At 49.3% G+C, this 57,671-nt stretch carries 48 protein-coding genes, 4 tRNA genes and 3 pseudogenes (2 of these 55 only partly in view); 22 read left to right on the top strand and 33 right to left on the bottom strand.

Features of this window, described 5'->3' with window-relative positions; all coding sequences use genetic code 11:
• The 6 genes from EJO50_RS15755 to EJO50_RS15730 all read right to left on the bottom strand — a co-directional run.
• Positions 1-831, bottom strand: partial view of a UvrD-helicase domain-containing protein gene (locus EJO50_RS15755; RefSeq protein ID WP_125975748.1) — the start only. 1,164 nt of this gene lie to the left of the window's left edge; only the first 831 of its 1,995 coding nucleotides appear in the window; it begins with the start codon at positions 829-831; its stop codon lies off the left edge, out of view.
• Between the two features lie 80 nt (positions 832-911).
• Positions 912-1,394 (bottom strand): free L-methionine (R)-S-oxide reductase MsrC, encoded by a 483-nt coding sequence (gene msrC / locus EJO50_RS15750; protein ID WP_125975746.1) that lies wholly within the window; start codon positions 1,392-1,394, stop codon positions 912-914.
• Between the two features lie 248 nt (positions 1,395-1,642).
• Positions 1,643-2,287, bottom strand: a complete 645-nt coding sequence (torD, locus tag EJO50_RS15745) for a molecular chaperone TorD (protein WP_125975744.1) — start codon at positions 2,285-2,287, stop codon at positions 1,643-1,645.
• Positions 2,284-4,773, bottom strand: a complete 2,490-nt coding sequence (torA, locus tag EJO50_RS15740) for a trimethylamine-N-oxide reductase TorA (protein WP_125975742.1) — start codon at positions 4,771-4,773, stop codon at positions 2,284-2,286. Before torA ends, torD begins: the two co-directional genes overlap by 4 nt.
• Before the next feature lie 12 nt (positions 4,774-4,785).
• Positions 4,786-5,967: a pentaheme c-type cytochrome TorC gene (gene torC, locus EJO50_RS15735; RefSeq protein ID WP_125975740.1), complete on the bottom strand. Its 1,182-nt coding sequence runs from the start codon at positions 5,965-5,967 to the stop codon at positions 4,786-4,788.
• Between the two features lie 49 nt (positions 5,968-6,016).
• Positions 6,017-6,178, bottom strand: a complete 162-nt coding sequence (locus EJO50_RS15730; protein WP_125975738.1) for a nitrate/trimethylamine N-oxide reductase NapE/TorE — start codon at positions 6,176-6,178, stop codon at positions 6,017-6,019.
• Positions 6,179-6,599: 421 nt separating this feature from the next.
• Here EJO50_RS15730 and EJO50_RS15725 point away from each other — a divergent pair, with 421 nt between their 5' ends.
• Entirely contained in the window at positions 6,600-7,517 is a 918-nt protein-coding gene (locus EJO50_RS15725) for an ABC transporter ATP-binding protein (protein ID WP_125975737.1), read from the top strand.
• Positions 7,507-8,766, top strand: coding sequence for a hypothetical protein (locus EJO50_RS15720; protein WP_125975735.1), 1,260 nt, complete (start codon positions 7,507-7,509; stop codon positions 8,764-8,766). Before EJO50_RS15725 ends, EJO50_RS15720 begins: the two co-directional genes overlap by 11 nt.
• Before the next feature lie 82 nt (positions 8,767-8,848).
• Here EJO50_RS15720 and EJO50_RS15715 read toward each other — a convergent pair whose 3' ends face one another.
• From EJO50_RS15715 to folD, 12 genes and pseudogenes are all read right to left on the bottom strand, one after another.
• The gene (locus EJO50_RS15715; protein ID WP_125975733.1) at positions 8,849-9,304 is read right to left on the bottom strand and encodes an REP-associated tyrosine transposase; all 456 of its coding nucleotides are present in this window, start codon (positions 9,302-9,304) and stop codon (positions 8,849-8,851) included.
• 228 nt (positions 9,305-9,532) lie between these two features.
• Positions 9,533-10,183 (bottom strand): endonuclease III, encoded by a 651-nt coding sequence (gene nth, locus EJO50_RS15710; protein WP_125975731.1) that lies wholly within the window; start codon positions 10,181-10,183, stop codon positions 9,533-9,535.
• On the bottom strand, positions 10,180-10,431 hold the full coding sequence (locus EJO50_RS15705) for a DUF2164 domain-containing protein (protein ID WP_125975729.1): 252 nt from the start codon (positions 10,429-10,431) through the stop codon (positions 10,180-10,182). Before EJO50_RS15705 ends, nth begins: the two co-directional genes overlap by 4 nt.
• 11 nt (positions 10,432-10,442) lie before the next feature.
• A complete protein-coding gene (locus tag EJO50_RS15700) occupies positions 10,443-10,649 on the bottom strand; it encodes a hypothetical protein (RefSeq protein ID WP_125975727.1) in 207 nt (68 codons plus the stop codon).
• Positions 10,630-11,316, bottom strand: coding sequence for an electron transport complex subunit E (locus EJO50_RS15695; RefSeq protein ID WP_125975725.1), 687 nt, complete (start codon positions 11,314-11,316; stop codon positions 10,630-10,632). Before EJO50_RS15695 ends, EJO50_RS15700 begins: the two co-directional genes overlap by 20 nt.
• Before the next feature lie 171 nt (positions 11,317-11,487).
• Positions 11,488-12,117, bottom strand: coding sequence for an electron transport complex subunit RsxG (rsxG, locus tag EJO50_RS15690; protein WP_125975723.1), 630 nt, complete (start codon positions 12,115-12,117; stop codon positions 11,488-11,490).
• 255 nt (positions 12,118-12,372) lie between these two features.
• Positions 12,373-13,389: an RnfABCDGE type electron transport complex subunit D gene (locus EJO50_RS15685; protein WP_125975721.1), complete on the bottom strand. Its 1,017-nt coding sequence runs from the start codon at positions 13,387-13,389 to the stop codon at positions 12,373-12,375.
• A gap of 252 nt (positions 13,390-13,641) precedes the next feature.
• Positions 13,642-15,729: an electron transport complex subunit RsxC gene (gene rsxC / locus EJO50_RS15680; RefSeq protein WP_125975719.1), complete on the bottom strand. Its 2,088-nt coding sequence runs from the start codon at positions 15,727-15,729 to the stop codon at positions 13,642-13,644.
• 77 nt (positions 15,730-15,806) lie between these two features.
• Complete coding sequence (gene rsxB / locus EJO50_RS15675) at positions 15,807-16,373, bottom strand: electron transport complex subunit RsxB (RefSeq protein ID WP_125975717.1); 567 nt, start codon at positions 16,371-16,373, stop codon at positions 15,807-15,809.
• 151 nt (positions 16,374-16,524) lie between these two features.
• Positions 16,525-17,106, bottom strand: coding sequence for an electron transport complex subunit RsxA (gene rsxA / locus EJO50_RS15670; protein ID WP_206434410.1), 582 nt, complete (start codon positions 17,104-17,106; stop codon positions 16,525-16,527).
• A 61-nt stretch (positions 17,107-17,167) separates the two neighbouring features.
• Positions 17,168-18,186 (bottom strand): annotated as a pseudogene (locus EJO50_RS15665) (quinone-dependent dihydroorotate dehydrogenase).
• Between the two features lie 109 nt (positions 18,187-18,295).
• Positions 18,296-19,150, bottom strand: a complete 855-nt coding sequence (folD, locus tag EJO50_RS15660; RefSeq protein WP_125975715.1) for a bifunctional methylenetetrahydrofolate dehydrogenase/methenyltetrahydrofolate cyclohydrolase FolD — start codon at positions 19,148-19,150, stop codon at positions 18,296-18,298.
• A 292-nt stretch (positions 19,151-19,442) separates the two neighbouring features.
• Between folD and EJO50_RS15655 the strand changes: the two genes are divergently transcribed.
• The 4 genes and pseudogenes from EJO50_RS15655 to EJO50_RS17575 form a co-directional block, all read left to right on the top strand.
• Positions 19,443-19,519 (top strand) — tRNA-Pro (locus tag EJO50_RS15655).
• 81 nt (positions 19,520-19,600) lie between these two features.
• Positions 19,601-19,677, top strand: a tRNA-Arg gene (locus tag EJO50_RS15650).
• Positions 19,678-19,758: 81 nt separating this feature from the next.
• Positions 19,759-19,834, top strand: a tRNA-His gene (locus EJO50_RS15645).
• A gap of 207 nt (positions 19,835-20,041) precedes the next feature.
• Positions 20,042-20,242 (top strand): annotated as a pseudogene (locus tag EJO50_RS17575) (transposase); the annotation flags it as partial.
• A gap of 108 nt (positions 20,243-20,350) precedes the next feature.
• Here the strand turns inward: EJO50_RS17575 and EJO50_RS15635 are convergent.
• Positions 20,351-20,686 (bottom strand): hypothetical protein, encoded by a 336-nt coding sequence (locus tag EJO50_RS15635; RefSeq protein WP_164521531.1) that lies wholly within the window; start codon positions 20,684-20,686, stop codon positions 20,351-20,353.
• Positions 20,687-20,744: 58 nt separating this feature from the next.
• Between EJO50_RS15635 and EJO50_RS15630 the strand changes: the two genes are divergently transcribed.
• The gene (locus EJO50_RS15630; RefSeq protein ID WP_125971449.1) at positions 20,745-21,494 is read left to right on the top strand and encodes an IS5 family transposase; all 750 of its coding nucleotides are present in this window, start codon (positions 20,745-20,747) and stop codon (positions 21,492-21,494) included.
• Here EJO50_RS15630 and EJO50_RS15625 read toward each other — a convergent pair.
• Both EJO50_RS15625 and EJO50_RS15620 read right to left on the bottom strand, forming a co-directional pair.
• The gene (locus tag EJO50_RS15625; RefSeq protein ID WP_125975709.1) at positions 21,483-23,342 is read right to left on the bottom strand and encodes a T6SS phospholipase effector Tle1-like catalytic domain-containing protein; all 1,860 of its coding nucleotides are present in this window, start codon (positions 23,340-23,342) and stop codon (positions 21,483-21,485) included. The two genes, EJO50_RS15630 and EJO50_RS15625, sit on opposite strands and share 12 nt — an antisense overlap.
• Positions 23,343-23,344: 2 nt before the next feature.
• Positions 23,345-24,118 (bottom strand): DUF3304 domain-containing protein, encoded by a 774-nt coding sequence (locus EJO50_RS15620; protein WP_164521530.1) that lies wholly within the window; start codon positions 24,116-24,118, stop codon positions 23,345-23,347.
• A gap of 361 nt (positions 24,119-24,479) precedes the next feature.
• Here EJO50_RS15620 and EJO50_RS17570 point away from each other — a divergent pair.
• Positions 24,480-25,187 (top strand): annotated as a pseudogene (locus tag EJO50_RS17570) (IS3 family transposase); the annotation flags it as partial.
• Between the two features lie 67 nt (positions 25,188-25,254).
• Here EJO50_RS17570 and EJO50_RS17565 read toward each other — a convergent pair.
• Positions 25,255-25,836, bottom strand: coding sequence for a DVUA0089 family protein (locus EJO50_RS17565; protein WP_125975701.1), 582 nt, complete (start codon positions 25,834-25,836; stop codon positions 25,255-25,257).
• Between the two features lie 362 nt (positions 25,837-26,198).
• On the opposite strand from EJO50_RS17565, the gene EJO50_RS15595 reads away from it, so the two are divergent.
• Together EJO50_RS15595 and sbcB are read left to right on the top strand one after the other, a co-directional pair.
• Entirely contained in the window at positions 26,199-27,233 is a 1,035-nt protein-coding gene (locus tag EJO50_RS15595; RefSeq protein ID WP_125975699.1) for a TIGR03790 family protein, read from the top strand.
• 220 nt (positions 27,234-27,453) lie between these two features.
• The gene (gene sbcB, locus EJO50_RS15590; protein ID WP_125975697.1) at positions 27,454-28,878 is read left to right on the top strand and encodes an exodeoxyribonuclease I; all 1,425 of its coding nucleotides are present in this window, start codon (positions 27,454-27,456) and stop codon (positions 28,876-28,878) included.
• A 77-nt stretch (positions 28,879-28,955) separates the two neighbouring features.
• On the opposite strand, the gene EJO50_RS15585 is transcribed toward sbcB, so the two are convergent.
• Positions 28,956-30,572, bottom strand: a complete 1,617-nt coding sequence (locus EJO50_RS15585) for a methyl-accepting chemotaxis protein (RefSeq protein WP_125975695.1) — start codon at positions 30,570-30,572, stop codon at positions 28,956-28,958.
• A gap of 228 nt (positions 30,573-30,800) precedes the next feature.
• Here EJO50_RS15585 and EJO50_RS15580 point away from each other — a divergent pair, with 228 nt between their 5' ends.
• The gene (locus EJO50_RS15580; protein WP_233702120.1) at positions 30,801-32,486 is read left to right on the top strand and encodes an NAD+ synthase; all 1,686 of its coding nucleotides are present in this window, start codon (positions 30,801-30,803) and stop codon (positions 32,484-32,486) included.
• Positions 32,487-32,582: 96 nt separating this feature from the next.
• On the top strand, positions 32,583-33,599 hold the full coding sequence (locus EJO50_RS15575) for an AI-2E family transporter (RefSeq protein ID WP_125975693.1): 1,017 nt from the start codon (positions 32,583-32,585) through the stop codon (positions 33,597-33,599).
• Positions 33,600-33,892: 293 nt separating this feature from the next.
• On the opposite strand, the gene EJO50_RS15570 is transcribed toward EJO50_RS15575, so the two are convergent.
• Positions 33,893-35,032, bottom strand: coding sequence for a GGDEF domain-containing response regulator (locus EJO50_RS15570; protein ID WP_164521528.1), 1,140 nt, complete (start codon positions 35,030-35,032; stop codon positions 33,893-33,895).
• A gap of 283 nt (positions 35,033-35,315) precedes the next feature.
• On the opposite strand from EJO50_RS15570, the gene EJO50_RS15565 reads away from it, so the two are divergent.
• Positions 35,316-35,669, top strand: a complete 354-nt coding sequence (locus EJO50_RS15565) for a hypothetical protein (RefSeq protein ID WP_125975689.1) — start codon at positions 35,316-35,318, stop codon at positions 35,667-35,669.
• A gap of 63 nt (positions 35,670-35,732) precedes the next feature.
• Here the strand turns inward: EJO50_RS15565 and rpsT are convergent, their stop codons facing one another.
• A complete protein-coding gene (gene rpsT / locus EJO50_RS15560; RefSeq protein WP_099398629.1) occupies positions 35,733-35,996 on the bottom strand; it encodes a 30S ribosomal protein S20 in 264 nt (87 codons plus the stop codon).
• A 221-nt stretch (positions 35,997-36,217) separates the two neighbouring features.
• Between rpsT and murJ the strand changes: the two genes are divergently transcribed.
• Positions 36,218-37,765 carry a murein biosynthesis integral membrane protein MurJ gene (gene murJ, locus EJO50_RS15555; RefSeq protein WP_125975687.1) on the top strand — a complete coding sequence of 516 codons (1,548 nt, stop codon included), beginning with the start codon at positions 36,218-36,220 and terminating at the stop codon, positions 37,763-37,765.
• Positions 37,766-38,214: 449 nt separating this feature from the next.
• Here murJ and EJO50_RS15550 read toward each other — a convergent pair whose 3' ends face one another.
• The 5 genes from EJO50_RS15550 to EJO50_RS15530 form a co-directional block, all read right to left on the bottom strand.
• Positions 38,215-39,417: an amino acid aminotransferase gene (locus EJO50_RS15550; protein WP_125975685.1), complete on the bottom strand. Its 1,203-nt coding sequence runs from the start codon at positions 39,415-39,417 to the stop codon at positions 38,215-38,217.
• Positions 39,418-39,703: 286 nt separating this feature from the next.
• Entirely contained in the window at positions 39,704-40,285 is a 582-nt protein-coding gene (locus tag EJO50_RS15545) for a BON domain-containing protein (protein ID WP_125975683.1), read from the bottom strand.
• Positions 40,282-40,872, bottom strand: coding sequence for a phosphoheptose isomerase (locus tag EJO50_RS15540; protein ID WP_099398634.1), 591 nt, complete (start codon positions 40,870-40,872; stop codon positions 40,282-40,284). The genes EJO50_RS15545 and EJO50_RS15540 overlap by 4 nt, the downstream gene beginning before the upstream one ends.
• Before the next feature lie 2 nt (positions 40,873-40,874).
• Complete coding sequence (locus EJO50_RS15535) at positions 40,875-41,219, bottom strand: YraN family protein (RefSeq protein WP_125975681.1); 345 nt, start codon at positions 41,217-41,219, stop codon at positions 40,875-40,877.
• Positions 41,216-42,418: a penicillin-binding protein activator gene (locus EJO50_RS15530; RefSeq protein ID WP_125975679.1), complete on the bottom strand. Its 1,203-nt coding sequence runs from the start codon at positions 42,416-42,418 to the stop codon at positions 41,216-41,218. The genes EJO50_RS15535 and EJO50_RS15530 overlap by 4 nt, the downstream gene beginning before the upstream one ends.
• A 69-nt stretch (positions 42,419-42,487) precedes the next feature.
• On the opposite strand from EJO50_RS15530, the gene rsmI reads away from it, so the two are divergent.
• Together rsmI and EJO50_RS15520 are read left to right on the top strand one after the other, a co-directional pair.
• Positions 42,488-43,282, top strand: a complete 795-nt coding sequence (rsmI, locus tag EJO50_RS15525) for a 16S rRNA (cytidine(1402)-2'-O)-methyltransferase (RefSeq protein ID WP_206434537.1) — start codon at positions 42,488-42,490, stop codon at positions 43,280-43,282.
• A 210-nt stretch (positions 43,283-43,492) separates the two neighbouring features.
• A tRNA-Leu gene (locus EJO50_RS15520) sits at positions 43,493-43,577 on the top strand.
• A 105-nt stretch (positions 43,578-43,682) separates the two neighbouring features.
• Here the strand turns inward: EJO50_RS15520 and EJO50_RS15515 are convergent.
• Positions 43,683-44,549 carry a LysR family transcriptional regulator gene (locus tag EJO50_RS15515; protein WP_164521527.1) on the bottom strand — a complete coding sequence of 289 codons (867 nt, stop codon included), beginning with the start codon at positions 44,547-44,549 and terminating at the stop codon, positions 43,683-43,685.
• A 100-nt stretch (positions 44,550-44,649) separates the two neighbouring features.
• Here EJO50_RS15515 and EJO50_RS15510 point away from each other — a divergent pair, with 100 nt between their 5' ends.
• The 4 genes from EJO50_RS15510 to EJO50_RS15495 all read left to right on the top strand — a co-directional run bounded on the left by EJO50_RS15510 (position 44,650) and on the right by EJO50_RS15495 (position 48,042).
• Entirely contained in the window at positions 44,650-45,057 is a 408-nt protein-coding gene (locus EJO50_RS15510; protein ID WP_125975675.1) for a CidA/LrgA family protein, read from the top strand.
• Positions 45,054-45,743 (top strand): LrgB family protein, encoded by a 690-nt coding sequence (locus tag EJO50_RS15505; protein ID WP_125975673.1) that lies wholly within the window; start codon positions 45,054-45,056, stop codon positions 45,741-45,743. Before EJO50_RS15510 ends, EJO50_RS15505 begins: the two co-directional genes overlap by 4 nt.
• A gap of 800 nt (positions 45,744-46,543) precedes the next feature.
• Entirely contained in the window at positions 46,544-47,338 is a 795-nt protein-coding gene (locus EJO50_RS15500) for an endonuclease (RefSeq protein ID WP_125975671.1), read from the top strand.
• Positions 47,339-47,682: 344 nt separating this feature from the next.
• Positions 47,683-48,042 (top strand): rhodanese-like domain-containing protein, encoded by a 360-nt coding sequence (locus tag EJO50_RS15495; protein ID WP_125975669.1) that lies wholly within the window; start codon positions 47,683-47,685, stop codon positions 48,040-48,042.
• Between the two features lie 201 nt (positions 48,043-48,243).
• Here the strand turns inward: EJO50_RS15495 and EJO50_RS15490 are convergent, their stop codons facing one another.
• Positions 48,244-50,727, bottom strand: a complete 2,484-nt coding sequence (locus EJO50_RS15490) for a family 20 glycosylhydrolase (protein WP_125975667.1) — start codon at positions 50,725-50,727, stop codon at positions 48,244-48,246.
• Positions 50,728-51,182: 455 nt separating this feature from the next.
• Here EJO50_RS15490 and purL point away from each other — a divergent pair, with 455 nt between their 5' ends.
• Entirely contained in the window at positions 51,183-55,133 is a 3,951-nt protein-coding gene (gene purL, locus EJO50_RS15485) for a phosphoribosylformylglycinamidine synthase (protein WP_125975665.1), read from the top strand.
• A 65-nt stretch (positions 55,134-55,198) separates the two neighbouring features.
• On the opposite strand, the gene EJO50_RS15480 is transcribed toward purL, so the two are convergent.
• Positions 55,199-56,565, bottom strand: a protein-coding gene (locus tag EJO50_RS15480) for an IS3 family transposase (RefSeq protein ID WP_125972954.1) whose coding sequence is annotated in 2 segments (ribosomal slippage) — positions 55,199-56,044 and positions 56,047-56,565 — 1,365 coding nt in all. Because the reading frame shifts where the segments join, the coding sequence is not laid out codon by codon here.
• A gap of 620 nt (positions 56,566-57,185) precedes the next feature.
• Between EJO50_RS15480 and metF the strand changes: the two genes are divergently transcribed.
• Positions 57,186-57,671: the 5' portion of a methylenetetrahydrofolate reductase [NAD(P)H] gene (metF, locus tag EJO50_RS15475; protein WP_125975663.1), read on the top strand. The gene runs 345 nt beyond the window's last position; only the first 486 of its 831 coding nucleotides appear in the window; it begins with the start codon at positions 57,186-57,188; its stop codon lies beyond the right edge, outside the window.

The following is a 57,671-nucleotide window of genomic DNA, read 5'->3' as shown; positions in this document are numbered from 1 at the left end:
GCGATAATTTTGCTCAAGCTTAATCACTTGCAGCTTGGGAAAATCCTCCTGCAAAAGGCGCAAATTATCCACATTCGCACCACGCCAGGCATAGATAGACTGATCGTCATCCCCCACCGCAGTGAATAAACCCGTTACGCCTGCCAGAAGCTTCACCAGTTGATACTGGGTGGTATTGGTATCCTGATATTCATCAACCAGCAGATAGCGCAGGCGGTTTTGCCATTTTTCCAGCACTTCGGGATGCGCTTCAAACAAATCAACCGGCAGGCGGATCAGATCATCAAAATCCAGCGACTGATAGGCAAACAGAGTGTCCTGATATGAGGTGTACAACCTCGCCAGCTGCAATTCACCCTCTGATTGCGCCATATTTAGCGCTTTCTCCGGCGAAATTCTGTCATTTTTCAGCATGGAAATCTGGCTCATGCTGCTACGAATCAGCTGCTTATCAGTGGTAACAAGCTGATCACTGATAATTTTGGCGGCGTCTGCCGAATCTAAAATAGAAAACTGCGGCTTATACCCCAGATGACGGGCTTCTTCTCTCAGCATTTTTAACCCCAGAGAGTGAAAGGTAGAAACCGTCAGCCCCTTGAGCATTTCTTTTGGCAGCAACGCCCCCACCCGCTCCTGCATCTCGCGCGCGGCCTTATTAGTAAAGGTAATCGCCGCGATATTTTTGGCATTCATGCCCGCCTTCTCAATTAAATACGCAATCTTCTGCGTAATCACCCGCGTCTTACCCGAGCCCGCTCCCGCCAGAACGAGGCAAGGCCCGCCCAGATAAACGACAGCTTCGCGTTGGGGAGTATTTAAGAGATGCAGCATAGAAAAACCCAGGGAGTGAAACAGCGGCCGAAGTTTAACATGGGCAGGCCTGCCGCTGATCGGAGGGTGAAACTCCCGACTTAAAACAGCTTCACCAAAGCCTCACAAACCTGCGCCAGATACCTGGCATCAACATCATCAAACATCGCCAGCTCGGCCGAATCCACATCCAATACAGCCAGCACCACACCATCGCGATTAATCAGCGGTAAAACAATTTCTGAGCGGGCAAGTGACGAGCAGGCGATATGCCCGGCAAAGGTGTCTACATCCGGCACCACCAGCGTTTGCGCCTGAGCCCAGGCACTGCCGCAAACGCCTCGCCCCTTTTGAATGCGGGCGCAGGCAATCGGCCCTTGAAATGGCCCAAGCACCAGCTCATCCTGCTTCACAATATAAAAGCCAGTCCAAAGCCAGCCAAAGGTGTGATGCATAGCAGCGCAGGCATTGGCCATGGCGGCAATTAAATCACTCTCGCCTTCAATTAAAGCCAGCACTTGCGGAATCATATTTTGATACCGCTCTTCCTTGCTATCGCCCTGAATCAGTAAATTTTCTGCCATTTTTATTCCTACCCATTCTGATTATTTTTGAGGCGAAAAACAGCTGCTACTTTCTAGCGTAAGCAGTCACACATCACGGATTTTAAAGTCTGTTTGCTCTGGGCAAAAATTTTTAAAAAGCAAAGGGCAGCCTCTCCAACAAGCCCAGAGCCCCGGATGACGCATCACTATTTAGTGGTACACAACAACTTGATACCGGATGCTAAACCACGAGAAACTTACAACCGAATATGATGGTTGCAAAAGAATCAATCCTGCATCCCCGATTCAGCCAATACCGCACTTTCTGCTTGCAAAATACGGCATAACATCCGGCTAAGCGCAGAATAGAATTTAACGTGCGTATTCAGCGCTTGGCATTTTTCGCTAAATGCAGGCACCCAGCGCAATAAAGAGACCAGCATGTCTTGCTCATCATCCGTCTTACCCGTCATTGCCAGCCACGACAACAGCTCAAGCTGGATTGCCAAATGATCGGCCGCCTCAGGGTAATTACTATCCAGCCCCAAACCATAGCGCTCTAGCTTGTCACGCATGGCTTTTTCTTCTGGCCCGAATAAAGTTTGACTCTCGCCCAAATAACAAGAGGCATAAGGTAAAGCACAGCTTTTGAGGTCTAACAGAAAACTCGTGGTGTAATCGGCGGCCAATTCAAGTTGCGCATCGGGCATGCTGCGCAAGGCCTCTATTGCCCCTTGCATATCAGCCACTTCAGCAGAAAATCCAGCGTGCGCCAGCCCATCAAATAGCGGATCAGCGCCGCCGTCAAACCATGTTTGCAACTGCTCTGCAGTCAGTTCGCGCGCATACAGCGTAGCAAACCAGGCGTATAAAGCGGCGCGCTGATCGCCTGGCGCAGCTTCTGACTCTGGCATTGCAGTTAATTCATTCATTCGGGCATCACCTCGGTGGGGCCACCAAACGCAGTCACTGCAGGGGCTTTACCTTTGTATTTTTCAACTTCAACCACGCAGGTGTTGGCGCTAATGGCTTGCGCCAGGCGTGATGAGCCAATATCTTGCGTCATGGTATTAGGATCGCCATAAGTATCTAGTGCTCCAATTTCTGGCCCTGTCGGACCATACCAGGCCCCTTCTTGCAAACGCACCACGCCTTTAGGGAAATCACTGGACACATGCGCACCGACCAAGGCCTGACCTCGATCATTAAACACCCGAACCAAATCGCCGTGCTTAATGCCACGCTGACGCGCGTCTTCCGGACTCATAAACAAAGGCTCACGACCTTGAATGGCATACGTCGCACGCATCGGTTCCGAGTCACACATTTGCGAATGCAAGCGCTTATCCGGGTGAGCGGATTGCATCCACAAGGGGAAGCGTTTTGAATTCGGCCCACCATGCGAGCGCTCGCTTTTTTCCATCCACACCGGGTGCCCCGGGCAATCGGCGTAATTATAACTGGCGATTTTGCGGCTAAAGATTTCAATAAAGCCCGATGGGGTTCCCAGGGCATTTAGCTCGGCGTCTTCACGGAAATCAGCATGACGCACCCATGGTTTACCGGCCGGAAATAAAACAAATCCCTTGGCCCAGAATTCTTTAAATGGCGGCATTGGGAATTTTTTATCGTTTTCTTTACGACAATTTTCGTATAAAAATTCCAGCCATTGCATTTCATTCATATTGCGGCTGTATTCTTTATCGCGGCCAAAACGCTGCGTCAGGCCCCGGAAAATTTCAAAATCCGTTTTAGAACTAAATAATGGATCAACCAGTTTTTGCATCGCAATTACACCACGGCCGCTATATGAGCCATAAGCATCGATGTCATTACGCTCAAACTGCGTACACGCAGGTAAGACGATATCAGCAAAGCGGCACGTCGCGGTCCAGGTAAAGTCGACGGCCACCACGGTTTCAAGACGATGGAAAGCCTTTTTCATGCGATTACGGTCTTGCTGACGATGCCATTGATTGCAACCGCTATAAATCGCCATTTTATAGGGTGGCAATTTTACTTTTTGGCCGTTGTAATCAATCACCTTACCGGGTTCAAGCAAGGCGTCGATTGCTCGGGCGCACGGAATCATCGGGCTATAGCCCTTGTAATCGGTATTGGTGTATTTCGGTTTTTTACCCGGATCCAAATTCAACGGGAAAGAACCCGGCATCGCAGCGCCCGAAGACGGTACGCCAATCGAGCTATAGTGATGGGCATAACTAATCCCGCCACCAGGCAAACCAATTTGCCCCAACATCGCCGCCAATACCGCGCCCATCCAATAGGGTTGCTCGCCATGCTGCTGACGCTGCACCGCCCAGCCAAATATCAGCTGCGTGCGGCCACTGGCCATCAGGCGAGCCAATTCACGGATTTGCTGTGCTTTTACGCCGCAAATTTTCTCTGCCCATTCGGGTGTTTTTGCTGTTTTATCGCTGCCTTGGCCCAATAAATAAGGCAAGAATTTTTCGAAACCGAGGGTATACGAATCCAGAAATTTCTGATCATGCAGTTTCTCGGTATACAGTGTGTGAGCCAGCCCCATCATCAAAGCCACGTCAGTTAACGGATTGACGTATTGCTTTTCGCAGCCCAAATAATTTTGAGTCTTGCTCCTGACCGGGTCAATGCTGATGACACGAATTTCTTTTTTGGCAATCTTGTTTTTCAATTGCTCAAGGTAGGCGAAAGATTCATGCGTTTCGCAATTCCAGCCTACTTGCAAGTTTTTAACCGGATCACTAGCCCAAAAGATAACCGTTTTACTTTCTTTAAGAATGATTTCCCACGAAGTGCCTTGTGAATACACTTCGGTTGAGCCCAGCACGTAAGGCAAAATCACCTGCCCGGCACCAGTCGAGTAGTCCCCGGCAGTCGAAATCGTGTGTCCGTGCATATTTATTGCACGCAGCATGTGATTACCGCAGGTATGAAACTGCCCGGTCTGGCGCCAGCCGACCAAGCCCGTGTGCATCGCCCAGGGGCCGTAGCTGGTTTGAATACGCTCAAGTTCCGAGTAAAACAGATCCAAAGCCTGATCCCAAGTAACGCGTACAAAACGATTGTCACCGCGTTGCGTGGTGTCGCTCAAATGGCGTTTTTTAAGCCAGTCTAGGCGAACCATCGGGTAGCGAATTCGCGAAGGGCTGTAGATCAGGCCGATAATACCTTGGATCATTTCAGTGGGGTATTTGTCAAATTCAAACGCTTTGACTTCAACCACTTTACCTCCGGCAACACGGGCACGGATCGCCCCCCAGTGTGAACCGGTGATTTTCCAATCGCTACCACTGCCGGCAGGCGCGGCAGTTTTGGCCTCGCTTTCGCGGGGGAATAATAAACTAGGGCTAACTAAAGCAGCCACTGTGGACAGCGACAAACCCTTTAAAAATACGCGGCGTGAGTTCTGAGTCATGAGCTTATTCAATTAGTGGCTAGGTTTTTTAAAATCTGACGAATTATTTTGCAGGTATTTCAGCACTAAGCCTTGGGTATCTTTATCCATGCTAGTAAAGCCGACCATCCCACCAAACAACCCCGGCCAGGTATTTGCATCAAAATGTGCTTCATCAGGCTGCTTATGACAAACACTACAACTATTTTTGTAGCTGTCTTTTGCAACGGCCCAGATTGGATCGGTTGTCGCAACCACTTTGCCTTTCTTAATCCAGAATGTGGCGGCCGATTTTTGCCAGATCAAACCCGTGTTTGGGTCTTCCTTACTTTCTTGTATTTTCACCAGTTGCTTATCCTGCGCCACGGTTTTTTCTAATATGGCAACAGTAATATTTTTACCAAAATGGCCATACCAGACCCGACCAAAGCCTTTGCTCTTACGCCAAGCCGAAACTTCAACTTGCTGCGCATTGCCCTTCTCTTGCAAGACTTTGACTGGCGCGCCGATTTCCAATTTACCGGCCACTTTGCTCAAAGCTTCATCCAGGTACAACTCACGCGGATAGGCATTAAAGTAAGTGCCGCCCACTTTGACGCTCTCATTGCCTGCGGCTTGAATCAAGCCATCAAAGGCCGGATTACGGGCATCGGTTTTTTCTGGTTTTTTGTGCGCAATACCTTGATGGCAATCGACACAACTTTGATTACGCTCGGCCGCACCGCGCATGGCTTCGCGCGACGTTTCGCGCATTTTTTCAAAGTCCATGCTGTTGTAATCATGACAAGTACGACATTCTTTTGAGCCATTGGCTTTAAAGCGATCCCACTCGTGCTGAGCTAAACGCGCACGATTGGCTTCAAATTTTTCGGGGGTATCGATTTTGCCGGTCAAATGCGACCAAACTTCAACACTGGCTTGAATCTTGCGCGCCATTTTGTCCGTAAAGTCATGCGGTACATGGCAATCCGAACACTTGGCACGAACGCCTGAGCGATTACTCCAATGCACCGTTTCTTTAAGCTCGTCGAGGTTTTGATGCATGGTGTGGCAACTCACACAGAATTCTTCAGTATTGGTTGCTGCCATCCCCGCATTGAAACCTTGCCACGCCAAAATACCGGCAACAAAACCCACCGTCACCAAAACGCCAAGACCAATCTTGGCTGCTGGCTTACAAAACAAATTTCGTAACCAGGTCCACATTTTTTTCATAAACAAATCCAATTTCATCAAAACAAAAAAGCGCGATAAAAATCCCGCTTTACGCACCCGGCAAGCCAATTAAAAAAACCTGTAATAAGCGCACAATCAAACCATACGTCACAATCACACCAAACATCACAATCGGTAAACCCACAAAAGCCAGTAGCAGCAGTTTTTTCCACTCACTATTGCGCGTTTCTTTTGTCGTTATTTCTGTCATTTTTTGTAACCATTTAAAGTTTTTTATTAAGATAAATGCCAACCAAAATCAAACTCAATTTTAAGGAATTATTCCGGCAAAGTATTTACCCCGACTTTTAACACAACACATGTAACGGATGCGTGCGCAATATCAATCTTCATTTGATTAATTACATAAATTTTAAATATCTCATTGCACTTCCAATATTCCGTCACATTTTTTGCATAAAAAGTAAACCAATTAAAAAACAAAAAAAGCGCCAAATACATAACCGGAGTTTACAAGAGCATTCGTTTTCTTCCTGTGATAGCCTATTTACCGCCAATAATTGATAAACCAAAGATAAACACACAAAAAGCATCAATAGCCTCTTACAATCATTCCTTCCCTTGATCCAGTATCATGCAGTCAAATCTAGTCAGATCAACCCGAGACTTCTATGATCCAAATTTCTGGCCTTACCTTTGATTACCCCGGCCACCGGGCGCTAAATCAATTGAATCTGAGTGTGGCGCGTGGCAGTGTTACTGCACTGGTGGGTGCCAATGGTGCGGGGAAAACTACTTTGATGCGCTGCATTGCTGGCCTTGAAACGCCACTTTGTGGCTCGATTACGGTAGCGGGCTTAAATGTGCAGGATAAGCCTCGTGCGGTGCACAGGCAGATGGGGTATTTATCGGACTTTTTTGGTCTTTACCAAGATTTAACCGTGGCGCAGTGTTTGGAATACGCAGCAGCATCGCAAGGCTTGGCTAAAGAAGCCATTGAAGCGGCAATCCATGACACGGCGCGACGCTTGTCTTTGCAAGATCGCTTAGAGCAAAAAGCCAGTAGCTTGTCGCGAGGTTTACGCCAACGGGTAGCCATCGGGCAGGCGATGATTCATGCTCCGCAGCTGTTGCTGCTGGACGAGCCCGCATCGGGCCTAGACCCGGAAGCACGTAATGAGCTGGCGATATTATTTAAGCAGCTGCAAGCCAGCGGGATGACGCTCTTGGTGTCGTCGCATATTCTGGCCGAGCTGGAAGCCTATTCCAGCCATATGCTGGTGCTAAAAGATGGAAAAATCCTTGAACACCGCGCCCTTGACTCGCGCAGTGCAAACAGCAGGGCTTTACAACTCAGGCTAGCCTGCCCCAACCCGCACCTTGCCGAAATACTGGCCGCCCACTCCACCGTTGTGCTCAGCAAAACTCAGGACCATCACGCCGAGTTTGATTTTAGCGGCACAAGCAATGAGCAGGCTCAATTACTGGCAGAGCTGATCCAAGCAGGACTCGCCATCAGTAGCTTTGGCGAGCAAAACCTGCAGCAAGCTTATCTGCGCACTATCAAGGAAAAACAAAATGAATCCTGAATTCAAACGCAATTTATGGCTAAGTTTTTCTGCCAGCCGCTTAATCGGCATGCCAGTCATTCTTGCGCTGATTTTTTTAGCCGTAGGAATGAACTTAGAATTAAGTAAACTGGGTGGTACGGCGATGGCGCTATTTGCAGGAATTGTCTGGCTGTGGGGCACAAAAAACGCAGCGGCCGCCATGAGTGATGAGCAGCGCGACCACACCTGGGATCAGCAAAGAATGAGCGCACTTAGCCCATGGGAAATGGCCTGGGGCAAACTATTTGGCGCTACGCTCTTTAATTGGTATGGCGGGGCGCTGTGCCTGCTGATGCTGCTTGTGGCAGAGCTGCCTGCCAGCCCGATGAATACCATTAGCAAAGCGCTATCAATGATTACTATCGGCCTTTTGCTGCACGGCACGGCGCTGGTGATCAATCTGCAGCTGGGCCAATCCGATCTGACACAAAACCGCCGGAGCAGCTTTAATTTGCTTCTCGCTATTCCCGCCTTATTTATGATGCCCAGCCTATTTGAAGTCAGCGACTCACCGATTATTTGGTGGGATAAAAGTTTTATGCCGCTGCAATTTCAACTGCTGGCGGGCGCATTCTTTGCCATTTGCAGCATTTTTGCCGCATGGAGGCTGATGCAAAATGCCTTGCAAGTACGCACCCTGCCTTGGGCGTGGCCCTTGTTTGCCTGCTTGCTGGCCATTTTTTTAGCAGGTTTTAAACATGAGCAATTCGCGATGCTTGGGCTGATTATTAGCAGCGGAATGACTTATGCCATGCTATTTGCAGATCCTAATGGCTTCACTGTCTGGCAACGGGTTATCACCCGCATTCAACACAAAAACTGGCATGGAGCGCTGATCAATCTGCCACTCTGGCCCACCACACTGGTGCTTGCATTTGCCTTTGCACTATTAGCGACAAGGCCTAGCTTGGGCGAATTTGCCAATATCACCACCGCCCCGCTTTCCATTGCCCTGATTTTGCTGCGAGACAGCGCCATCTGCCTGTTTATCGCCCTAAATACCCAGAACAGACGCGTACTCGCCAGCAGCCTGCTGTATCTGGCCATCATCAACGGCCTGCTGCCTTTCTTGGCCCACAGCAGCGGCTTAGAAAGCCTGGCGCACTTCCTGATGCCTATCAGCCACCCATCCGCGATAGCCAGTGTATTAATCAGCAGCATCCACGCCATCATGGCCATTGCTCTGGTGGTTTGGAGATGGCAGGCGCTGGTGAAGCAGCAGGATTGATGTGACGAACATAGAATGAGCTTTAGCCGCGAAGGTTTTATAAGCATGGCTTTCGCGGCTGAAGCCGCTCCTACGGAAAGCCCTAAAAGAAAATTGCATCCCACAGGGGATAATCACCTAAATGCTGCACCAATCCTGCCCGTAATGGATTCGCCACCACATACCGCGCCATTTCTTGAATATCTTCATCGAAACGTGCGGCATGATCATGAAAACCCTGCTGCCAAATCCCTCTGATACCTGTTACTCGGCCAATCTCACGCGAAGAACGCCCTTTCACTAAATGCAACAAATCAGATAAATCGGCCTGCTCCCCTAACGCTAGCAGCCAATGAAAATGATCTGGCATCACCACAAATGCCAAGGTGCTGCACATTCCCTCACGATCAGCAGCCTGCAACTCATGAACTAACTTTCTTCCTATTTTCCAATCGGAAAAAACCGGCAAACGATGCTGAGTAACAGCGGTGACTAGGTAAATTTGCTGACCTTGAGAAAACCGCCCTTTTCGCAAATCATGCCCATGTGCATTTTTCACTGAGCTTTCCTTAACCAGCACTCCGTAGGAGCGGCTTCAGCCGCGAAGGTTTATCGACTAATAAAGCCGTGCCACCCCTTTACTGCAGCAATTCTAGATCAACAATTTATTTTTTGATAAACACATCGTAGGAGTTGCTTTACCCACGAATGCTGTTCTTATTGACGGCACTTTCGCGGCTAAAGCCGCTCCTACTCAATGCGCTTTAGAATTGTCACCTTTGCAGCCTTACCGCCCCGGTGGCGGGGTGATTTGTTTGGGGTTGTAATCGCACACATCATTCACCACGCAGCTCCAGCATTCGGGTTTACGTGCTTTGCATACATAGCGGCCGTGCAGAATCAGCCAGTGGTGGGCGTTGAGTTTGAATTCACTAGGGGTGACTTTAAGCAGTTTTTCTTCGACCACTTTTACGTCTTTACCCGGTGCTAAGCCAGTGCGGTTGGATACGCGAAAGATATGCGTATCAACCGCAATGGTCGGTATGCCAAATGCGGTATTCATCACCACATTAGCGGTTTTTCGGCCCACCCCTGGCAGGGCTTCGAGCGATTCTCTGTCTTGCGGCACTTCACTGCCGTGCAAATCGATCAGCATCTGGCAGGTTTGCAGAAGATGCTTGGCCTTGCTGTGATAGAGACCGATGGTGGCGATATAGGCTTCCAACCCTTCCACTCCCAGCGCCAGAATCGTTTCGGGCGTATTGGCGATAGGGAACAAACGTTTGGTGGCTTTGTTAACGCCCACATCGGTAGCCTGAGCCGACAGCAAGACGGCCGTCAGCAGCTCAAAAGGTGTGCTGTAGTTCAGCTCGGTGGTGGGATGGGGGTCTAAATCGGCGAGGCGCTGGTAAAAAATGCGCCGGGTTTCTTTGTTCATTTCTTATCCCAAAAACTCAATTCCGGCTCAAAACAGCTGCCCGGCATATCCAGGGCTTTGTCTTGCATATAGCTTTGCGCATCATTAATTGCCTGGTTGTAAACGCTGGGGGCGATTTCTTTCATAAAGAAATCCAATAACATGCCCGCCTGCAAGCCACCAATCGGCTCATCCATATTTTCATCAAAATAACGGCGAATTGATTTCACCAGCAAGGCTTCGGCGTCTTTGGATATTTTTAATGCCATAGGGGACCTATTTATTTAGAAAAATCATCATCAGACATCTCGTCCCACTCGTCCCAAGGTGCACTCATTACTTGGAAGCAGTAATACATCGCCACCACCAAGGCCACGATGCCTAAAATCAATACCGCCAGCTTGCCCCAAAAACCCGTACTTATCAGCCACCAAACCAGGCAGGCCAGCAGCAGATAGGCCAAAAACTCAGTGATTCGGCACAGCATCGGGCAGCTGATGAAGTTGAGCCTTGCTCTTGGCTTCGGCTCTTTTATCCATCGCAGTTTTGCCAGCAATCAATAGCCCAAGGCCGATAAATGCACCGGGAGGAAGGATGGCGAGTAAAAACTGGTAATGCATATCAGCAGGGATAATATAAATCGTCCACGCCTTGGCGGCAGGGCCAAAAACAAGATCAATCCCAGAGAGCAATGTGCCCTTGCCCACCAGCTCGCGTAGCCCGCCCAACACTGCCAGCACCATGGTCAGGCCAATCCCCATAAAGAAACCATCCAATGCCGAATCCCAAACGCTATTACGGGAGGCAAACGCTTCGGCGCGCGCCAGCACGATGCAGTTGGTGGTAATCAGCGGAATAAAAATCCCCAGCACCACATACAGACCATGCGCGTAGGCGTTGAACAATAAATCAACCACCGTCACCAGCGCGGCGATGATCAAAATAAAAATCGGGCTGCGTAATTCATTGGGCACCAGTTGCCGAATTGCTGCAATGGCTGCGCCAGAAACCAGCATCACCAGACTTGTCGCCAGGCCAAGTGACACGCCATTCACAATATTGCTGGAAACCACCAGCACAGGGCACATGCCTAAAATCTGCACCAAACCCGCATTCTGCTTCCAGATGCTGTTTCTGATAATTTCTTTGCTCACTTACTGCTCCCTAACGTGATGCAATTCAAACCAATGTACACAGCAAAGGAAACTTCTCCTTCGCATAAAACCCAAATCTTGAAACTCAGTGTTCTCTGTGTCCTCCGTGTTTCAAGATTTGGGTTTTCGGCGGTGTACCTAAATGCTGAGTTTTGTGTCTACAAACCTTTCTTAATTCACCGTACCCCAAAGCTGCGGTTTGCTGTGCACGTATTCCAGCACTCTTTTTACTGCGGCGGTAACCGCGCGCGGGCTGATGGTGGCGCCGACCATGTAATCAAAACCACCGCCGTCTTTTTTTACTTTCCACGCTGCTGCATTTTGGGCGTTCAGCTCTTTGCCTTTAAATTGCTCTATCCAGGGCGATTTGGCTGCGTCGATATAATCGCCCAGCCCCGGCGTTTCTTTATGCACCACAACCCGCACACCTAAAATCTGGCCATCGATATCTACGCCAACCAGTAATTTAATTTTGCCTGCGTAGCCATCGGGCGCAGTGGCTTCAAACACGGCAGCGACAGTTTTACCGGCTTTTTTTGCCAGATAAAAAGCACTTTCCCCATCATTACCCAAGGCTTTGCCGTCCGCTACTGACAAAGCGTGGGCGTCTTTAAGCAGATTGTTATCAAAGCTTTTGGCAGGCAATACCTGGGCAATCAGCGCCACCTTGGCTTTTTCTTCGTTAAACATAACTTTCTTGCGCGTCAGCTGATAAGTGCCAGCCATTAAGGCGGTAAACACCACCGCAAACAAAAACAGCGTCGCCGCACCACGCACCCCATTGGCAAACATGGTTTTCATTTATTTCTCCAAAATAACGACAAGCACAACCCACACCTATAACCACGGAGGAAAAGGAAGGCACAGAGTTTCACGGAGAAAAACAAACCCTATTTATAACGGTCAGTTTCAATATAAAAACTCGCTGTTTGAACACATAAGGCATACAAGTTGCACTAACACCTCAGAGTCTCTGCTGTGTTTACTCCGTAAATCGGTTTTCTCCGTGAAACTCCGTGTTCTCTGTGCCCTCCGTGGTTCAAGATTTGGGTTTGTTTATTTCGCTTTACGGCCAAAGACCGGTGGTTGGGTGTATTGGTCGATAAAGGGCGTGGCGATATTCATGATGATTACTGCAAACGCCACACCATCCGGATAAGCCCCAAATACACGAATCATATAGGTCAGCACACCTGCCAGAGCAGCAAAGATAAGCCTGCCGCGTGACGTGGTAGGTGCTGTAACCGGATCACTCACAATAAAAAATGCACCCAGAATGGCCGCGCCACTAAAAAGGTGAAACCACGGCGGGCTGTAATGAGCCGGGTCCAGGCCATAAAACAGCGAGGCGGTCAGCATAAAAGCGCCAAGAAAGCCCACAGGAATTTGCCAGGGGATCAGCTTAGAGCAGAGCAGATAAATGCCCCCCAGTAAAAAACCCGCCGCAGCCCATTCGCTGCCGACCCCTGCTACCGCACCAAAAATAGGCAGCTGAAAAATATCGCTTAAAGCATGCTGCTGTAGCAATGCCGTCTTAACCGTATCCAGCGGCGTAGCTGAAGCCATGGTGTCAAAAACTTCTGGTAGCTGGCCGCTAAAAATAGTGATGATCTGCGCCAGGCTATCCAGATGCGGCATATCCAGCGGCAAAGGTGCTGCCCAGCGCGACATCTGCGCGGGGAAAGACACAATCATCACAGCAAAACCCACCATAGCCGGATTAAACGGATTCTGCCCCAGCCCGCCATAGAGATGCTTGGCCAGGCAAATGGCAATTAAAGTAGCCAGCACCACCATCCACCACGGCGCAAGCGGGGGCATAGATAAAGCCAGCAAAACCGCTGTTACCACGGCCGAGCCATCGCTGATGAAAGGTTTAACCGGATAATTACGCAGCTTTAAACAAGCCGCCTCCGCCAGCAAGGCGGCACCCAGCGCCAGCGCAATTTGCACCCACACTCCCACGCCAAAAGCCCAGGTCAGCGCAAAAATCCCCGGCAACAAAGCCGCCGCCACTTTGAGCATAACGACTTGCAGCGGTGTCGGTTTAATAAAAAAGGGCGATGTGTTCATTTGATTCCAAAAAAGTAAAAACTGAGATACACCAGAAAAACCTAAAATCTGCAGACACGGAGAAATCATAAAAGGCAGAGCACAAGAAATACGCGTCGCTCTGCCTCTCACCGCGCGGGCAGGTTAAAGCTGTGCCCTGTACGCATCAAGTCAGATTTTCGGCATAAATCGGTCACCTATTTGCCAGCATCCAATCACCCTAGGGTGGGTGAAACCCGCCGTTTTCCGGCACTTGCCGCGAAATCATTCCAATCATTCATCTTTCGCCGCCTTGGCGGCTTTTGCCGCCATTGCCGCATCAATTCGCGCCTGGCGCTCTGCAGCCAGTGCGGCTTTTTCCTCCGGGCTCATGGCAGCAAGACGGGCTTTTTCTGCGTCTCTTTTGGCCATCGAGGCCCGAATTTTGGCGGCTTTTTCTTCATCCAGTGAAGGCACCGGCACTTCAACGGGCCCAACACTTTCTGCTTTTCTTAATGCTGCAGCCTCTTTAGCCCCGGCGATTTCTGCTTGCTTGACCGCTTCCCATTCAGCGCGTTCTTCCGGGCTCATGGCCGCAACGCGTGCTCTTTCTTCACGGCGTTTATCCAGAATTTCTTTAGTACGGTCGCTTTTATCCAGGCTGCTGGCAGGCAGAGTTTGCGATGGAGCCATTGGCAGCTCTTCGCTGCGCACTATGGGCACAGCAGCCTCTGCCTCGGCTTTTTTAGCAGCAGCTCTGGCCATTGCGGCGGCAATTTTGGCTTTTTTCTCGGCGGCTAATTGCGCAGCTTGATCGGTGTCGCTCGCAGCAACGCCCGTATCACTGGCAGGCGATTCGCTTGCCGCTGCAGATTTAGCCATCGCGGCCTTAATTTTGGCGGCACGGATGGCGTCTTCCGGATCATCTGACGCCACTGCCTGTGCGAGTTTTTGCGACGCTTTGGCGGCCAGGCGTTCGGCTTTTTCCTGTTTCTCGCGCTCGGCCCTGAATTCTCTGAACTCAAAACGCTCGCGTGCTAAATCGGCAGCGTGCTTAGTTTTTTCAGCAGCCCAGATTTCAGATTTAGCAAAGCGGTAGTAATCCACCAGGCGGATATTACTGGGGCAAACATAGGCGCAAGCACCGCATTCGATACAATCAAACAGATTGCGCTCCTGCGCTTTACCAAAGTTTTTGCTTTTGGCAAACCAGAATAAATCCATGGGTTGCAATTCGGCAGGGCAAGCGGTCGCACATTTGCTGCAACGAATACACGGCATTTCACGCGGTGGGTCGGGGAAATCGGCAGGCGTTTTGGCGATCACACAATTGCCTGCCTTGCTCAACCCCACCTCTAAGGATGGCAGCTCAAAGCCCATCATCGGGCCGCCATAGATATAGCCGGAGCTGCCTTTATCCCCCGCCTCTTTTAAGAGCTCTGTCAGCGGTGTGCCAATCAGCGCCTCATAATTCCCTGGGCGCTCTACATTGCCGGTAATCGTTACCACGCGACGAATCACTGGCTCGGCATGGGCCAGCGCGCAATAAATACTATGAATGGTGGCCACATTAAAGCATTGCACACCCAGATCTGTGGAGCGCACGCCGCCGGGCACTTCGATATTACACAGCAATTTAATCAGCTGCTTTGCGCCACCTGATGGGTAAAGCGTGGGTACTTGCACCACTTCAATGGCGGCAACAGCCTGGCAGCAGCTGGCTTTAATTGCAGCCCGCAAGGTGATAATGGCTTCGGGTTTATTGTCTTCAATACCAATCAACACCTGCTTCGCATTAAGTAAAGACTGCACCATTAATATGCCAGCGATGATTTCGGCGGCGCGCTCCCGCATCAGCCTGTCGTCACAAGTAATATAAGGCTCGCACTCTGCGCCATTAATAATCAGCGTATCAAGCGGGGTTTTACTACTTAACTTCAGGTGCGATGGAAACACTGCGCCGCCCAAGCCCACCACACCCATATCGCGCAAATAAGTACGCACCGCATTAGGCTCTGCATTACGCCAGTCAAATACCGGGCGCTCCAGCCACTGATCTTTGCCATCAGGAATCAGCACAATGCAGACATCGCTCAAACCCGAAGGATGAGCAATCGGATATAAATCAATGGATTCAATGCACCCGGAAGTTGGCGCATGCAAGGCGGCCGAAATCATGCCGTCCGCCGCCGCAATCAGCTGGCCCTTTGCCACCTCGTCCCCGACTTTAACCAGGGGTTTAGCAGCGCTGCCTATGCTTTGCTGCAGCGGCAGAATCAGCCGCGCCGGTAAGGGCGCTGTTCTGATCGGATAATGGCTCGATTCAGCTTTATGCTCGGGCGGATGCACACCGCCGTGGAAAGTGATAATTTTCCTGTTCATAAGCAACCCGGATATTGCATAAATTTGCACGATGATCGCGTAGAAATGACAGAAAACAAATAAGAACAAGGAGCCATTTATGAAATATCCGAGTGTAACTTGATGGGAATAACCGGATAGCGCCAACGCCAGTTATTCACCGTGGTGCCAAGTGGAACAATATCAATGCAATCAACCGGGCAAGGTGCTACGCATAGCTCGCAACCTGTGCATTCAGCCGCAATTACGGTATGTAAATGCTTGGCTGCGCCCACAATGGCATCGACCGGGCAGGCCTGAATACAAAGCGTACAGCCGATGCAGACAGCTTCATCTATCAGCGCCACAGACTTGGGTTTTTCTGCACCATTTTCTGCATTAAGCGGCTTGAATTCTTTGCCCAGCAAATCGGCCAGCTTACGAATGCCGTCTTCACCGCCCGGCGGGCAGCAATTGATATCGGCTTCTTCATTGGCAATTGCCGTGGCATAGGGTTTACAGCCAGGAAAACCACACTGGCCACACTGGGTTTGCGGCAAGATGGCATCGATCTTATCCACCAGCGGGTCTTCGTCCACCTTGAACTTGATTGCAGCAAAACCCAGCACCGCACCCAGCACTAAGGCAAGAACAGCCATTAACAAAATGGCCAGTAAAAAAGACATAGTTTTCCTAATTTAAAAACGCAGACCTTGAAAAAAAGATCTGTAGACACAAAGAACGGGAAGTTAAACATCTGCACACAGAAGAAAACCAAAAAAACGCTTTTCTCTGTGTTCTCTGTGTCTACAGAACTCATTCTTAAGGTTCTTAAAATTACCGCACCAAGCCGGCAAAGCCCATAAACGCCAGGCTCATCAGCCCTGCGGTAATAAATGCCACTGGCGTGCCTTTAAAAAACTCAGGAATATCTGCCCCCTCCAGCCTTTCGCGCATGGCGGCAAACAGGATCAGCACCAGACTAAACCCCACGGCCGAGCCAAAACCAAACAGCAGCGACTCCAGAAAATTGTATTTTTGCGCCGAGCTAATCAAAGGCACGCCCAATACTGCACAATTGGTGGTAATCAGGGGCAGATAGATTCCCAGCGCCTGATACAGCACAGGGCTGGCCTTATGAATAAACATTTCGGTAAATTGTACAATTGCGGCAATCACCACAATAAAAGCCAGCGTGCGCAGGTATTCCAGCTGCCAGAAGATCAATATCTGATCAATCATCCACGATGTACCTGAAGCCAGTGTCAACACAAAAGCCGTAGCAAGGCCCATGCCGATGGATGCTTCCAGCTTTTTAGACACGCCCATAAACGGGCATAGCCCCAGAATGCGCACCAGCACCGCGTTGTTAACCAGCACCGCGCCCAAAAGCAGCAGTAAATAGTGTTGCAAATCCATGGTTTTAAATCCCCCCGCAGTGCGGCGATAGCTGCGGCTTATACCGCCCTACGGTTTTTATTCACAAGGCCGCGATGGCCTCAACGCAATCACTTACCATTTGCGGGCCTTCGTAAATCAGGCCGCTATACACCTGCACCAGGCTCGCACCCGCACGGACTTTCTCTGTTGCGTGCTCGCCTTTGAAAATCCCGCCCACGCCAATAATAGGCAAGGCACCATCTAAAGCCTCGGCCAGATCGCGAATCACTCTGGTCGATTTAGCCCTGACCGGCGCGCCCGACAAGCCCCCGCTTCCTGGCCGTGCTTTAAATGCTCGACACCAACCCGGGATAAGGTGGTGTTGCTGGCAATCACCGCATCAATACCACTTGCCACCAGGCGCTCGGCGATATCCTGTATCTGGTTGCTGTCTAAATCGGGCGCTATTTTGAGGGCAAGTGGCACATAGCGGCCATGACGATCAGCAAGTTCTGTCTGCTTTTGTTTTAAAGCGCCCAGCAAACGTCCTAATTCATCTGCACCTTGCAGCTGGCGCAAATTTTTTGTATTCGGGCTGGAAATATTAACCGTAACGTAGCTGGCGTGTTCGTACACCTTGTCCAGGCAAATCAGATAATCATCAGCCGCACTCTCGATCGGGGTATCAAAGTTTTTACCAATATTGATCCCCAGAATACCTTGATAATGACTGTTTTTAACGTTCTCGATCAGCTTATCCACGCCATCATTATTAAAACCCATACGGTTAATAATGCCCTCGGCTTCCGGTAGGCGAAACAAACGTGGCTTGGGATTACCCGGCTGCGGGCGCGGTGTGATGGTACCTATTTCTAAAAACCCAAAACCCAGCTCGGCCATGGCATCAATATGCTCACCATTTTTATCCAGGCCAGCGGCCAGGCCAACAGGATTCGGAAAATCCAGTCCCATCACCGAAACAGGGTATTCAGGTACAGCAGGCGTGAATGTGCGCAAAAAACCCAGACTATGCAAGGCATGTAAGCCGGTAAACGCCGCAGCGTGGGCTTTTTCGGCATCAAGCAAAAAAAGAAAAGGTTTAGCGAGCTGATAAGGCATGAGGCTGGAAATCCGGCAATTGATAAGTAAAGCAGCGCCAAATGCGCTGCCTGGTTCCCCTTTTCCAATATGGCATCAAGAAAAGAGTTATGTAGGTGAGACTAAACGCTCAATCCGCCCGGTTTACGCAAGCATCAAAAGTGTTTTGCATCAGAGTCGCCACAGTCATCAGGCCCACTCCGCCCGGCACCGGCGTAATCCACGCGGCTTTTTCTTTGGCCACATCGAATTCAACATCGCCGCACAGCTTGCCGTTTTGCAAGCGATTAATGCCAACATCGATCACAATTGCGCCAGCCTTAATCCAGTCACCCTTTACAAAATGAGGAATACCCACACCAGCCACCACAATATCTGCACCACGCACCTTGTTTTCCAGATCCCGCGTTTTGCTATGGCAAATTGTGACAGTAGCGCGTGCCAGTAAAAGCTCCAAAGCCTGCGGGCGGCCCACAATATTGGATGCACCCACAATAACAGCATCTTTACCCGCAATATCAATGCCGGTGCGCTCTAATAAAGTCATCACACCGCGTGGAGTACAAGGGCGAAGCAAAGGCATTTTTAAAGCAAGGCGACCAATATTGTAAGGATGAAAACCATCGACATCTTTTACCGGATCAATCAGCTCGATCACTTTTTCGGCATTGATATGCTTTGGCAAAGGCAGCTGCACCAGAATACCGTCGATTTCATCATCCTGATTAAACCTGGCAACCAGAGCCAGCAAATCTGCCTCAGATGTGTCTGCAGGCAAATCGATATCAATAGAGCGAATACCTGCATTAGCACACTGACGCTTTTTATTACCTACATAAACCTGGGAAGCAGGATCGCTTCCAAGCAAAATGACGGCAAGAGCAGGAGCACGCAAGCCACTAGCCACACGGGCATCTACTTTGGCACGAACATCACTAACAATTTCGGCCGAAATGATTTTTCCGTCGAGAATCTGGGCTGTCATGGGTAAAACTCCTGCTGTTTACTATCGCAAAAAACGCATTTTCTCATGCAAAAGCTTCTAACCCAAACATTTCCTGCATATTTTTCAAAGCAGGCAATGCAGCAGCAGCCAAGAAATATTAAAAAATTCAGCTCCTATTTAAAACATTTTTCACAATAAAAATCACCATAGAAAACAAAGAGTAGCGGAAGAACACCCCCTGTTTACGCGTGTTTTTCACTATTTGATCAAAAAAAAGATCACGCAGATGCTTGACGCAAAAAAAACACCACAGTATATTGCGTCCTCTGTTCGGGGCGTAGCGCAGCCCGGTAGCGCATCTGCTTTGGGAGCAGAGGGTCGTGAGTTCGAATCCCACCGCCCCGACCAGAACTTATCCTTAGTTGATAAGTTGTTTTAAGGTAAGACCTTATCCCCCAGATAAGAAATTTTATAGAACGGTTGTACAGTGTGCCCGTAGCTCAACTGGATAGAGCAACGGCCTTCTAAGCCGTAGGTTACAGGTTCGATTCCTGTCGGGTGCGCCAAGTGTGTGATCGACTATAAAAACGAACCAGATTTTAGTTTTAGACTTGTAGTATTTTAAGTCTTAAACGCACCGCTCAGCGGTGGCTGTAGCTCAGTTGGTAGAGTCCAGGATTGTGATTCCTGTTGTCGTGGGTTCGAGCCCCATCAGCCACCCCAGTAAGAAAAGCAAAAAGCCCATCTGCAAGATTGGGCTTTTTGCTTTTCTGCTTCCGTGTACCCCATTTGTAACCCGACTTCAGCTATTCACTTATTCTCCCTTCCTTAAAGTCGCGCATAAATTTGTTGCCAACTCCCTGGGTAATCCCCCCACAAAACCAGCTCATTTTTAAGTAGAATTTTCTCGCAGTCTTTGAGACGTTCTACATGAAAACTGTGGGCAATTTATATTGCCAGATTATGGTGATTTTAAAGCAAGCCTAGGTCGGCTCGACCATTTCTGATCTGTGCCGTGAGCACTGCATGAGCTCTGCCTCTTTCTACAAGTGGTGCGCTAAGTTTGGCGGCATGGACGTTTCCATGATGACGCGCATGAAAGAGCTGGATGACGAAAGCAAGCGTCTTAAAATTTAACGCCGTTTTCTATGGTTGCGCCTAAACGTTGCCTCTGTTTTTGTATCTGATTTTTTATTGGCTAAATCCAACAATTTCAAGCAGCTAAACCGTGCTTCCTTCTTAGCCTGCAGCAGAAAAAATATGACGCCAGCGTAAGTAACCATACATTCTATAAGGCTCTTGCCCGGTATAAAGGAGCCGAACGCGGCGGCCTGTTCTGTACTCTTCAATTATTTTATTATTCTCTGCTATTTTTTCATTATTCCGCCCGATCAGATCTTGTGTATCTGACGTCGAAACACCTGCCCGCCGCTGTGCTTCAGGGTTTGCCTGCAGGTAATCATTGATTTGCCTTGTCTGCTGATTGTCTCGCTGAAGTTTTGTTATTTCTACTTTTGCCTCGTCTGCTGCATCTCCTCCTAGGGTCTGTTGACGTTTCAAGCTAAAGTCATGCAATGACGGATGCAAACCCGCAGAATTCAGGTTCCTACACCATTTCCCCTACAGGTTTGCGATGCCCCGATTAATGCTCAGTAACGAGCTTTGGTCGAAGCTAGAAAAGATTCTGCTTCAACACACCATTTACAACAAGCCTGATTTACGAATTACCGTCGAAGGAATGTTTTACCGCATGCGCGTTGGCTGCCCGTGGCGGGATTTACCCAGCGCCTTTGGTGAATGGAATTCAGTCTATAAACGCTTTAATGCTTGGTCTGTAGCTGGGAAATGGCTCAATATTTTCAAAGCCTTACTGATCGACCCCGATTTTGAATGGGTATTCATTGATGGTAGCTATGCCAAGGCGCATCAACACAGCGCCGGGGCGGCCAGCGATCAATCTGAAGCGATTGGCAAAAGCCGTGCAGGGAACACCAGCAAAATTCATTTGGCGGTAGATGCTTATGGTTTGCCGATTGCCTTCGAAATTACCGGAGGCGAGATTAATGATTGTACTGCCGCCCCAGAGCTGATTGCCCAACTGCCTTCAGCCGAAGTGATCATCGCAGATAAGGGGTACGATAGTGAGTACCTTCGAGGACTGATTTCTGCGCAGGGTGCGCGATCAGTGATTCCCAGAAAACGTAATTCAATCAAAGGGAATGTGGATCTAGATCGTGGGCTGTATTGCTATCGACATTTGGTCGAGAATGCTTTTGCGCGATTGAAGCATTACCGCGCAGTGGCATTCCGATATGACAAGTTGAAGCGAAATTATGAAAGTGTCATAGCCATGGCGTGCGCATTTTTATGGCTACCGATGTGAAACGTCAACAGACCCTAGTGGTTTAAACCATGCTCTGGAATCATGCATCAGCGTTTCAAAGAAAGGCACGCAGGCTTCCGGGCAGTTGCCTGCCCACAATGCCTTTATTCCCCCGTCCCACTCTTTTTGCTTGTCTTTCATCACATCAATAACAGATTTACGAGCCAGTAAACTCAAACTAGCGAATATCATTGAAACAGGGATGCTGCTTGGATTGGGCTTTATTTTTCCCAGTATGTTTTCAATCACTGGATCATCTGAGTTTAAATATTTAACTGATGATTGATTCTGTAAAAAATCTAGTTCCTGCCTGAGCTGCTGATCCGTTACTTTAAAATCTACAATATCTTGTGCCTTAGAGGCGGCAGTCGATGTATTCAGGCTCTCTTGCTCATGAGCATGTCCCAGAATGGAGCGACGCCATTGCAAAAAATAGCCATAGTGCTGATGTATTATTTTTAACAAGGGCATTGAAGGCTGACGCTCAACAGGCCACATCGGATCCATTACGGCCGGGCTGGCTTTACTCACCAAAACTGTGAGCTGGCTTGTAGCGTTTACATAATCATTAAATTTCTGAATGGTTTGGCCGTCAGTTTTAAAATTGCTCTCTCTAAAGCCCTTCCAGTCGCTTGGGTAAGTCATCGGTACACCCGCCATGAGTGCCTCGCGGTACATTTGGGCCAGCGCAATTTGTGAAATTTTTTTCTGATCTCCCTCGCTTCCTTTACCGCTCGCCCGCCCTTGATCTCCCGGTAAATATCCCCCTCCGACATCAGAGTGCACTCCGGGATAAACAACCTCTTTTAGGTTGCTGCCATTTCCCACCGAGTCCAGCGGAAACGAAGCCCTTACTTCATGCGCAGCAACTAAATGCACGCAACGCTTAATATTGGGAGAAACGCTTAAATTCTGTTCGGTGGCCCATGCATAATGGCCATCAGCTCCCGGTGTAGCTCTGGCAATCCCTACCGATGCTACCGTGTCAAATATACCCAAAAAATCGATACTCAGTGCTATCCCGCCAACCCCGCCACCATAGGCATTTAACAGCCAGTTGCAAAATGTACGGGCTTCTGCCGCTCCTCGTGAAAATCCAAATACTGAAACCCTGACCCGACGTAATGTAGGTTGATTGGCCAGCCTTATTTTGATTTTTTCGTGCAATGCCTGGCTGCGTTTAGCCAGCACCGTCGCCCGGCTAAAATCTGCTCTTGGGTTCGGTATTTCAGACCACTGATCCGGCGTTGACTGATAAGGGCGTATTTTAAGCGTGGGTGGCAGCGGTTTTTGCGCCCCATACCAGTGATCCATCATTTTTTGCGCTAGCTTGCCATCGTCTTCAAGTGGGTCGGTTAGGTTTTCTTTCAGTAAGGCGGCAGCAATATGGTTGCTTACTTGCAGCAGAGCCCAGCATATTCTGACTTCCGCATGCATGGCAGCGGCCAGTCCGCCTGTTTTATCCATATCTTCACCGCTATCCCCCAGCTTTTTAAACGGCGTACCAACGCCGGGAATATAGGTTTTACGATACAAAAACGGATCTATTCCTCGCCCTTTCAGATAAGGCTCATCCGGTTTGACTACGCTACCGCCTGATAAGGTCAGTTGCGACATTGTGCCCTTGCCCGGATAAGCCTCGTATAAACGGGCTACATTGCTGTGACAGTATTCAGGCGTATCCCGATATTTATTGTTGTTGGTGCCATCGAAAAAAAAGCCAAGAAAGATGTCTTCTTCGCAGGTGAGGCAGGATGGGATGTCTAAGTTCTTAAATTGAATTAGCCGTTCTTTATTAAGCAACGCTAACGAGTCTTGGCGACAAAGTTCACTAAAACGAGCAGACATTGTTAATCCTCATACTCAAATGAACACATTTTCTTATTTGAAACATTCCATTTCTCTAGGCATTCTTTTTGCATTAATAAGCATGAATTTTTGTTATTTTTTATTTCTTCATCAAGCTCAGGCTTAGAAAGGCTATTCATCTTCCAAAAATTTAATTCAGATTTTCGGCCTTTTTCATTACATGTTTCTCTCATATTATTTGCTTTCCAGTCTGGAGTTCCCCACCCATACTTCGGCAATGACTGCATACAAAATTTCTTAGTATTTTTTTGTAGACATGCTTCCAGCGGAGGCTCTTTTATTTTCCCTGGCCAATCCGGGTGTGAGGGCTCTACGTGTGAGGCAATCACTTCCAGTTGATGCTCAGGGTAAAACACCAGATACACGTCGCCTGGCTTTTGATAGCGGGGTAATTCCAGTGCCTGCCGGTAAATTTCAGGGCGAATTTCCTTATCTGCCTCCTGCCACTCCACCTTGATTTTGATTCCTGGCCGCCAGACTTTAGGCAGATTGACGCAGCAGCTTTTGGCACCGCCTGCTGCTAACGGCACAACAATCCCCCCGGCGATCGCTTCTGTTGAGCCGCCGCCAGATACATCAAATGCCGTGTATTTAATTTCTAAATCGGCGTTGTAATTCACCTCATCTACTGAGACAGACACACTATCAGCCGGCACTTTACTGGCGGCGGCTACCGCTTCTTCATCCGATGAAATTTCTTTCTGGCAGGCAAACAATAAAGGCACAAACAATACGCATAGATATTTTTTAAACACGGCTATTTCCTTTGCACTGCATCACTCATTTTGAACATTGGTCTTGTGTAGCCATACAGTCATTGCTTACCTTGGCATAGGCTAACGACGCTTATGCAGGAAGTCGTGTCTGTTAATTCATCCCAGCAAAAGCTGCTCATCCCATGCCACACCATCGCCTCGCTGAAGGAAAAAAAAGCGCTGATCCTGTTTAAAAGCAGTGGCGAAAGGGGTAAGAAGATCAAAAGTAATTATAAATCCAAGGGTTTAGAGGTAACCCTTTATATTACATGAACCTTTTTTTGTGCTGTATTAGGTCTTCAGATGATGGTTTGTAAATTAAATCATGTAGTAAAAGGTAGCCGTACAATTTTTAGCAAAGCAATTGCCGCGTAGCACCTTCTACTAACAAAAACTGACGCTAGCGGTGAGCGATAAGTATCAGAATGTCAAAACGCAGCTTAAAGCACTATTTGCTGAGCATAAAGGGCGCTATGGTTATCGGCGGATCATGCTGGCGCTGAGAAAAGAAGGCCAATGGCTGAATCACAAAACGGTTCAGCGTTTAACGCAAGAGCTGGGCTTGAAGTCGTGCGTTCGGCCTAAAAAGTACCGTTCATACAAGGGTGAATGCGGCAAAATCGCGCCAAATATATTGCAATAACAATTTAGTGCGGATAAGCCGGATCAGAAGTGGGTGACAGATGTGACCGAATTTAATGAGCGGGGAGAAAAGCTTTATCTGTCGCCGGTGCTGGATTTGTACAATGGGGAATCATTGCCTTTAAAATGGCGCGTCGACCAGTATTTGCACTGGTTGCTCGGATGCTGCAAAAGGCGATCGCTAAGCTGGGGATGGATGAAAATCCACTCTTGCATCCAGACCAGGGCTGGCAATATCAAATGGCAAAGTATCATCAGCAATTAGCAGAAAAAGGCATGGTGCAAAGCATGTCAAGAATTCACTCGTCTTGAACAACTAGAGCAAAGCATCGCGGATTATATGCATTACTATAACCACAACCGAATCAAGCAGAAATTAAAAGGGCTGAGTCCTGTGCAATACAGAACTCAGCCCTTGGCCAGTTGATTTTTACCCTGTCTAACTTAAGGGCTCAGTTCATAAGGCTGGGCTTTTGCTGCAAATCAGGCAGAGATTAGCCTAAATTCTTGCGGCGGCGGGCCGCTCCCAGTAATCCAATCAACCCCATGCCCATCAGCGCGTACGTTTCTGGCTCTGGCACCGGAGTCACCGTATCTACTCCGCTTAGATGTACACTCCAGTTTTTGCCCATATTGAGGGCATTTGCTGGCTGGCTCCAGTCTTCCAGGCGAATCGGTGCTTCACGATCGTACTTAAAACCACTGCCAAGCACTGTGCCAAGCGCAAAATTATTAAAAGTTGCAATCGTAAACAGGTATTCACCAGCACTCAGGCTTGCAAATTGCAAGCCTGAATCAAAACGGGTTTGCCCGGCTGCAATGCTGGAATCGTCATCATTCTGGCCGATTAAATTCCACTCCTGACCTGATTTTTTCCATACGGCAGTGATCGGATCAAAGTTCACACCAGCACGAAATGAATCAGTCCAGACTTTTACGGCTGTATTACTTTGATTTAAGGTAAACCCAAGCTTCACAATATCTTTATGGGTATTGATGCTGCCGCTAAAATCAAATACGGCCGCCTGTGAAGCGGAAGAGACAAATAAAACTGCAAGCGTAAGTTTTTTTAACATTGCAAATGGCTCCAATTATTATTACAAAGTCAGAAAGCTAACACAAAAACACCAGTAATATACAAGCATCGCCATCATGATTTATTAATATAAGTATTTCAGTGTAAATTTAATAAGGGCTGTTTATGTCTATGTGAAATGTGTTTTCACATTTTAAAAACAATAAAAAATTTTTTTTTGAAAAAAATGACTCTTTAGGCCTTATTTTAGAGTCATCATTTATTCACAAAGTAAAATGAAACATCACAGATTTTTGTTGCAAATAAACACACCGGTTTTAAAAAACAGATAGCAGAACTAGCTAGCATTCCAACTTTGCATGGCATAACATCAGCCCCATTTAAAGACTCGGGTTTCTTACTATGAAGCCACTCTCCGGCCTTATCAGTTTATTTATTTCTGTATCGCTCTGGGCTGCCCCGCCTAAGCTGCCTTTTTATCAGCTCAATGCCACACAATTGGCAGTAGTAGTAAATCGTAATGATCCACTCTCTGCCGAAATTGCCCGTTATTACGCTCAAAAGCATGATTTAAAAGCCGAGCAGATTTTTGAAATTAGCCTGCCCATTGATCGCAGCTGGGTCAGTGAAGGTGAATTTGCAGTAGCTAAGGCTGAGCTGGATGCGGCACTGCCCGTGCATATTCAGGCACTGGCGCTCGCCTGGACCAAACCCTATCGGGTAAATTGCCTTGGAATGACCTATGTGTTTACGCTGGGGTATAAAGAGGGGCTGTGTCAAAATAGTGGCAAACCTACACCCGCCTCACCTTACTTTAACCACACCAGCACCCAGCCTTTTAACGATTTAGCCATTCGCCCCAGCATGATGCTGGCGGCCAATAATCTGACCGAGGCTAAAAAGCTGATTGATCGTGGTGCAGAGGCCTGGGGGAGTTTTCCACGGGGCACGGCTTATTATTTAACGACAAGCGATGCAACACGCAGCGCCAGAGCGCCCTTGTTCCCTAAAAACCAAACCCTGCAACACCCCCCAGTCAGAATAGAAAATCTGGCCAGCGATGCCCTCAGTAATAAGAAAGATGTGCTGCTTTATCAAACAGGGCTAACGAAGGTAGATAAGCTGGAAACCCTGCAGTTTTTGCCCGGGGCGCTGGCTGATCACCTGACTTCCTATGGTGGCATGCTAACCGACAGCAGCCAGATGAGCAGCTTAAAATGGCTGGAAGCCGGTGCAACGGCCAGCTACGGCACGGTAAGCGAGCCGTATTCTTATCCGCAAAAATTCCCTCACCCGCAGGTTTTGCTTTACCACTATCTGGCTGGAGCCACGGCAGTAGAAGCCTATTGGAAAAGTGTGGAATGGCCTGCTCAGGGCGTATTTATTGGCGACCCGCTGGCGGCGCCGTTTCGCAGCCTTAGCCCTCGCAAGCAGTAAATCCCCACGGTAACACCATACCACTCACCCAAATCTTGAAAACACAGAGAAAAACACAAACAAGGTTTTCTCCGTAAAACTCCGTACTCTCGATGTCCATGTGGTTTCAAGAATAGGTTTTGCATGGAGGCGGCGCTTCCGCTGAGGTGTATTCGTTTACAACGCCATGCAAAGTCAAAAGCCTTATAATTGGGTAGCGATTCTTTGAGGCTCTATCTATATGCATACCTTTTACTGGCACGATTACGAAACCTTTGGCATCAACCCGCGCCGTGATCGCCCTTCGCAGTTTGCCGGCATTCGCACCGATGCAGAGCTAAATGAAATCGGCAAGCCACTGAATATTTTCTGTAAACCCGCCCCCGACTACCTGCCCGACCCGGAAGCCTGCCTGCTGACCGGCATTACGCCACAGCATTGCTTAGAAAATGGCATGGATGAATTTGAATTTGCCGCCCGTATTGAAGCGGAGCTGGCCACGCCCGAAACCGTGTCTTTGGGCTACAACACCATTCGTTTTGACGATGAAGTCACACGCTTTATGTTCTGGCGTAATCTGATCGAGCCTTACTCGCGTGAATGGCAAAATGATTGCAGCCGCTGGGATTTACTCGATGTGGTACGCACCACCTACGCGCTGCGCCCCGAAGGCATAGTCTGGCCCACACACGACGATGGCCGCCCATCCTTCAAACTGGAGCACCTCACCCAGGCCAACGGCATCAGCCACGAAGCAGCTCACGATGCGCTGTCGGATGTCCGTGCCACCATTGCGCTGGCGCGGCTGATCAGAGATAAACAACCTAAGCTATTCGATTTTTGCTTTTCACTACGCAAAAAAGACAAAGTACTGGAGCAAATCGGCCTGCCTAACAGCAAGCCTTTTCTGCATATCAGCGGCATGTTTTCTGCCGAGCGCGGCTGCATTGCGCTAGTCTGGCCTCTCGCCATGCATCCCAGCAATAAAAACGAAGTCATCGTATGGGATTTAGCTTTTGATCCGAGTGAGATTTTCACTTTGGATGCCGAAACCATACGCCTGCGCATGTTCAGCAAAACGGCTGATTTACCGGATGGTGTCACCCGCCTGCCGATTAAAAGCATTCATATTAATAAGTCCCCGATTGTGATCGGTAATCTCAAAACCTTAAGCAGCGAGCGGGCCACCCACTGGAATATCGATGTAGAGCAGGCCTTAGCCCACTCCCAAATCGCCGAAAGCGCTCCCGATATGAGTGCAATCTGGCAGCAGGTATTTACCAGCGAGCATGCCCAAGCCGATGTGGATGAAGATTTATATGGCGGCTTTATTGGCAATAACGATAAACGCCTACTGGCCAAACTCCGCCACTTTAGCCCCGAAGAGCTGGCAAAAGAGCGGGTGAGTTTTGAAGACCGCCGCCTTGAAGAAGTGTTTTTCCGCTACCGCGCCAGAAACTTCCCTCTCAGCCTGAGCCCTGCCGAACTACGCCGCTGGGAGCAGCATCGTGCGGCCAGATTATTTGACGGTGCCAGCGGAGCACGAACCTTAGAAGCCTTTGGCGATGCGATTGATACGCTATCGGAAAACGTCAATGAGCAGCAGGCTGATATTCTTTCTGCTCTGTTTGATTACGCCGAAAGCATTATGCCGGATGAGGAGTAAATATCTAAAATCGAAAAGTTAAGAACTGAAAATCGGGAGTGGCCAAGATACAACGCCCAGCTCCCTCTGATGAAACTCTATTTCCCTTGAAAAAACCCGATACTTTTCTCAAGCCCCCGGGCATGCTCTGCCAGCTCTTGTGCGGCGCTGCTAAGTGAATCGGCATCGCTGGCATTGGCCTGGGTTCCCTCAGTCAGCTGCTCTACCGAATTGGTAATGCTATCAATTCCCAGCGCCTGATCCTGAGAAGCAAATGAGATCTCCTTAATCAGTAAAGAGGTTTTACGAATTGCCGGAACAATATCTTCAAGAAGCAATCCTGCCGCCTCGGCCTGCCCCACACTATTGGCGGCCAAATCACTAATTTCCTGAGCCGCCCGCTGACAGCGCTCAGCCAGTTTTCTAACTTCGGATGCCACCACAGCAAAACCTTTGCCATTTTCACCCGCTCTGGCAGCTTCAATAGCAGCATTTAGCGCCAGTAAATTGGTCTGATAGGCAATATCATCAATAACTCCAATTTTTCTGGCGATTTGCCGCATTGCATCCACCGTTTGCTTAACTGCATCACCACCTTTTTCTGCATCACTGGCCGCTTGACCGGCCATGCCCTCTGTCATTTTGGCATTTTCACTATTGCGTCCCACCGTGAAGTTAATTTCTTTAAGCGCTTCGCTGGTGTTTTCAATGCTAACCATTTGCTCGGATGAGTTTTGCGATAAACGTTGTGCCGCCGCATTAACCTGCTCCGAGGTAATCGCCAACACCCCCGATGCCGTCCTAATACCGCCAATTACTTTGCGAAACCGCTGATTCATTCCATCCAGAGCCCCCAGCAGGCTCTGACTGTGACTCACACTAAATTGTGCATTCAAGTTTCCAGCAGCAATTTCCTGCACAATCTGCAAAGCCACCCTCGGCTCGCACCCCAATAGCCGTATCAGGTGGTAATACATCCAGGTCAGCACAAACAATAAACCAAGGCCGAATAAAAAAATCATCGCCAGCAGCACTTGCAGATAAAACAGCTCATTTTGCTCTGCATCAATAGCGGTCACTAACGTTCTTTTTCCCAGTAGTACAAAAAAATCATCAACCGGGCGCATTATCTGAGCCTTGTACTGGTGATACGCATCGCCGAATATCAGATTAGCCGCGAGTTTTAGATCTGGTTCACCCACTTTAGTAAAGCCCCCCGCCTCATCAGCAAAACGCCCTTTCACCGCGTTCATAGCAATAGTTTCACTTTTAACCAGGCCATCGGAATTAGCCTGTGCTTCTTTCAGTTTGGCAAACTCTGCCTCTGTAAAACCGGCCTGCTTCATTAATTCCTGCAATGCAATTTGCTGACCATCGGGCCGGGGTGAGTGATCACTGACCGCCTTGAAATCCCAATAAATACGCTGATACTCCTGAGGCCTGGGTTTTTTTCCATTACGTATATCAAGAACATCCTGGTATTGCCTTTCATACTTGTCATCTCCGGTAATGACATAACTGCGCGCCAGACGAGTCAGATCATCCGAGCTTTGCCTAAGCTCATCAGCAAGCAGATAAGAGTTATAGCGCTGCAGCTCCGCCTGGCTATGCGTGTCAGCACTATCCCTTAGCAAAATCACGACACAGACCAATAACACCAGCGTCAGCACTACGAATACACCCAGCACCAGAAACATACTTTTTACACTACGCATACAGTGAGCCCCATTAACTACATTGCTTTACATAAGAATAGGATAGCTTTGTATTAAGAATACTAATAAATATCCTTAATAGAGCCTGTTGATGTTTTATTCACGGCTGCGTGCGGGAGCTTTTCCCTGCCCGGTAATGAAACTGGGTTCAAATGAATAGAAAGCTTAAACAGAAATGATCTGCGGCCAGCAAAGCAAACCCAGATACCGGCAAAGGTAAACCAGGCATTGAGCACGATAAAACTGTGTCCAGTGCACATCCTCACCGCTTTCTGGCTTAAAATAGACCCTTTGCTTTTAGCCGAAACCATTACGATGAAAATCGCCCTTGCCCAGCTCAACTCCATCGTCGGCGATCTTGCCGGCAACACGAACAAAATATTCGCCGCCGCCGCCGAGGCTAAGGCCAAGGGCGCTGATATTTTGCTCACACCTGAGCTTGCGTTAAGCGGCTATCCGCCTGAAGACCTGCTGCTACGCCCGGCTTTTTTAGCCGAATGTGCCCTCTGCGTTGGCCGCTTTATTGATGAGCTGGACGGCATTACGCTGGTGCTGGGCTACCCGCGTGCCAGTGGGGACGAGCGTTTTAACAGTGCGATCGTGATTCGGGATGGCAATGTATTAGGCCGCTACGACAAACTACTACTGCCCAATGATCAGGTTTTTGATGAAGTGCGCTACTTCTCTCCCGGCTATTCACCTTTTGTGTTCGAGCAGAATGGCATACAGATTGGCTTAGCCATTTGTGAAGATATCTGGGATATCGAGCCTGCCTCCGCAGCAGATGACGAAGGCGCTGAATTACTACTTATTCTGAATGCATCGCCCTACAACCAGGCCAAACAATCCACCCGCCGCGAAGTAGTCGGCCAGCGTGTGGATGAAACAGGCATAGCAATGGTGTATTGCAATATGGTGGGCGGGCAGGACGAGCTGATTTTTGACGGACAGTCTTTTGCGCTAAATAAATCAGGCGAGCTTGTCGCCCAGCTGCCCGCATTTAGCGAGCAAGTGGCCATCGTTGAATATCAAAAAGGCGATCTGCAAACCGCTGAAATCACCCCGGATTTAAGCGACGAAGCCAGCGCCTACCAGGCTCTCGTTTTAGGGGTGCAGGACTATATCGGCAAAAACCGCTTCCCCGGCGTGCTCTTGGGTTTATCTGGCGGCATTGATTCTGCACTCACGCTTGCTATTGCTGTAGATGCACTAGGGGCAGATAAGGTGCATGCAGTCATGATGCCTTCCCGCTACACCGCAGATATCAGCGTGAATGACTCGCGCGAGATGATTAAGATACTGGGCTGCAAGTATTCAGAAATCGAAATCTGGCCGATCTACGAGGCCTTTATGCATGGCCTATCAGGTGAGTTTGAAGGTCTGGCGGCAGACACCACCGAAGAAAATCTGCAAGCTCGCGCCCGTGGCACACTTTTGATGGCGCTATCGAACAAATCAGGCAAACTGGTGCTCACTACAGGCAATAAATCCGAAATGACAACCGGTTACGCTACGCTCTATGGCGATATGGCAGGCGGCTTTGCGGTGCTTAAAGACGTAGCAAAAACACTGGTATATCAATTATCCAGCTGGCGTAATACGCAAGGAATGGTGATTCCGGAGCGGATTATCACCCGCCCGCCATCAGCGGAGCTGCGTCCGGATCAAACCGATCAGGATTCATTACCTGCATATGAAATTCTGGATGCCATTTTGCAAGCCTATGTGGAAGAAAACCTGAGCCGCACCGAGATTATTGCCAAAGGCTTTGCCAAGGCCGATGTGGATCGCGTGGTGCATTTACTCACCATCAATGAATACAAGCGCCGCCAGGCACCGGTGGGCCCGCGCATTACCCACCGCGCTTTTGGCAAAGACTGGCGCATGCCGATTACTAACCGTTTTTCGATGTAAGGGTAAATTGGGGAGCGGGGAGTTGCAGCTCGACTTTTAACTCTCCGCTCCCGACTCACCACTCTCGACGCTCTTCTCCCGATCATCGGACAAATCATGCTCAAGCTCGATCGCTACGCCCGCATTGCCAGCTACTTTATCATTGTGCTGTTTCTGCTATTAGTCATGGTTAATCACCTGCTCCCTGCCTTACTAATTGGTCTTTTAGTCTACGAATTGGTCGCCCAGGCAGCACAGGCCCCTTTTATTTCACGCCTGGCACCACAGCGGGCCAAACCAGTTGCACTGATCATTTTCTCTGCAGTGATCATTTCAATTCTGGTTTTGATGGGTTTCAGCCTTGCTTCGGTGTTTCATGGTGAATCAGCTTCCATGCCCAGCATCATGCGTAAATCAGGAGAAATCGCCGAAGCACTACACCACGAGCTGGCCAACTGGCTGCCCGCCTGGATGCTTGAGAGCCTGCCGCAAGATGTTAGCGCCTGGAAAACAGCCTTCTATCAATGGTCGGATAAACATCTCGCCCAGCTGCAGCAGATTGGCGCACGCACCGGCCATACGCTGGCACAGATGCTCATTGCGATGGTAATTGGTGCAATGCTGTCCTTGCATCACAACAATACAGATAAAGCCCCCTTGCTTGATGCGCTGCAAACACGTTGTTTGCGTTTGGCCAATTCTTTCCGGCAAATTGTTTTTGCCCAGATTCGTATTTCGGCCCTCAATACTTTTTTTACCCTGATTTACCTGGTTGTAGTTTTACCCGCTCTCGGAGTTTCGCTGCCGCTCACCAAAACCTTAATTGTAATTACCTTTCTGGCAGGTTTATTACCAGTCATTGGCAATCTGATTTCCAATGCTGCAATTGTTGCCGTCAGCATGAGTGTTTCACCCTCTGTCGCAGCTGGCTCACTGGCCTTTTTAGTGATTATTCATAAATTTGAGTACTTTCTGAATGCACGTATTGTGGGCGGCCGTATTCATGCATTTGCCTGGGAACTTTTACTCGCCATGCTGTTAATGGAAGCTATTTTTGGTTTGCCCGGTCTTGTCGCGGCCCCCATTTTCTATGCCTATTTAAAGCAGGAACTGAAAGCGGCCGGATTGATTTAATTCATAGTAATAAATAAGACGACTCATTTGTAATGCAATTCGTCAGAGGCAAAACTCATTTTGTACCTTTGGCGTTATATGAATAAATCACCAGGCTTTGAATCACTTCTTCGCGTTTGAAAATATAAAGAGCCAAAACCAGTTAACGGCTCTTTTTCAAGCTGCCATACCAAGATACGATAGCGTTTTTTTGCGCTGAATAACCCATTCGTGGCACTTTAGCCAGACAGCTTATTTGTTAGGCAGCACCGGTTTGTATCTCTGCTGACACAGACTTCAAGCCCGCCAGCGCTTCAGACCTGATCACTAACCGCCTCAAGCTGGCGCAGAAAATCAAGCGACCATTGCAAACCATATTCTTCATTTGCCAAATGAATAAGTGGTGCCAAGCCGGTTAATAAGGCAGGAAGATGGGGGCGCACCTCATCTTTATTGCCCTTATGCAGCATTAGCAGAGCATCTGCCAAAGACAATAGGGGCATGCGGCTTACACTCTCATTGGGCATCAAAATGCGCCCTTCGCCAACCGAGCCATAAAGACGTGTCATTGCCTTACTGAATAAAGCCGGGGCCAGATGCGTATCATCGTGCCAGGAATTAGCAACAGCAACACTGGCGCTGACCTCTAAACGCTCATCACGAAAATTAATCCGCGCAGCCGATACGCACTGCCTTAAACGCTCGGCCATCACACGTACTTCACCCAGCGAAGTACCGGGGGCTACAATCGCAAACTGGGGGCCTTCCACATGAGCGATCGTATCTTCGCGGCGCAATTTTGCTGCCAGTAGTTTTGCCAGCAAACTAAGCATCTGATTTGCCAGCCGCTCACCCAGCTTTTGCTCTAATAGCTGGTAATGATCAATCTCCAGCAATAACAAAGTCACCTCAGAGTTATGGCGCAGTGCATAAGCCATGGATTGCTCCATCTGCAGCATCAGCAAATGTGAGCTTGCTACCCCTGTTGTATTGTCTCTGGATGCCAGCTGTGCTTGTTCTGTGCGTGCAATAGTCAGCTCACGCAGCATTTCGGCCAGCTGGATATTAGCGGCCACCCGTGCCAGCATTTCACTTCTGTCAGTTGATTTGGTAATAAAATCGTTGGCGCCACATTCAACGCACTTCTGTTTGGTAGCGTCGTCTTCTTCACCAGAAATAATAATCACGGGTAATAAATAAAGGCGGCCATCCCCGGTTCCCCGCACGCGGGCCAAAAGACCTAGCCCGTCGAGCTCCGGCATGCTTAAATCAGAAATAAGCAGCTGGATCGTTTCATCGGCAAGCAGCTTTTTCCAGCCGTCTTCGCCATTAACTGCTTCGGCCACGTCATAGCTGGCGGCAAGCTGCTTCCTGATTGTCGCCCGCACGATACGGGAATCATCAACAACAAGAATTCGGGGTAAATAAAGTTGTTCTGAATCCGGTTGCGACATCAGATCACGCTCGCCTTGCATCGTTGATAAAATTTAGCATAAACACATCAGCTCTGCCGATATACGGTCAATTAAGCAACGATAAATCCAATAATATTCAAGCACCCCACCGGTTTTAAGAGAGGCATAATAAAGAGACAAACCGGGCGTGTGACTTATTGCAGCTTTTTCATTTGCCAGCAGCAAACCATCTCTAAAACACATAAAATTATTAAATCGCCCCTCAATTCTCACGCAAGCATCGCATTTATCAAACAGCCAGCCCGTATATGGAGCGAGCTTTATGTCCAATCATTTGCAGCTTCAATTAAGCATTGCCCCACTTTCCTGCATTGAGGCTCGACGCTGCCTTGCTCATCTTGTGCGGGAAGGTATTGTAACGCTGTGGCAGGATCAGCGCCCATTAGGTAATCACACTTGCTTACTTAATTTAAGGGCAGAATGCACCAGCGCTGAAAGCCCAGAATGGCTAAGCGAGCGCTTAGCCGCAACGATCTGGAAAGAAATTGGCCGGTTTGTGCGCCTGACCTGCCTCATTGATACAGAGACAGCAGAGTATCTCTTTAGCTTTGAAGAGCCGGATTACCAGCGACTGATGCCTGCATTTCGGCTCAGAATGCCACCTTTACGCCGCTAAGTAACAAGGCAAACAAAAACCCCAGCCTTGGCTGGGGTTTTCTTCACTCGAACATCTACAGAATTAGGCCATCGCCTTGATTGCTGCAGATAGACGGCTCTTATGACGCGCTGCCTTGTTCTTGTGGAAGATTTCTTTATCAGCAATACGGTCAATGATACTGACGGACTGTTGGAAGACAGTCTGAGCCGCAGCTTTATCACCTGCTTCCACAGCCTTCAGCACCTTTTTGATCGCGGTGCGGAAAGCGGAACGCTGGCTGGTATTGTGCTGGCGGGCTTTCTCAGCCTGACGTGCACGCTTGCGAGCTTGGGCACTGTTAGCCATGTTTTGAAACTCCTGACGGGCTTGCCCAAAAAGCGGGCTAATTCGGAAACCGGCGATGATAGCGCCACTTTTACGTTCTGGCAAGCAATGATCAACTTAGATTGTGTTTAAGCGCTGAAAAAACCTTATTTTTCCCATAAATTCAATGCATCACACCCTCGCTTGCTACAGGAAGAAGATACGGCCTTATAATTGCCCCCTCACTACTCAGACCCTCTGGTATGAATCTTCTTAAAACGCTGGCCGCAGTCAGCTCAATGACACTGCTCTCCCGTATTCTGGGCTTTGTTCGCGATACCATTATCGCCCATGTATTTGGCGCAGGTGCTGCCACCGATGTCTTTTTTACCGCATTTAAACTGCCCAATATGCTACGGCGCATTTTTGCAGAAGGTGCTTTTTCACAAGCCTTTGTTCCTACGCTGGCAGAATATAAGACACGCAAAGGAGAGGAAGCGACCAAAGAATTTATCGCCAAAATTGCGGGTATGCTGACCCTGGTTCTGGTTTTAGTTACGCTACTCGGCGTTTTAGCCGCCCCGGCGATTATTTATTTTTCGGCGGCAGGTTTTGCCAAAGACCCGGATAAATTCAATCTGGCCGTTGAACTGCTCCGCTATATGTTTCCCTATATCCTGCTGATTTCTCTATCGTCTTTAGCCGGCAGTATTCTTAATACCTATAACCGTTTTTCTGTCCCAGCCTTCGTTCCCACTCTTTTAAATATCTCATTTATTACCTGCGCACTATGGCTGGCCCCGCTGATGGATCGCCCTATTTTTGCGCTCGCCATTGCGGTGCTGATAGGTGGTGTGGCCCAGCTTTGCTATCAATTGCCACACTTAGCCAAGCTAGGCATGCTGATGTGGCCCAGGCTGGATGTCAAAGATGAAGGGGTATGGCGGGTGATCAAGCAAATGGGGCCCGCTATTTTTGGTGTATCGGTTGCGCAGATCAGCCTGATTATTAACTCCAACCTGGCCTCTTTCCTGGCATCCGGCAGCGTTTCATGGATTTACTATGCCGACCGTTTGATGGAATTCCCAACCGGCGTACTTGGCGTTGCCCTGGGGACAATTCTGCTACCCAGCCTGGCCCGCAGCCATGCAAGTGGTGACCAGCCCGGCTACGACCGCCTGCTGGATTGGGGCCTGCGCCTGTGTATCATGCTCTGCCTGCCCGCTACCGTAGCTTTAGCCATCCTGGCCGAGCCTTTAGTACTCACTCTGTTTCAGGGTGGCAAATTTTCTATGCACGATGCCTTAATGACCCAGCAAGCGCTGGTGGGCTACAGCGTGGGCCTGATCGGGCTGATCCTGATTAAGATCCTCGCACCTGCGTTTTATGCAAGGCAAGATATTAAAACCGTAGTGCGTATCGGCATTATCACGCTTTTCGTCACACTAGCGATCAACCTGATCTTCTTATATACCCTGCCTTTCAAGCACGCAGGGCTCACACTGGGGATGAGCCTGGGCGCATGCCTGAACGCAGGCTTGCTATACCGCACGCTACGTTTACGGGGCTATTACACCCCACAGGCGGCCTGGAAGGGCTTTATGCTGCGCATCGTACTGGGGGTTGCCACCATGAGCGCCCTGCTCTTTGTGCTGCTGCACTTTATGCCAGCCTTTGCCGGGATGCATAAGCTGGTCAGAGTAGGCTGGCTCAGCGTCTTAGTGGCCTCGGGGGCAAGTGCTTATTTTGCAGCGCTATTTGCCTTGGGCTTTAGACCAAAAGACTTCTCACGTAAGGCGATTGCGGATTAACTGAACGGTATGCTGTGAAAACCCAAATCTTAAACTACGGAGAACAGGGAGTTTCACGGAGAAAAACAGAGTTTGACTTAAGTTTTGAGTATTTTAAAACTCAGTCATTTGAATTCATGGAGCAGCTAGTAGCACGGGGCTTCAATCCCCCCTTGAAGCACGCCGAAGCGAGGAATAAGCGGCTCGGGGTTTCGGAAAAGGGGTAGCGGGCTTGCTCCCGAGCAGCCTCAACGCCGAGCCGATTATCCGCAGTGAGGGGCCTTCGTGCTTTTGAGGTTGTGGCTTGGCTTCGTTTCTTGGCCGTACAAGAAAGGAAGGCCCCGCGGTGGCCACCGCTCCAAAATCAACGTGCCGAAGGCACTAAAAAGAAAATTGCTGCCTAACGTCAGTTACAAATAAAAAAACCCACGAATCGCTTCATGGGTTTTTTATTGGATCTTAGCTAAAAATTACAGCACTTTAGCAATCGCATCCGCGACGTAATCAATGTTTTTAGTATTGAGTGCAGCCAGGCAAATACGGCCAGTTGAAACAGCGTAAATACCGTATTCGTCTTTTAACACTTCTACCTGAGCTGCTGTCAGGCCGGTATAAGAGAACATACCGCGCTGAGCAGCTACAAAGCTAAAGTCCTGCGCCACGCCACGCTCAGCCAGTTTGGCCACCAGGCTGGTACGCATGGCGCGGATGCGATCACGCATACCGGCCAGTTCGTCTTCCCACTGCTGACGCAATTCCGGGTTCGCCAGTACTGCAGCTACCACAGCACCACCGTGAATCGGCGGGTTGGAATAATTGGTACGAATCACGCGTTTCAGCTGGCTTAATACCCGGCCCGCTTCCTCACGGCTTGCTGTCACGATGGACAAAGCACCTACGCGCTCGCCATACATCGAGAAGCTCTTGGAGAAAGAGCTGGAAACAAAGAATTGCAGGCCAGAAGCAGAGAATAAACGCACAGCAACTGCATCTGCATCGATACCATCAGCAAAGCCCTGATAAGCCATATCGAGGAAGGGAACCAAGTTGCGTTCACGGCAGGCTTCAACCACTTCGGCCCACTGTGCATCGCTCATATCTGCGCCGGTCGGGTTATGGCAACAGGCATGCAGGATAATGATGGAGCCCGCTGGCAGGCCAAGCAGAGCCGCTTTCATGGCGGTGAAATTCACGCCGCGAGTTGCTACATCATAGTAAGGGTAGTTTTCTACCTTAAAACCCGCTGATTCAAACAGTGCACGGTGGTTTTCCCAGCTTGGATCACTGATATAAACACTGGCATCTGCATTGAGACGCTTTAAGAAATCAGCGCCGATTTTCAAAGCGCCCGTGCCACCCAATGCTTCTGCAGTCACAACACGGCCTGATGAAACCAGCTCGCTGTCAGCACCAAACACCAGATTTTGTACGGCCTGATTGTATGCACCCAAGCCTTCGATGGCTTGATAACCACGTGGTGGCTGAGCATCCATACGGGTTTTTTCTGCCGCTTTTACCGCAGCCAGCAATGGGATCTTGCCATTGTCATCGTAATACACACCCACACCCAGATTAACCTTACCAGCACGTGTATCGGCATTGAAGGCTTCATTAAGACCCAGAATCGGGTCACGAGGTGCCATTTCTACTGCGGTGAAAATCGAGGATGTCATCCTGGTACTCCAGCAAAAGTAATTGGGAAAGGCGTGAAAGCGGTCTGGCCCTCCAAACCGCATGATGACAATAAGGAAGCAAGACTGCTGGCAATGCACTAAAGGCACATTTTACAACTGGCAATTTTAGCATGGGCAGACATAAACACGGCCTTTTCCTTGTAAGCTCATGCGCGTTGCTCTCACCAATCTTTACCTGTCTTGCCGACCATCACGTGTGGCTTTTATGCAGGACAAAGCGAGCCGATTGGCCCGCTTTTTATAAAATAAACAAATCAACTTACAATTAATAACCAGTCAAAGGCTCAACCAGCTTCACAACCTGACGCACACCCGATACACGGCTAGCCGCACGGGCTGCTGATTCCGAAATATCAGGCCTGCTAACCCCCATCAGATAAACCACACTACGCTCCGTGACCACTTGCAAGTGAACCGCATCAGTATCACTGGCGCCCGCCAGCAAGGCTGTTTTCACCCTGGCGGTCAGTTGTGTGTCGTATAGGCGATTAGCTGCTGTAGAAGGCACTGAAACCACGGTTTCGTTGTAAATCTTGCGCGCCCTCGATTGACGCTGCGCAATTTCAAACGCTCTTACCTTGGCAGCCTCATCTGGCACCTCGCCAGTCAATAACACGACCCCATTAAAAGTAGAAACATTGATATGGGCTTTTTCTTTCCATGCATCAATCAGATCACTGCTGATTTTTGCACCTAAATCAAAGTCTGTTTTAATCACTTCCGATTTACGCGGATCCGACCCAACCATCGCCCCCACCGCTACACCACCCACCAATAAAACCGGCACGCAGGCAGATAAGGATGCCGCTAGCCCCAAGGCGAGTAATGTATTTTTTAACCTCATCATTCACCACCTAGCAGCATAAAATCAACCGCATCGCACAAAGCATGAATCATGGTGATATGCACTTCCTGAATCCGTGCCGTACGCTGTACCGGCACACACAGATGCACATCGTCACCCGACAATATCTCCCCAATCTGCCCGCCATCCCGCCCGGTAAAGGCAATCACGTTCATTTGCCTGTCATGCGCCGCATGAATCGCTGAAATCACATTGGCCGAATTACCCGATGTAGAAATCGCAATCAGTAAGTCGCCCGGGCGGCCCAAGGCGTGCACCTGCTTGGAGAAAACCAGATCATAATCATAATCATTGGCAATTGCGGTAATCGCCGAAGTATCCGTCGATAGAGCCACCGCGGCCAGCCCAGGGCGTTCGCGCTCGAAGCGCCCCACCATTTCTGCAGCAAAGTGCTGTGCATCCGCTGCCGAGCCACCATTGCCGCAGGTTAAAATTTTGCCGTCCGAGATAAAGGTTTGCACCATTTTCTCGGCACCAATGCGAATCCCCGGAGATAGCAGCTCCATCGCCATTTGTTTGGCATCAATGCTATCCAGAAAATGCTGTCGAATACGTTGTGCTAAATCCATTTTTATCCCTCAGTGGCATCTATACAGTTTTTGAGCCAGTTGATTGTTTCCCCTTCAAAGCAAATTGCATCGAAGCGGCAAGGTGGTAAAGGAGAAACATTTATCAGGTAATATTGCGCTGTTGCCCGCAGTTTAGCGCGTTTCGCCGGGCTTATGCTGGCAGCTGCCCCGCCAAAGCGCGCATTACGACGCTGCCGGACTTCCACAAATACTAAGGTATTACCATCCTTAGCGAGTATGTCAATTTCACCACAGCGGCATTGCCAGTTGCGTGCAACAATTTTTAGGCCCTGCTGCTGCAAAAAAATTACAGCTGCATTTTCGGCAGCAAGGCCTAAAGTATTCATGGAGCAGGAGTTACCGGAGCGCTTTCTTCTGTGCTGCTAAAAGAATTCGGCGTAAGTGTCCGCTCGATTAATCCATCGCTCCCCATGCTGATATGTCCACTAAGGCCATCAAAATCAACCTCTGCCCTGTTATTTAATAAAACAGCCAGCTTCCATGCATCTACACCCAGCGCAAATAAACGCTCGACATCATTTGACTTCGAGCGAGTCCGGTTAAGTAAAGCGTATTCACTATCTGCCGGTTGTAAAATCCACGGAGCTTCCAAATACCGTATGCCGTTCATATCAACGCGGGCTGTCTTGCTCATGGCTCCCGGATTAATCTGACTGGTTGCATAAACGGGTCGTTCATTCCCCACAAATGGGCGGGAAACCTGTGTTTGCCTTGAGCCAGCGGCAAAAAAGACTGAGTCATGCTCGCCATCTTTCAGCTGCGCACGTAAAGCCTGTGCCTGGCTGCGTGCATCTTTCAGCGTAAAAATAACGGGCTGCGTACCGCTCGCCTCTTTCCAGCTATCTACAAAACCCTGCACCATTCTGCCCGATAAGGGACTGTCACCCTGTAAAACCAGAGGCATCCGTAAACCTTCATCAAACATCTGTCTGGCAATCTGCTGTGCCTCCTGCTCGATAGATAAGGAAAAACTATAAAGCTGGGCACGATGCAATGTTTTTTCATCGAAAGAATTCAAAGCAATCACCGGAATATCAAAATCTCCCACATCGGCCAGATAATTAATTGAGGGCTTGGTTAATGGCCCAATCACCGCCACAGCCCCCTGCTGACGCAACTGCTGAAACTGCTCGAACACCTCAGCCGGCACATCATCGGTGTCAAAAATCCTCACGCCGGGTAAATCAGCATTACCATTGTTTTTTTCCGCAGCCAGCACCCCGGCCTTGATCGCATCCACTGCAGGGCGCATTACCTTACTCTTGCCTGGTAACAATACCGCAATGAAACCACCACGCGGTGCCGGCCTAGAGTCTGCCGCAGGTAACGTGGGCAAAACCTGCACTGCACTTAGCTCAGTTGCAGGTACTTGTGCAGCAACCGTAAACGCAGGTTTTGCTGCTACAGGTGCGGAAACAGGTGCCGCAGCACAGCCTGCTATGGCAGTAAGCAGTACAGCACCGTATAGTACTACCCCTAGCGCACTGCGCCATTCCGAAGCAAAAAGGAGAGCCTTGGCGTGCATACAGAATCCAATCCTATTATTAAGTCCGCATTATATGTGGTAGCCACCCCAATCGGTAACCTTAACGACATGACGCCCCGCGCCATTGCCGCACTAAAAGGCGCCGATGTGATCGCGGCCGAAGATACCCGCGTCACCGGGATGCTGCTTAAACATTTTAATATTTCAACCCCCATGGTGTCTTTGCGTGAGCACAACGAACACAGCATGGCGGAAAAACTCGTTGCCCGCATGCTCTCTGGTGAAACCATCGCTCAAGTATCAGACGCCGGAACACCTGCCGTATCAGACCCGGGCGCTCTGCTTGCCGCAGCAGCACATGCAGCAGGTTGCAAGATTATCCCTGTTCCCGGCGCTTCTGCACTCACCACGGCATTATCTGCCAGTGGTTTTAATTGCCCGCATGCCTTGTTTTATGGTTTTTTACCCCCCAAAACCAAGCAGCGCTGTGATGCGCTGACCGAACTAAAAGAGCAAAACTTTATCAGCGTCTTTTATGAGGCACCACATCGTATTGTTGATTGCTTAAATGATATGGCCAGCGTATTTGGGCCAGAGCGTGAAGCCGTGCTCTGCCGCGAAATCACCAAAACCTTTGAAACCATACGCCGCCTGCCGCTTGGCGAGCTGGCAGCATGGGTCGCCAGCGATAGCAATCAGGAACGAGGCGAATCGGTAGTGGTAGTGAATGCAGCACCCCGCGCAGAAAAAACCGATGGGGCCGATTACGACAGTATCTTATTACCTTTGATTGCCGAGCTACCGCTCAAGCAAGCCGTGGCACTGGCCGTGTCTATCACTGGAGCCCCTAAAAATGCACTGTATGAACGCGCTTTAACACTCAAAAAAGAAACACAACTCTAACCAAAGAAGGGCGCAAGGTTTACTGACCCATGGACCCAAGAGCACGATCTTTGCTCCGCTGAATGAGTAAACCCGCAAACCTTCTATAAAAAAAACAACCTTAAATAACAGTAATTTATGTAACACCCCGGAAAATATCCGCAATTGACGACAGATAGTACTTGCCAAGCAGTGGTGTCTTCTACATAATTCGGCTCCTGCACTGAACGAGCCCGGGTGGCGAAATTGGTAGACGCAGGGGACTCAAAATCCCCCGCCGCAAGGTGTGTCGGTTCGAGTCCGACCCCGGGCACCACTCGTTAAGCACTGATAAAAAAAGGATTTCATGGCATCAGCCTGAAGTCCTTTTTTTCGCCTGACAATTGCACATCAAAAAACGCAGCCCCTCAAATAATCCCCTTTAGCTCAAAGCCTCAATCCATGCTCTTGCCGCATGAGACAGATAAACATCTTTGCGCCAGCCCAGCGCAATTCGCCAGGGGATTTCTGGCTCACTTAAGGCTGCAATCACACAACGGCCAGCCGGAATACGGCGGGCGACGGATTCAGGCAGCAGTGCCACCCCCAGGCCACTTTCGACCAAAGCCACCATAAACTCCCATTGCCCGCTTCGCCCCGCAATTTGAGGGCTAAAGCCCTGAGCCTGGCAAGCAGCCAGCACTCTGTCATTTAACGAATAAGAAGCGCTATAAAGCACAAAATGCTCCGTACTCAGCTCAATCAGGCGCACGGCAGATCTCCCCTGCCATCTGGATGTAGCAGCAGCCACTAAAACCAAACGATCATCTGATAGAGGTAATGTTTCAAAACGGTTTTCGTCCACAGGCAGCAACAAACCGCCAATCTCCAGCTCCCCCTCATCCAGCGCGGCTTCGATGGCTTTACCACCTTCTTCACGCAGGCTCAGCTCGATCTGAGGATAAAGACGTTTGAAATGAGCAATCAGTGGTATAAATAACATACCAGCCAGAGGCGGCACGCCAAGCGCCAATTCACCCACCGCCATGGCATTTAAGTCGGACAGCTCGGCTTGCAGACGTGCCTCTGCTGCCAGCACTTCCTGGCCACGTTTGAGCACCACCCGGCCCGCATCGGTTAAATGAAAACGACGATACTCACGCAGCAAGAGCGGAGTGCCCAACTCATCTTCCAGGTTTTTCACCATTTTGCTAATCGTAGGCTGAGTCACATTCAATGCTTTTGCAGCAGCCGTAAAGCTTTGCAAATTCACAACTTCAATAAAATAACGCAGCGCTTTAATATCCATGACACATGCCAGATTGGAATGGATTCTATAATAATAATTCATTTCAGCTATTTATCTATAAGGCGTAAAATTCAAGGCCGATCATAAGGAGTTCCAGGTAGTGCCCAAGAAGCTGTTTTCCTTTTTTCGCGTACTCGCCCAGATTGGCCTTTTGATTGCCGTCTGGCTAGCATCCGACTGGTTTGTGCGTCGTACTGGCCTGCCGGTGCCAGGCGGCGTGCTGGGCCTGGGCATTGTCTTTGTACTGCTGCTTTTAGGTGTCCCGCTAAACTGGGTCAAAGATGGAGCCCAGAGGCTTCTGGCTGAAATGCTGCTATTTTTTGTACCTGCAGTCGTCGCAATGATTAAGTACAAAGCACTTTTTATCAGTGAAGGCTGGCAATTATTGGTGGTAATTTTCCTCGGCACGGCACTGGTCATGTGTGTAACAGCGCTCGTGGTCGATCGCTTTTTTAAAATTGAACATCGGCTGCGGCTGGCCAAAAGCAGAAAACGATCAGCATCATGACAAGCTCCACTCTCGCCCTTATCTGCCTGGTGCTTACGATTAGTGCCTATGCACTGGCTAAGTTCTTGTATGCACGCCATCAGCGCTGGTGGCTGGCACCGCTGGTACTGACGCCAGTGCTGCTAGTGGCTTTTATGCTACTGACGCAGACCCCCTATGAAACGTATTACTCCGATACCCGCTGGCTGCTATGGCTGCTTGGCCCTGCCACGGTCGCTTTTGCCGTACCCTTGTATGAATACCGTGCCCTGATGATCAAGCACTGGCTGGCTTTATCTGCGGGTGTCATTGCTGGCTGCATCACAGCGCTACTGAGCTGTGTTTTGCTCGCCAAATTATTTCATTTATCACCCGAACTAACCCGCAGCCTTTTACCCAGATCCATCTCCACGCCGTTTGCACTGGCGGTATCGGACACCTGGGGCGGATCACACGAGCTGACCGCTTTATTTGTGGTGATTACCGGTTTAATGGGAATGCTGTTTGGCGAGCTGATGCTGGTGCTGTTGCCGCTGCGCTCCAGACTGGCACGCGGTGCTTTGTTTGGTGCTGCGGCCCATGCAGTTGGCACGGCAAAAGCAAGAGAGATTGGTAATGAAGAAGGTGTGGTTGCCTGCATCACCATGATGGTTTCCGGTGTAGTAATGGTATTGATTGCCCCCTTGCTAACGCCCTTTTTTGCCTGAAAAAACGGCACGAAAAATACAAAAAAACCGAGCCCGTTTTACGGATACAGAAGGTATTTATCTACGCCTTCTACATAGCATCATTAATATGGCATTATTTTCATTCAATGAATAATCAGTACTTAAATCACACCCAATCCCTCAGCCCGGTATCATTAAGCCGCCATAACTTAACGTTAAACACCTGCCCTTAATAACGGACAAAAAAAATCAATCCTTTGCCAGAGTCCATACTATTGCCATCAATATTAATAACTGCAAAGCGGGTTTGCCGGGTTAAATCAGATCCATTATTACACCACTTTAAAAAATGATTTCTTATGCCAAAGACACAGAAAAATGCGCAATGGAAGCTGCTGCGGGGTATCACCCGACAACTTGAAGCAGATATGCTGGAAGGCTGCTTATTTCAAACATCATTTAATAAATTCTGATTTATTTAACTTTATCATTCCTGCAAAGACATGAATCCGGCATGGCGATAAAATCACCGATCAAATACTTTGAAACGTCTATTAAATCGAAACACTCCTAAAAATAGACAATAAATTCAATCCATTAAGAAATAATTACCTATCAAACCTCTTTTACTTCCAGTAAAAGCAATACAGCCTGCATTACATCTCATAAAATGTGCCCGCGTTTGTTATAAGGCAGCTTACCTCTGTATTTATTTTCTACTTCATTAATAATCTGGACAGGAATCAAACGAATCAATGTTGTTTAATAAGAAGCCCGGCCAGTATGCAATTATCATAACAATTTTGACTTGCAGTTTAAGTGCATGTGACGACAGCAGCATGGCACAGATCGAAAAAATCGCTCATAGCCAGGAAGCCAAAACACTGGCCAGGCTGGGTGAGATAATGATTGATAAAGCACTCAATCAGAAAGACGAAGCAGAGCACGACAATGCCCCGGATAAACCGGTTGAGTTAGTCACGGGCCGTACCGCCACCGGCCAGCGGGATTTTAACCGTGCCAAGCAGGTGCTACCCGATGTATTTCGCGGCATGGAAAGCGATTTCTACTGCGGCTGTGCCTACAAAGGCAAAGAAATCGATTTAGCCAGCTGTGGTTATTCCCCCAGAAAGAGCGAAACACGCGCCTCACGCCTTGAGTGGGAGCACGTGGTTCCGGCCTGGGTATTAGGCCATCAACGCCAATGCTGGCAAAACGGCGGGCGCAAAAACTGTAGTGATAATGATCCACAATTTAAAAGCGCCGAAGGCAATCTGGTGAACCTGGTTCCCTCGGTGGGTGAAGTCAATGGCGATCGCAGCAACTTCGCCTATAGCGCATGGACCAGTAAGCCCGAACCCATGTACGGCCAGTGCAAAACCATTGTTGATTTCAAAAACAAGAAAGCCCAGCCAAGAGAAGAAGTACGCGGCCGCATTGCCCGCATCCACTTTTATATGTACGAGCGCTATGAGCTCAAGCTATCCAGGCAAGACCAGCGACTGATGTGCGCGTGGGCAAAAACCTATCCGGTAGATGATTGGGAAATCAAACGGGATCAGCGGATTGTGAAGCTACAAGGCGATGGCAATCATTTTGTAAGCGAAAGAAAAACAGCTACTTTCTGCACCTAAACAAAGTGAAAAGATAAATTTCACAGCTGGGCTGCAAAATTTACCCATAACAAGCAAGAGCCAATCTATTGCTGACGCCTTACAAATAGATCATTATATCTGGGGCTTCAAGCGGTAGTTGTTTATACAAAGCTGTACGCTAACTCACTAAGGTGTAAGTAAAACCTCTATTAGAAGCAGCAAGGCCCCATGTTTGGACGTCATGCTTGTGACAGCTTTGATAATAATCTTTGCATTTGGCGCATTGCTGCCAGTAATAGACTTAGTAAACGAAAGGAATAGCCTAAGCGTTGCCTGAGTGCAAAACCCCGCTTTAAATATCAAAAAAACTCTCGGAAGAAAATATGAAACTCTTGCTGCAATACTTGTTATTGGTCTTCATCTCTGTCGGCGCAATCGCTGCAGATTTTAGTTATAACGGGGTCAAACCGGCCGTGATTATTGATGTGCGTACACCTGCGGAGTTTGCTGCAGGGCATATTGATGGCGCGATAAATATTCCTCACGAACAAATTACCGAAGGGATTCAATCAATCGGGGCAGCAACAAAAGAGAGCCCGATTCTGATCTATTGTTACAGCGGTCGCCGGGCGGCCATCGCAGTCACGGCACTTGAACAGCTTGGCTTTCAACAACTTTATAATGGTGGCGGCATGACAGAGCTGCAGACCAAACTGCAGCCTTGCACAGCAACATCCTGCTAATACTGATTTAAAACGCATTCCGTGTGAAATAAAATTCACACGGTTTCGGTTTCAGTCAATACTCATAAAAAAAGTCTATTGATCAATAGTCGTATATCGCCCGATATAATTACACCGTACTAACACCAACAAATATTGTAATATGGACATAGCAGTCCCGTCCGCTACCGTACTTAGCAGCGGAGAAGCCTTCGCGCAGAATTAAGCCACAACTGTCCTGCTCTTACGCCCTGTGCGGCTGAAGCTGGCGGCTTTTACAGCCCCATCTGCTGCAAAGGGCTCGGTATAAAGCGCCGATTGCACATTGGGCTCACTGCCATCCACGGTATAACGCAGTGCCAAACCCGGCGCGGATACATTCAGTGCAACCTTGCCATCCACACGCTGCACGCCCGGCAAGGGAATACGGTAGCCGTAACCTCCGACAAAACCATCCAGACGCGGCATATCGCGCTGCCCCAGGCGGTTTGCAAACTGGTTCCAATCAGCATCCATTTTTGCTGCCTGTTCGGCTTTATCGCCGATCTTGGTCCAACCCGGATCAGCCGCCCAGGCACGCTCTGCCAGTGCAATCACTCGTGGCATTGCAAGATATTCCACCCGCTTTTGGCTACGCGCATTTTCGCCCCAAAGCTGGCCCTGAATACCCAAGATATTTCTAGTACCCTCAGGCGTTAGGCGCTGCATTTTGGCAAGGCTATCTGCATTGAGCGGATTGCCAAATAGGTCAACCGTAGCGGTAGTGTAAATATCCAGCGGGCAGAACTCATAGGCGCCGCGCGTTTCAATAAAGCCCCCCCAGTAATAGCCCGGCTCTTGCGGATCTTTGGCGTAGGACAAATCGAAATACAAGTTGGTCACATTGGACAGCACCACCTGATAGCCCGCATTGGCCAGCTGATAGGCAAAGTCTTCCTGCCCCCAGCCCCAGACATTATTCCAGACATAGGGCTGGAATTTGGCGTCCACAAATTCCGGGTTCGGGCCATGCTTGCCATCTTGCTTGGATAAAGCAATCTCTTCCCAGCCGCCAAAGACCAGATTGTGCTTTTGCAACAGGATGCGATAACGCGCCAGAAAGTAATTTTGTAAGTCCTGAATCGAAGTAATGCCCTGTTCTTGCATAAAAGCCTGACAAACCGGAGAAGCTTCCCAGGCACCATGCGGCACTTCATCGCCACCGGTATGCATAGTAGTCAGTGGCGCGCCCGCCTCGGCAAACATCGCCTTCATCTCCACGAGAACCGTTTCAATAAAGCGGTAACAAGATTCCAGACCGATACACATCACATTATCATGCCACAGCTGCACCGATTCATATTTAGATTGGTCGTTAAAATCGCTGAGCAGATATTCTTCTGCGCCAGCCAGATTGCCAGCGGCCTTTAAGCGCTTATAACGCAATTCCATCGCCTTGATCGCAGCGCGGGCGTGGCCGGGCACGTCGATTTCTGGGATCACTTCGATATGGCGGGCGGTAGCAAATTGCAAAATCTCGATAAACTCGGCACGGGTATAAAAACCTGTGCCCGACGAGCCCTGCACCACTGCTCCAGAGCCAAAACTTGGCAGCAGGCTGCTTTCTTCATCAGGGCTAAAGCCGCGCAAAGAGCCGATTTCGGTAAGCTCAGGCAAAGAGGGGATCTCTAAGCGCCAGCCTTCATCGTCAGTTAAATGAAAGTGAAATTTATTGAGTTTATATAAGGCCATGCAGTCTAAAAGACGCAACACTGTTTCTTTACTAGAGAAATTGCGACCCACATCCAAATGCATGCCACGGTAAGCAAATCGCGGCGCATCCAGCACATAGCCGAAAGGCACGGCCAAGCTAGCCTGCGGATTAAGATAACTTTCTAATGGTAATAACTGACGCAAAGATTGAATACCGTTCATCACGCCAGCCGCACTGACGCCGCTAATCACAATGCCTGAGGCACTAATTTCTAAGCGGTAAGCCTCTAGCGGCGCACCACTTTGCGCCACATCAAGTGCTGCAATTTGCAAAGTAATACCTGCACCACGGCTGGCTCTTTGTAATTCCACACCCGAGACATCGCGCAAAGCAGCACGCAAAAACGCCGCTTCTTTAGCCAGCGCCTCACCATGCACAATCAAAGTTGCCGCCGTAATCAGGTACTGACCTGCATCCCAGCGCGCCTCTATCGGTGTTGGCGTGATTTTGCCTACTGCATCGGCAGGCAATAGCGTGAGCGCCTGGTTCTCAGCAAAACGTAATGCAGACGTCATCAAAGGCACGACATCCGCTAAATTACGATTACATTGCTCAGGGCGGCTGAAAGGCACGATCTGTGGATCACCAATCGCATCGGCCACCGTATTGTCATAAACAATATAAAAACCCAGCGGTGCATCGGTTTCGTTAATCACCCAGAAGATCCCCTGGTAACGAACCACCATCGAAGCGCCCGCAGCCAGGCCCGCAAAATCCGCAGCTGGAATAAAGCGTGAAACGTCGCCATTTATGTGCTCCACCACCACACCACCCTGCACAGTTTCTGGCTTAATCTTACGGCAGGTATTGAAGTAAATCGCCCAATCCTGCCCGCTTAAAGCGACATCTGACAGATTAGTAATCGTCAGCTCGGCTAAAAAGTGATCACCCCCGTAATGATTAGTCAGGCATTCCCACTTCAGCTGTAATTGTGCACCCGCTGGCTGCGTCATCTTCTCTTCCCTTCTCGTTTTTATATTAAAAGCACCACGCTCAAAGGCGCAGCTCGAGTGTAGAAGCAATCAATCACAGAAACCAGCCAGGGGCTTTGCCTGTATTGCGGAATTTAATGGTAACGAGGCTGCGGCCTGCCTGCATAACCTGCGAGCTTGCCAATTAAGCATTTATAATTACAAATCCAGCAAAACAGCGATAGCAAATTACAAAGGTGCCCTTCTTAAAATTAAAAACTTGGATAAATCTAACACACAAAAAATCACCTGGGCATTATTAAAATATTCCGCAAAATTAACGACATAAAAAAGCACAGAAAACACCTTTCACAAGCCAGTATCTCCTGCTAAAAAACCCATATTAGTTCGCGTACTTTGCCGATATTCAAGGCAAAATAAGTCGTTTTTGGGTATCATTGCGACTTCCCGAGGCTTTCCTATCAAAGATCAAAGACATGGCTGACGTTCTCCAATTGCGCGGCGGTACCGCGCTTTCATCTTTCCGGGTCGAAAAATTGACCGGCGCTCTCGCTGCTAAGGGTATTTTTGCGCAGATTTATGCTGAGTATTGGCACTTTGCCGAAATTAGTGCCGAGCTGACGCAGGACGAAAACACCATCCTCAACAAAATTCTGCACTATGGCGAACCTGCTCAGCCTAAGCTTGCCATCGGTAGCCTGATGATGGTATTGCCACGCCTGGGGACTATTTCTCCCTGGTCCTCCAAAGCCACCGATATTGCCCAGCACTGTGGCCTGGATAAGATTGCCCGTATCGAGCGTGGCGTTGTAATTTACGCCAGCAAGGAAGACGGCAGCCCATTGTCAGCAGCGGAACAAAGCTTATTGCTACCCTTGATTCACGACAGAATGACTGAAGAAGTCTTCAGCAGCTTAGAAGCTGGCCGTGAGCTGTTCCGCCACGTTGAGCCTAAACCTTTGCTGACAGTCGATATCCTCGGTGGTGGCAAAGCCGCGCTACTCAAAGCCAACAGCGAATTTGGCCTGGCGCTCAGTGATGATGAAATTGATTACCTGGTAGAAAACTTCAACAAGCTGGGCCGCAATCCAAGCGATGTTGAGCTCACCATGTTTGCGCAGGCCAATTCTGAGCACTGCCGCCACAAGATTTTTAACGCCGATTTTATTATCGATGGCAAAAAACAGGATTACAGCCTGTTTGGCATGATCCGCGAAACGCATAAAACAGCGCCAGCGGGCACCGTTGTGGCTTATTCGGATAATTCCTCGGTGATTGAAGGCGCAGAAATCGGCCGCTTTTATCCGCAGGCCGGTAGTGCCGAATACGCATTCAGTACCGAACAAACGCATATTCTGATGAAGGTGGAAACACATAATCACCCAACCGCGATCTCCCCGTTTGCCGGTGCCGCAACCGGCTCGGGTGGCGAGATTCGCGACGAAGGTGCAACCGGCCGTGGCTCCAAGCCCAAAGCAGGCTTGGCGGGCTTTACCGTATCTAACTTAAATATTCCGGGTGCCGAGCAGCCTTGGGAAGTGCAGCCTTATGGCAAGCCGGATCGCATTGCCAGCGCACTGGATATCATGATCGAAGGCCCGATTGGTGCAGCTGCGTTTAATAATGAATTTGGCCGCCCTAATATCTGCGGTTACTTCCGTACCTTTGAAGAAGACCTTGCTGGCTGCCGCCGTGGCTACCATAAGCCCATTATGATTGCTGGTGGTTTAGGCAATATCAGCGCCTTGCATGTTAAAAAAAGTGGCCTGCCGGATGGCTCGCTGCTGATCCAGATCGGCGGCCCCGGCATGCTGATTGGTATGGGCGGCAGCGCGGCTAGTTCAATGACGACTGGCGACAATGCAGCCAATCTGGATTTTGACTCAGTACAACGCGGCAACCCGGAAATCCAGCGCCGTGCGCAGGAAGTGATCGACCGCTGCTGGCAGCTGGGTGCTAATAACCCGGTCTTGTCGATTCACGATGTGGGCGCGGGAGGCATTTCCAATGCCTTCCCGGAGCTGGTGAACGACGCTGGCCAGGGCGCGGTATTTAATCTGCGCAAAGTGAACATCGAAGAAAAAGGCATGGCACCTAAGGAAATCTGGTCGAACGAGAGCCAGGAGCGCTATGTATTAGCAATCGATCCTAAAGATTTACTGGCTTTTGAGGCCATTTGCGAGCGCGAGCGCTGCCCGTTTGCCGTGATTGGCCGTGTGACTGACGAAAAACAACTGGTGCTGGTTGACGATCATTTCGGTAACAAGCCTGTTGATATGCCGATGAATGTCTTACTCGGCAAGCCACCAAAAATGACACGCGACGTGAGCCGTATTACACCAGAACTGACTGCTTTTGATGCATCTGACATAGAGCTGAAAGAAGCCGCTTACCGCGTATTACGTCTGCCATCGGTTGCCGATAAATCTTTCCTGATTAATATTGGCGATCGCACCGTAGGTGGCTTTACCGCACGCGATCAGATGGTTGGCCCCTGGCAGGTTCCCGTGGCCGATGTGGCTGTGACCGCCATGGCTTACGATAGCTATCTGGGCGAGGCCATGGCAATGGGTGAGCGCACCCCGCTGGCACTGATTTCCGGCCCGGCTTCTGGCCGGATGGCCGTAGGTGAAGCGCTGACCAATATTGCGGCTGCGCCAATTCGTCAGCTATCTGATGTTAAGCTTTCTGCCAACTGGATGGCCCCTGCTGGCCATGCTGGCGAAGACGCTAATCTGTATGACACAGTACAAGCGGTTGGCTTAGAGCTGTGCCGCGAGCTGGGCGTGTCGATTCCGGTGGGTAAAGATTCACTTTCCATGAAAACAGTCTGGGATGAAGCTGGGGACGCTAAGCAAGTCGTCGCGCCGCTATCCCTGGTGATTTCTGCCTTTGCACCGGTGACCGATATACGCAAAATACTGACGCCAGAGCTGCAAACTAATGTTGATTCAGACCTGATTCTGATTGATCTGGGCGATGGTAAATGCCGCCTGGGTGGCTCGGCCCTGGCTCAGGTTTATAAGCAGGTTGGCAATACCGCACCTGATATCGTGAATGTACCCCATCTGAAATCCTTCTTTGCTACAGTTCAGCAGCTGAATGCCGAAGGAAAATTACTGGCCTATCATGATCGATCGGATGGCGGCCTGTTTGCCACGGTTGCTGAAATGATGTTTGCCAGCCATGTGGGCGTTACGCTGGAAATCGATGAGCTGTGTATCGAGCGCCGCCGCCGTCAGCGCCAGCAAAATGAATTTACCGCCGAAGATGTGGTTCGCGAAGCCAATGCACGCGTGATGGGCGTGCTGTTTAACGAAGAGCTGGGTGCAGTATTGCAAGTGAAGCGCACTGATACTGCCGCCGTAATTGCCGCCTTTGCTAATGTGGATATCCGCTCCGAGCTGCACGTGATCGGCAGCACCAACCACGATGACAAGCTCAAAATCAAGGCGCGTAATCGCTTGGTACTGGAAGAATCGCGGGTTGATCTGCACAAAGCATGGTCGGAAACCAGCTGGCACATTCAACGCCTGCGGGATAACCCGGCCGGTGCCGATGCCGAATACGCACGCCTTACCGACAAGCACGAGAAAGGCTTGTTTGCCAAGTTAAGCTTTGATCAGAATATCGACATCGCCGCGCCGTATATCGCCACCGGCGTTCGTCCCAAGATAGCCGTACTGCGTGAGCAAGGCGTAAACGGCCATGTAGAAATGGCCGCCGCCTTTACCCGCGCCGGTTTCACCGCCGTTGACGTGCATATGAGCGATGTGATTTCTGGCCGGGTTCAGCTGGCAGACTTCCAGGGTCTGGCCGCTTGCGGTGGCTTTAGCTACGGCGATGTGCTGGGTGCTGGTGAAGGCTGGGCTAAATCGATCTTATTTAATGCATCGGCCCGCGCACAATTTGAAGCCTTCTTTGGCCGCACAGATACCTTTGGTTTGGGTGTGTGTAACGGTTGCCAGATGATGGCGAATCTGTCCGGCATTATCCCGGGAGCCGCGCACTGGCCTAAATTCACTCGCAACCAAAGCGAGCAGTTTGAAGCGCGCTTGGTGATGGCTGAGCTGACTAAATCTCCATCGCTGTTCTTCAGCGAAATGGCCGGCAGCCGTATGCCGGTAGTGGTATCTCACGGCGAAGGCTTTGCCAACTTCAACCAGCAAGGCGACATCAGCAAGGCGCTGGTGGCCATGCGTTATGTGGACAGCCATGGCAAAACCACCGAAGCCTACCCGGCTAATCCAAACGGCAGCCCGCAGGGAATTGCCGGTGTAACCACCGCCGACGGCCGCTTCAGCATCATGATGCCGCACCCGGAACGCGTATTTCGTACCGTACAGAACTCATGGCACCCAAGCGATTGGGCGGAAGACGGCGCATGGATGCGCATGTTCCGCAACGCCCGTCAGTTTGTTGGCTGATCACCCTGCCAACAAAAAAGCCGGCCTGATATGAACTGACCCCAATTAGTTGGACAGTATAAAAGCTAGGTGCTCAAGGGCTGGGTTCTGTATTGAACAGGACTCAGCCCTTTTAACTTCAACTTGATTCGGTCGTGGTTATAGTAATGAATGTAGTCCACGATGCCTTGCTCCAGTTGCTCAATACTAGTGAATTTTTCCTGGTAGAAAAACTCTGACTTCAACGTACCAAAGAAGCTTTCCATCGTTGCATTATCGTGGCAATTGCCCTTTCTTGACATACTTTGTACCAGTCCTTTTCCTGCCAATTGCTGCCGATACTTTGCCATTTGATACTGCCAACCCTGATCCGAATGCAGTAGTGGTTTTTCATCCGGGCTCAGCTTAACGATCGCTTTCTTTAGCATTTGACTGACCAGCGCAAATACTGGGCGGCGCGCCATTTCAAAAGCGATAATTTCTCCATTGTATAAATCCAAAACTGGCGACAGATAGAGCTTTTCTCCCTGTACGTTAAATTCAGTCACATCGGTTACCCATTTCTGATTCGGCTTATCTGCACTAAATTGTCGCTGCAATATATTTGGCGCGATTTTGCCGCATTCACCCTTGTATGAACGGTACTTTTTAGGCCGAACGCACGACTTCAAACCCAGCTCTTGCATTAAACGCTGCACCGTTTTGTGATTAAGCCATTCGCCCTTATTACGCAGCGCCAGCATGATGCGCCGGTAGCCGTAGCGCCCTTTATGCTCTGTAAACAGCGCTGTAAGCTGTGTTTTGACGTTTTGATACTTGTCGCTCACCGCCAAAGCCTGCTTCTGGTAATAGAAGGTGCTACGCGGCAACTCGGCTTGTTTCAACAAATCAGCCAAGGGAAACTGCGGCCTTAATTCAAGCACTATTTGTGCTGTTTCTGCTGTGCCGATTGGGCTTTGGCTTGAACTAAGGCATTGTACTTTTTTATGTAGGCCACCTCTAAACGGAGGCGTTTGACTTCTGCAATGAGTTCTTCACGGCTACGGGTTTCATCATCAATCGGCAGGGGAGCAGTGTTATTTTCGGCAACGGGCATGGGTGATTTCTTTCGACCTTTAGGCGCAGATTCAAGGGCAGCAATTCCGCCTGCGCAATACTGCGTGCTCCATTGGCTCAAACAAGTGGGGCTACGAATATCAAAATAAGCGGTAGTTTCCTGCTGGGAAAGATGATTGTCCCACATGTGCTGGAGCACGGAGAGTTTGAACACGGCATCGTAATGACTGTATTTGGGGGCTAAACCCGATTCACCATGCTGGCGAAACGACCTCACCCAGCGACGAAACATGGCCTGCTCGATGCCATATTGGTTAGTAATCGTTTTAATACCTTCTTCGCCCGTTAAATATTGCTGAACGACAGAAAGCTTGAATTGCGTTGTGTACTTGGACATAAAAACACCCCAAAAATATGGACGGGTGTCCAACTTTTGGGGTGCAGTTCAATAAAAGCCGGCTTTTTTTGGGCCGTACAGAGCTGCGTATCCTGTGTGAACCACCTACTTCCGGCATTTTTCCGGATGCATCCTGAATCCGCTTAAAACACACGTCCCTGCCTGATTAGCAAAGTTGAGAGCCCGACTATTTGCTTATAACTCCATATTTATTAAGTCTATTAAAGTGCCCGCTACTTTTTTGTGAAACCGCTACAAACATAGCATCAATGCACAATAAGCTAACCCATTGAATTTAAAAAATAGTTGTTAGAAAAACAATCCGCATTAACCATATGAGGCAGCCATTTTCATAAAAAACAATTAATTTCTTTCATGTCTGAAATGAATTCCCTGCACGCCATAAATAAGGAGGCAATGTTAAGATGAATTGATCAGGGCCTGTTAGCGTTTAATTCAGCATTGTACTGAGCCGGAAAAATACTCAGGCACAAGGTATACAAAGTGTAATTGGCCCCGATAACCAGGAAATAACCATTTCCCACCACAACCCCAAAGCTGCTAAGCAATGCAGCCATGAATAAAACGTCAACAGACCCTAGTACCCTGGATAAATAATAATGACGCCTTCTCCTATCAGCTTTGAATTTTTCCCGCCAAGAACACCGGAAGGTGCAGAAAAACTACGCACAACACGCCGGCAATTAGCGCAATTTAAACCCGAATTCTTTTCGGTGACCTTTGGTGCAGGTGGCACAACACAGGAAGGCACTCTTAATGCCGTACTGGATATCCAGTCCGAAGGCCATTTTGCGGCCCCGCACCTGTCCTGTGTAGGCTCGTCCAAAGAAAGCATTCGCAATATTGTGCAAAACTATAAAGACCACGGTATCCGCCATATTGTGGCTTTGCGTGGCGATATTCCTTCGGGGATGGGAGATTTTGGCGAATTTCGTTATGCCAATGAACTGGTCAGTTTTTTACGCCATGAATTTGGCGATTGGTTTCATATTGAAGTAGCAGCCTATCCCGAGTTTCACCCGCAGGCACAAAGTGCCGAGGCTGACATCCATAATTTTGTTAATAAAGTGCGCGCCGGTGCGGAT

Source organism: Iodobacter ciconiae, assembly GCF_003952345.1.
GTDB lineage: Bacteria > Pseudomonadota > Gammaproteobacteria > Burkholderiales > Chitinibacteraceae > Iodobacter > Iodobacter ciconiae.
The sequence above is the reverse complement of the archived record's forward strand: the minus strand, read 5'-3'. Positions and strand labels throughout refer to the sequence as shown.

What these genes read in the sequence shown, in the direction of transcription:
- msrC (WP_125975746.1), bottom strand. Translation starts at nt 1,394, where the DNA reads ATGGCAGAAAATTTACTGATTCAGGGCGATAGCAAGGAAGAGCGGTAT.
- torD (WP_125975744.1), bottom strand. Translation starts at nt 2,287, where the DNA reads ATGAATGAATTAACTGCAATGCCAGAGTCAGAAGCTGCGCCAGGCGAT.
- torA (WP_125975742.1), bottom strand. Translation starts at nt 4,773, where the DNA reads ATGACTCAGAACTCACGCCGCGTATTTTTAAAGGGTTTGTCGCTGTCC.
- torC (WP_125975740.1), bottom strand. Translation starts at nt 5,967, where the DNA reads ATGAAAAAAATGTGGACCTGGTTACGAAATTTGTTTTGTAAGCCAGCA.
- EJO50_RS15730 (WP_125975738.1), bottom strand. Translation starts at nt 6,178, where the DNA reads ATGACAGAAATAACGACAAAAGAAACGCGCAATAGTGAGTGGAAAAAA.
- EJO50_RS15725 (WP_125975737.1), top strand. Translation starts at nt 6,600, where the DNA reads ATGATCCAAATTTCTGGCCTTACCTTTGATTACCCCGGCCACCGGGCG.
- EJO50_RS15720 (WP_125975735.1), top strand. Translation starts at nt 7,507, where the DNA reads ATGAATCCTGAATTCAAACGCAATTTATGGCTAAGTTTTTCTGCCAGC.
- nth (WP_125975731.1), bottom strand. Translation starts at nt 10,183, where the DNA reads ATGAACAAAGAAACCCGGCGCATTTTTTACCAGCGCCTCGCCGATTTA.
- EJO50_RS15705 (WP_125975729.1), bottom strand. Translation starts at nt 10,431, where the DNA reads ATGGCATTAAAAATATCCAAAGACGCCGAAGCCTTGCTGGTGAAATCA.
- EJO50_RS15700 (WP_125975727.1), bottom strand. Translation starts at nt 10,649, where the DNA reads ATGCTGTGCCGAATCACTGAGTTTTTGGCCTATCTGCTGCTGGCCTGC.
- rsxG (WP_125975723.1), bottom strand. Translation starts at nt 12,117, where the DNA reads ATGAAAACCATGTTTGCCAATGGGGTGCGTGGTGCGGCGACGCTGTTT.
- EJO50_RS15685 (WP_125975721.1), bottom strand. Translation starts at nt 13,389, where the DNA reads ATGAACACATCGCCCTTTTTTATTAAACCGACACCGCTGCAAGTCGTT.
- rsxC (WP_125975719.1), bottom strand. Translation starts at nt 15,729, where the DNA reads ATGAACAGGAAAATTATCACTTTCCACGGCGGTGTGCATCCGCCCGAG.
- rsxB (WP_125975717.1), bottom strand. Translation starts at nt 16,373, where the DNA reads ATGTCTTTTTTACTGGCCATTTTGTTAATGGCTGTTCTTGCCTTAGTG.
- rsxA (WP_206434410.1), bottom strand. Translation starts at nt 17,106, where the DNA reads ATGGATTTGCAACACTATTTACTGCTGCTTTTGGGCGCGGTGCTGGTT.
- folD (WP_125975715.1), bottom strand. Translation starts at nt 19,150, where the DNA reads ATGACAGCCCAGATTCTCGACGGAAAAATCATTTCGGCCGAAATTGTT.
- EJO50_RS15630 (WP_125971449.1), top strand. Translation starts at nt 20,745, where the DNA reads ATGCCCCGATTAATGCTCAGTAACGAGCTTTGGTCGAAGCTAGAAAAG.
- EJO50_RS15625 (WP_125975709.1), bottom strand. Translation starts at nt 23,342, where the DNA reads ATGTCTGCTCGTTTTAGTGAACTTTGTCGCCAAGACTCGTTAGCGTTG.
- EJO50_RS17565 (WP_125975701.1), bottom strand. Translation starts at nt 25,836, where the DNA reads ATGTTAAAAAAACTTACGCTTGCAGTTTTATTTGTCTCTTCCGCTTCA.
- EJO50_RS15595 (WP_125975699.1), top strand. Translation starts at nt 26,199, where the DNA reads ATGAAGCCACTCTCCGGCCTTATCAGTTTATTTATTTCTGTATCGCTC.
- sbcB (WP_125975697.1), top strand. Translation starts at nt 27,454, where the DNA reads ATGCATACCTTTTACTGGCACGATTACGAAACCTTTGGCATCAACCCG.
- EJO50_RS15585 (WP_125975695.1), bottom strand. Translation starts at nt 30,572, where the DNA reads ATGCGTAGTGTAAAAAGTATGTTTCTGGTGCTGGGTGTATTCGTAGTG.
- EJO50_RS15575 (WP_125975693.1), top strand. Translation starts at nt 32,583, where the DNA reads ATGCTCAAGCTCGATCGCTACGCCCGCATTGCCAGCTACTTTATCATT.
- EJO50_RS15570 (WP_164521528.1), bottom strand. Translation starts at nt 35,032, where the DNA reads ATGTCGCAACCGGATTCAGAACAACTTTATTTACCCCGAATTCTTGTT.
- EJO50_RS15565 (WP_125975689.1), top strand. Translation starts at nt 35,316, where the DNA reads ATGTCCAATCATTTGCAGCTTCAATTAAGCATTGCCCCACTTTCCTGC.
- rpsT (WP_099398629.1), bottom strand. Translation starts at nt 35,996, where the DNA reads ATGGCTAACAGTGCCCAAGCTCGCAAGCGTGCACGTCAGGCTGAGAAA.
- murJ (WP_125975687.1), top strand. Translation starts at nt 36,218, where the DNA reads ATGAATCTTCTTAAAACGCTGGCCGCAGTCAGCTCAATGACACTGCTC.
- EJO50_RS15550 (WP_125975685.1), bottom strand. Translation starts at nt 39,417, where the DNA reads ATGACATCCTCGATTTTCACCGCAGTAGAAATGGCACCTCGTGACCCG.
- EJO50_RS15545 (WP_125975683.1), bottom strand. Translation starts at nt 40,285, where the DNA reads ATGATGAGGTTAAAAAATACATTACTCGCCTTGGGGCTAGCGGCATCC.
- EJO50_RS15540 (WP_099398634.1), bottom strand. Translation starts at nt 40,872, where the DNA reads ATGGATTTAGCACAACGTATTCGACAGCATTTTCTGGATAGCATTGAT.
- EJO50_RS15535 (WP_125975681.1), bottom strand. Translation starts at nt 41,219, where the DNA reads ATGAATACTTTAGGCCTTGCTGCCGAAAATGCAGCTGTAATTTTTTTG.
- EJO50_RS15530 (WP_125975679.1), bottom strand. Translation starts at nt 42,418, where the DNA reads ATGCACGCCAAGGCTCTCCTTTTTGCTTCGGAATGGCGCAGTGCGCTA.
- rsmI (WP_206434537.1), top strand. Translation starts at nt 42,488, where the DNA reads ATGACGCCCCGCGCCATTGCCGCACTAAAAGGCGCCGATGTGATCGCG.
- EJO50_RS15515 (WP_164521527.1), bottom strand. Translation starts at nt 44,549, where the DNA reads ATGGATATTAAAGCGCTGCGTTATTTTATTGAAGTTGTGAATTTGCAA.
- EJO50_RS15505 (WP_125975673.1), top strand. Translation starts at nt 45,054, where the DNA reads ATGACAAGCTCCACTCTCGCCCTTATCTGCCTGGTGCTTACGATTAGT.
- EJO50_RS15500 (WP_125975671.1), top strand. Translation starts at nt 46,544, where the DNA reads ATGGCACAGATCGAAAAAATCGCTCATAGCCAGGAAGCCAAAACACTG.
- EJO50_RS15495 (WP_125975669.1), top strand. Translation starts at nt 47,683, where the DNA reads ATGAAACTCTTGCTGCAATACTTGTTATTGGTCTTCATCTCTGTCGGC.
- EJO50_RS15490 (WP_125975667.1), bottom strand. Translation starts at nt 50,727, where the DNA reads ATGACGCAGCCAGCGGGTGCACAATTACAGCTGAAGTGGGAATGCCTG.
- purL (WP_125975665.1), top strand. Translation starts at nt 51,183, where the DNA reads ATGGCTGACGTTCTCCAATTGCGCGGCGGTACCGCGCTTTCATCTTTC.